This is a genomic window from Blastopirellula marina DSM 3645 (assembly GCF_000153105.1).
Lineage (GTDB): Bacteria > Planctomycetota > Planctomycetia > Pirellulales > Pirellulaceae > Blastopirellula > Blastopirellula marina.
This window is the reverse complement of record NZ_CH672376.1, coordinates 450,382-508,052: the sequence shown is the minus strand read 5'-3', so window position 1 is coordinate 508,052 and position 57,671 is coordinate 450,382. Positions and strand designations below refer to the sequence as shown.

The 57,671-nt window shown below is 57.5% G+C and carries 46 protein-coding genes (2 of these 46 only partly in view); 16 read left to right on the top strand and 30 right to left on the bottom strand.

The window, feature by feature from the left end; translation table 11 throughout:
* A protein-coding gene (locus DSM3645_RS03705) for a glycosyltransferase family 2 protein (RefSeq protein ID WP_002650687.1) crosses the window boundary here: on the bottom strand, nt 1-745 show its 5' portion. Its footprint begins 119 nt before the window's first position; 745 of the gene's 864 nt are visible here — the first part of the coding sequence; it begins with the start codon at nt 743-745; its stop codon lies off the left edge, out of view.
* Between the two features lies 1 nt (nt 746).
* Nucleotides 747-2,516 carry a hypothetical protein gene (locus DSM3645_RS03700; RefSeq protein ID WP_002650686.1) on the bottom strand — a complete coding sequence of 590 codons (1,770 nt, stop codon included), beginning with the start codon at nt 2,514-2,516 and terminating at the stop codon, nt 747-749.
* A 262-nt stretch (nt 2,517-2,778) separates the two neighbouring features.
* Between DSM3645_RS03700 and rpiB the strand changes: the two genes are divergently transcribed.
* Nucleotides 2,779-3,216 carry a ribose 5-phosphate isomerase B gene (gene rpiB, locus DSM3645_RS03695; protein ID WP_002650685.1) on the top strand — a complete coding sequence of 146 codons (438 nt, stop codon included), beginning with the start codon at nt 2,779-2,781 and terminating at the stop codon, nt 3,214-3,216.
* Nucleotides 3,217-3,369: 153 nt separating this feature from the next.
* Here the strand turns inward: rpiB and DSM3645_RS03690 are convergent, their stop codons facing one another.
* From DSM3645_RS03690 to DSM3645_RS03675, 4 genes are all read right to left on the bottom strand, one after another.
* Nucleotides 3,370-3,633, bottom strand: coding sequence for a lipoyl domain-containing protein (locus DSM3645_RS03690; protein ID WP_040352080.1), 264 nt, complete (start codon nt 3,631-3,633; stop codon nt 3,370-3,372).
* Nucleotides 3,634-3,808: 175 nt separating this feature from the next.
* On the bottom strand, nt 3,809-4,759 hold the full coding sequence (locus DSM3645_RS03685; RefSeq protein ID WP_002650683.1) for a PDZ domain-containing protein: 951 nt from the start codon (nt 4,757-4,759) through the stop codon (nt 3,809-3,811).
* A 60-nt stretch (nt 4,760-4,819) separates the two neighbouring features.
* Nucleotides 4,820-5,494 carry a hypothetical protein gene (locus tag DSM3645_RS03680; protein ID WP_002650682.1) on the bottom strand — a complete coding sequence of 225 codons (675 nt, stop codon included), beginning with the start codon at nt 5,492-5,494 and terminating at the stop codon, nt 4,820-4,822.
* Complete coding sequence (locus DSM3645_RS03675) at nt 5,491-6,036, bottom strand: RNA polymerase sigma factor (RefSeq protein ID WP_040351583.1); 546 nt, start codon at nt 6,034-6,036, stop codon at nt 5,491-5,493. Before DSM3645_RS03675 ends, DSM3645_RS03680 begins: the two co-directional genes overlap by 4 nt.
* Before the next feature lie 377 nt (nt 6,037-6,413).
* On the opposite strand from DSM3645_RS03675, the gene DSM3645_RS03670 reads away from it, so the two are divergent.
* Nucleotides 6,414-7,454 carry an aldose epimerase family protein gene (locus tag DSM3645_RS03670; protein ID WP_202594919.1) on the top strand — a complete coding sequence of 347 codons (1,041 nt, stop codon included), beginning with the start codon at nt 6,414-6,416 and terminating at the stop codon, nt 7,452-7,454.
* A 544-nt stretch (nt 7,455-7,998) separates the two neighbouring features.
* On the opposite strand, the gene DSM3645_RS03665 is transcribed toward DSM3645_RS03670, so the two are convergent.
* From DSM3645_RS03665 to DSM3645_RS03630, 8 genes are all read right to left on the bottom strand, one after another.
* Nucleotides 7,999-9,216: a carboxylate-amine ligase gene (locus tag DSM3645_RS03665; protein WP_002650678.1), complete on the bottom strand. Its 1,218-nt coding sequence runs from the start codon at nt 9,214-9,216 to the stop codon at nt 7,999-8,001.
* Between the two features lie 198 nt (nt 9,217-9,414).
* Entirely contained in the window at nt 9,415-10,878 is a 1,464-nt protein-coding gene (locus DSM3645_RS03660) for a RimK family protein (RefSeq protein WP_002650677.1), read from the bottom strand.
* Between the two features lie 103 nt (nt 10,879-10,981).
* On the bottom strand, nt 10,982-11,734 hold the full coding sequence (locus DSM3645_RS03655; RefSeq protein ID WP_002650676.1) for a hypothetical protein: 753 nt from the start codon (nt 11,732-11,734) through the stop codon (nt 10,982-10,984).
* A gap of 65 nt (nt 11,735-11,799) precedes the next feature.
* A complete protein-coding gene (locus DSM3645_RS03650) occupies nt 11,800-14,223 on the bottom strand; it encodes a hypothetical protein (protein WP_002650675.1) in 2,424 nt (807 codons plus the stop codon).
* A 153-nt stretch (nt 14,224-14,376) separates the two neighbouring features.
* Nucleotides 14,377-15,327, bottom strand: a complete 951-nt coding sequence (locus DSM3645_RS03645) for an aldo/keto reductase (RefSeq protein WP_002650674.1) — start codon at nt 15,325-15,327, stop codon at nt 14,377-14,379.
* 112 nt (nt 15,328-15,439) lie between these two features.
* The gene (locus DSM3645_RS03640) at nt 15,440-15,829 is read right to left on the bottom strand and encodes a hypothetical protein (RefSeq protein ID WP_131282178.1); all 390 of its coding nucleotides are present in this window, start codon (nt 15,827-15,829) and stop codon (nt 15,440-15,442) included.
* A gap of 405 nt (nt 15,830-16,234) precedes the next feature.
* Nucleotides 16,235-16,594, bottom strand: a complete 360-nt coding sequence (locus tag DSM3645_RS03635; protein ID WP_002650672.1) for a 4a-hydroxytetrahydrobiopterin dehydratase — start codon at nt 16,592-16,594, stop codon at nt 16,235-16,237.
* 38 nt (nt 16,595-16,632) lie between these two features.
* Complete coding sequence (locus DSM3645_RS03630) at nt 16,633-18,303, bottom strand: tetratricopeptide repeat protein (protein ID WP_002650671.1); 1,671 nt, start codon at nt 18,301-18,303, stop codon at nt 16,633-16,635.
* A 152-nt stretch (nt 18,304-18,455) separates the two neighbouring features.
* Here DSM3645_RS03630 and DSM3645_RS03625 point away from each other — a divergent pair, with 152 nt between their 5' ends.
* The 4 genes from DSM3645_RS03625 to DSM3645_RS27635 all read left to right on the top strand — a co-directional run bounded on the left by DSM3645_RS03625 (nt 18,456) and on the right by DSM3645_RS27635 (nt 23,985).
* On the top strand, nt 18,456-19,739 hold the full coding sequence (locus DSM3645_RS03625; protein ID WP_002650670.1) for an outer membrane protein assembly factor BamB family protein: 1,284 nt from the start codon (nt 18,456-18,458) through the stop codon (nt 19,737-19,739).
* A 29-nt stretch (nt 19,740-19,768) separates the two neighbouring features.
* Nucleotides 19,769-20,269, top strand: a complete 501-nt coding sequence (locus DSM3645_RS03620) for a DinB family protein (RefSeq protein ID WP_002650669.1) — start codon at nt 19,769-19,771, stop codon at nt 20,267-20,269.
* A 58-nt stretch (nt 20,270-20,327) separates the two neighbouring features.
* Nucleotides 20,328-21,158, top strand: a complete 831-nt coding sequence (locus tag DSM3645_RS03615; protein WP_002650668.1) for a DUF2071 domain-containing protein — start codon at nt 20,328-20,330, stop codon at nt 21,156-21,158.
* Between the two features lie 289 nt (nt 21,159-21,447).
* A complete protein-coding gene (locus tag DSM3645_RS27635; protein ID WP_002650667.1) occupies nt 21,448-23,985 on the top strand; it encodes a PAS domain-containing hybrid sensor histidine kinase/response regulator in 2,538 nt (845 codons plus the stop codon).
* 210 nt (nt 23,986-24,195) lie between these two features.
* On the opposite strand, the gene DSM3645_RS03605 is transcribed toward DSM3645_RS27635, so the two are convergent.
* The 3 genes from DSM3645_RS03605 to DSM3645_RS03595 form a co-directional block, all read right to left on the bottom strand.
* Nucleotides 24,196-24,771, bottom strand: a complete 576-nt coding sequence (locus tag DSM3645_RS03605; protein WP_002650665.1) for a hypothetical protein — start codon at nt 24,769-24,771, stop codon at nt 24,196-24,198.
* A 78-nt stretch (nt 24,772-24,849) separates the two neighbouring features.
* The gene (gene larC / locus DSM3645_RS03600; RefSeq protein ID WP_002650664.1) at nt 24,850-26,022 is read right to left on the bottom strand and encodes a nickel pincer cofactor biosynthesis protein LarC; all 1,173 of its coding nucleotides are present in this window, start codon (nt 26,020-26,022) and stop codon (nt 24,850-24,852) included.
* 94 nt (nt 26,023-26,116) lie between these two features.
* Nucleotides 26,117-28,393, bottom strand: coding sequence for an efflux RND transporter permease subunit (locus tag DSM3645_RS03595; RefSeq protein ID WP_040351582.1), 2,277 nt, complete (start codon nt 28,391-28,393; stop codon nt 26,117-26,119).
* A gap of 86 nt (nt 28,394-28,479) precedes the next feature.
* Between DSM3645_RS03595 and DSM3645_RS03590 the strand changes: the two genes are divergently transcribed.
* The 3 genes from DSM3645_RS03590 (at nt 28,480) to DSM3645_RS03575 (ending at nt 33,474) form a co-directional block, all read left to right on the top strand.
* Nucleotides 28,480-29,796, top strand: a complete 1,317-nt coding sequence (locus DSM3645_RS03590) for a hypothetical protein (RefSeq protein WP_002650662.1) — start codon at nt 28,480-28,482, stop codon at nt 29,794-29,796.
* A 342-nt stretch (nt 29,797-30,138) separates the two neighbouring features.
* On the top strand, nt 30,139-33,054 hold the full coding sequence (locus DSM3645_RS03580; protein WP_002650660.1) for a hypothetical protein: 2,916 nt from the start codon (nt 30,139-30,141) through the stop codon (nt 33,052-33,054).
* Between the two features lie 39 nt (nt 33,055-33,093).
* Nucleotides 33,094-33,474 (top strand): diacylglycerol kinase, encoded by a 381-nt coding sequence (locus DSM3645_RS03575; RefSeq protein WP_002650659.1) that lies wholly within the window; start codon nt 33,094-33,096, stop codon nt 33,472-33,474.
* 8 nt (nt 33,475-33,482) lie between these two features.
* Here the strand turns inward: DSM3645_RS03575 and DSM3645_RS03570 are convergent, their stop codons facing one another.
* The 5 genes from DSM3645_RS03570 to DSM3645_RS03550 all read right to left on the bottom strand — a co-directional run bounded on the left by DSM3645_RS03570 (nt 33,483) and on the right by DSM3645_RS03550 (nt 39,164).
* Nucleotides 33,483-34,448: a nitrilase family protein gene (locus tag DSM3645_RS03570; RefSeq protein WP_002650658.1), complete on the bottom strand. Its 966-nt coding sequence runs from the start codon at nt 34,446-34,448 to the stop codon at nt 33,483-33,485.
* 7 nt (nt 34,449-34,455) lie between these two features.
* Complete coding sequence (locus DSM3645_RS03565; RefSeq protein ID WP_237564749.1) at nt 34,456-36,330, bottom strand: TrkH family potassium uptake protein; 1,875 nt, start codon at nt 36,328-36,330, stop codon at nt 34,456-34,458.
* Between the two features lie 33 nt (nt 36,331-36,363).
* Nucleotides 36,364-37,710 (bottom strand): Trk system potassium transporter TrkA, encoded by a 1,347-nt coding sequence (gene trkA, locus DSM3645_RS03560; RefSeq protein WP_040351580.1) that lies wholly within the window; start codon nt 37,708-37,710, stop codon nt 36,364-36,366.
* 3 nt (nt 37,711-37,713) lie between these two features.
* Nucleotides 37,714-38,109: a (2Fe-2S) ferredoxin domain-containing protein gene (locus DSM3645_RS03555; RefSeq protein WP_002650655.1), complete on the bottom strand. Its 396-nt coding sequence runs from the start codon at nt 38,107-38,109 to the stop codon at nt 37,714-37,716.
* Nucleotides 38,110-38,264: 155 nt separating this feature from the next.
* Nucleotides 38,265-39,164, bottom strand: coding sequence for an alpha/beta hydrolase (locus tag DSM3645_RS03550; RefSeq protein WP_002650654.1), 900 nt, complete (start codon nt 39,162-39,164; stop codon nt 38,265-38,267).
* A 176-nt stretch (nt 39,165-39,340) separates the two neighbouring features.
* Here DSM3645_RS03550 and DSM3645_RS03545 point away from each other — a divergent pair, with 176 nt between their 5' ends.
* Nucleotides 39,341-39,757 (top strand): hypothetical protein, encoded by a 417-nt coding sequence (locus DSM3645_RS03545; RefSeq protein WP_002650653.1) that lies wholly within the window; start codon nt 39,341-39,343, stop codon nt 39,755-39,757.
* Here DSM3645_RS03545 and DSM3645_RS03540 read toward each other — a convergent pair.
* The 6 genes from DSM3645_RS03540 to DSM3645_RS27630 form a co-directional block, all read right to left on the bottom strand.
* Nucleotides 39,740-41,062 carry a glycosyltransferase family 4 protein gene (locus DSM3645_RS03540; protein ID WP_002650652.1) on the bottom strand — a complete coding sequence of 441 codons (1,323 nt, stop codon included), beginning with the start codon at nt 41,060-41,062 and terminating at the stop codon, nt 39,740-39,742. The two genes, DSM3645_RS03545 and DSM3645_RS03540, sit on opposite strands and share 18 nt — an antisense overlap.
* Before the next feature lie 316 nt (nt 41,063-41,378).
* Nucleotides 41,379-42,719 carry an ABC transporter permease gene (locus tag DSM3645_RS03535; RefSeq protein ID WP_002650651.1) on the bottom strand — a complete coding sequence of 447 codons (1,341 nt, stop codon included), beginning with the start codon at nt 42,717-42,719 and terminating at the stop codon, nt 41,379-41,381.
* 16 nt (nt 42,720-42,735) lie between these two features.
* Entirely contained in the window at nt 42,736-43,455 is a 720-nt protein-coding gene (locus tag DSM3645_RS03530) for an ABC transporter ATP-binding protein (RefSeq protein ID WP_002650650.1), read from the bottom strand.
* Nucleotides 43,452-45,137, bottom strand: a complete 1,686-nt coding sequence (locus DSM3645_RS03525) for an efflux RND transporter periplasmic adaptor subunit (RefSeq protein ID WP_002650649.1) — start codon at nt 45,135-45,137, stop codon at nt 43,452-43,454. Before DSM3645_RS03525 ends, DSM3645_RS03530 begins: the two co-directional genes overlap by 4 nt.
* Before the next feature lie 344 nt (nt 45,138-45,481).
* The gene (locus tag DSM3645_RS03520) at nt 45,482-48,268 is read right to left on the bottom strand and encodes a hypothetical protein (RefSeq protein ID WP_002650648.1); all 2,787 of its coding nucleotides are present in this window, start codon (nt 48,266-48,268) and stop codon (nt 45,482-45,484) included.
* Nucleotides 48,269-48,284: 16 nt separating this feature from the next.
* Nucleotides 48,285-48,860, bottom strand: coding sequence for a MarR family winged helix-turn-helix transcriptional regulator (locus DSM3645_RS27630; protein ID WP_002650647.1), 576 nt, complete (start codon nt 48,858-48,860; stop codon nt 48,285-48,287).
* 405 nt (nt 48,861-49,265) lie between these two features.
* Between DSM3645_RS27630 and DSM3645_RS03510 the strand changes: the two genes are divergently transcribed.
* The 4 genes from DSM3645_RS03510 to DSM3645_RS03495 all read left to right on the top strand — a co-directional run bounded on the left by DSM3645_RS03510 (nt 49,266) and on the right by DSM3645_RS03495 (nt 53,806).
* Nucleotides 49,266-50,717 (top strand): hypothetical protein, encoded by a 1,452-nt coding sequence (locus DSM3645_RS03510; protein WP_002650646.1) that lies wholly within the window; start codon nt 49,266-49,268, stop codon nt 50,715-50,717.
* Nucleotides 50,718-50,992: 275 nt separating this feature from the next.
* Entirely contained in the window at nt 50,993-52,069 is a 1,077-nt protein-coding gene (locus DSM3645_RS03505; protein ID WP_161603283.1) for a TIGR03009 domain-containing protein, read from the top strand.
* 402 nt (nt 52,070-52,471) lie between these two features.
* Nucleotides 52,472-53,212 carry a hypothetical protein gene (locus DSM3645_RS03500; protein WP_237564748.1) on the top strand — a complete coding sequence of 247 codons (741 nt, stop codon included), beginning with the start codon at nt 52,472-52,474 and terminating at the stop codon, nt 53,210-53,212.
* 54 nt (nt 53,213-53,266) lie between these two features.
* On the top strand, nt 53,267-53,806 hold the full coding sequence (locus DSM3645_RS03495; protein WP_002650643.1) for a hypothetical protein: 540 nt from the start codon (nt 53,267-53,269) through the stop codon (nt 53,804-53,806).
* Between the two features lie 91 nt (nt 53,807-53,897).
* Here the strand turns inward: DSM3645_RS03495 and DSM3645_RS03490 are convergent, their stop codons facing one another.
* Together DSM3645_RS03490 and DSM3645_RS03485 are read right to left on the bottom strand one after the other, a co-directional pair.
* On the bottom strand, nt 53,898-54,443 hold the full coding sequence (locus DSM3645_RS03490) for a hypothetical protein (RefSeq protein WP_040351578.1): 546 nt from the start codon (nt 54,441-54,443) through the stop codon (nt 53,898-53,900).
* Nucleotides 54,444-54,614: 171 nt separating this feature from the next.
* Nucleotides 54,615-56,171, bottom strand: coding sequence for a HEAT repeat domain-containing protein (locus DSM3645_RS03485; RefSeq protein WP_002650640.1), 1,557 nt, complete (start codon nt 56,169-56,171; stop codon nt 54,615-54,617).
* Between the two features lie 505 nt (nt 56,172-56,676).
* Here DSM3645_RS03485 and DSM3645_RS29190 point away from each other — a divergent pair.
* Nucleotides 56,677-56,925 (top strand): hypothetical protein, encoded by a 249-nt coding sequence (locus DSM3645_RS29190; protein ID WP_081444703.1) that lies wholly within the window; start codon nt 56,677-56,679, stop codon nt 56,923-56,925.
* 250 nt (nt 56,926-57,175) lie between these two features.
* Nucleotides 57,176-57,671 carry the 5' end (the start) of a DEAD/DEAH box helicase gene (locus DSM3645_RS03475; RefSeq protein ID WP_002650638.1) on the top strand. It continues 791 nt past the right edge of the window, so 496 of the gene's 1,287 nt are visible here — the first part of the coding sequence; the start codon lies at nt 57,176-57,178; its stop codon lies off the right edge, out of view.

Here is a 57,671-nt window from a genome sequence, read left to right as displayed (position 1 = left end):
GAAAGCTGCGGCGAGCGAGCTTGGCCGTGATTTCGGGCTCAAACCCGAAACGGTCTTGCTCGATCGTTACCGAGCGCAAGGCCGAAGTCCGGATCGCCTTGTAGCAGGTCTCCATGTCAGTGATTCGCAGCCCAGTCGTAAAATTCGACAACCACGTCAAACAGCGATTTCCGGCGCGATGAATCCAAGACGAGTTGACGTGCCGCGCTTCGCTAAATCGCGATCCATAGGCGACGTCCGCTTCTCCTTCGAGAATCGGCTGAATCACGGTTAGGATATCGCGCGGCTCGTATTCCAGGTCCGCGTCTTGCACGATGACCACTTCGCCGCTCGCCGCGGCGAAACCGGTTCGCAAAGCGGCGCCTTTACCTTGGTTGTGGTCGTGATATTTGATCTTCAGATCGACGTAATGCGCGATCCGAGCCAATACGTCCCGCGTGCCGTCGGTGCTGCAATCGTCGACCACGATGATCTCGGTGTCGATCGGCAACTGATGAATCCGACGAACAATTTTTTCGATCGTTTCGCGCTCGTTGTAAACCGGGATCACGACGCTCAACCGAAAGCCGGGCGGAAAATGATAGTCGCACGGTGCGCAGCGCTGCTCGGTTTGATCGGCGCTGAGCGCTTGCGATAGACGGTCAATCTCGTCCAAGCGGCGATCGATCGCGGTAATGGTTTCCCCTTCCCAATCGAAGGATTCACGCGGCGAACTGGTCCGCGGCGCGATCATGGAGGCTGGCATTCTATTTCCCCTTTTCCGTATGGTCCGGCATGATGGATGGTAAAGGTTGCGCACGCGCGATCGCCTGACGGCGAATCGGATGTGCAGGCCACGCAACGGCGCCAACTTGCGGGGCATCGCTGATTTGGCGCTCTCGCGGCGGAACGTAACGCGTCGAGGTCGGCTCACCGTACTCGTCGCGACGGCCCCAAACTTGGGCCAATGAATCTTGATAAAGCAGCGTCCACTCCGCCGAGTGCTGCTGCATGGCTTGGGTCGAATAAGGTTGTCCCCGATCGATCAACACCAGATCAGGCTGACCATATTTCAACACGCGACCGGCGTCGGGCGGCCCTGACGCGGCGCTGCGATTTCGCATCTGCGGATCGGGTCCCAAAATCAAATCGAAGTGCATATCGAGCACCTCTTGCGGATAGCTCGTTCGAAATCGACCGTCGAATTGCAACTGCGTATCGCCGTCGCTCGCCAGCGCATGAATCGCGTACTGGGCCCAGTTGTAAGTCGCGACGAGACGACCTTGCAGATGATGATCGGCCATGTATTGCATCGCCGAAACCGGATACTGATCGCGCGGCGTCGGCATCTGCGAAAGCCGGGGGACCAGCGCCGCGATCAGCACTCCATACACGACGGCCAAGCCGCCGCCCATCATCCAGGCTTGCCGCGGCGACGGACTCTCGGTCGCCGAACTAGCGCCAAAGCAACGCTCCCAAGCCGAAGCGACATGCGGCGCGTACCACAGCCCAAACAAAATCGCCAAAAACGGCGTGTGCCGTTGATGCGCCAGCGCCTGCCAACCAACGACGCCGGTGATCGCCAACTGCGTAAAGTCGAGCGGCTTACGGCTGCATAGGATCGAGAAAACCAACGCCGCGATCAGCGCAAAAAAGGCGACCGACGCCAGGTTCAGTTCGTAAAGCGGATGCCATTCGGTAATCTCGGGCCGCGCCGTTCCCAAGGAATTCAGCAACCAGCGATGCAAGTGGGGACCGTAGGGATTCACCAACGTCGCCAGGCCGCCGACGACCGCCATCAACGTCAATCGGCGCATCATGCCGGCGCCCTGCCAACCGCGATCGAGCGATAACTCGAGGAAACGACAAATCAAATAGCCCAGAAAAACGGCGTACCCGGCGACAAATCCGCCATGCGCGTTGGCCCAGACAAAAAAGAGGGGAACGCAAAGCCATAACCATTTCATCCGCGGGTGCGAAGCGGCGAGCGGTTGATAGCTTTGACGACGAAACTGGGCCCCCAACCATGGCAAGCGCCAGTCGTTTCTCCAGCCGGCGAAACATTGGTCCAGCAAAATAATTAATACGGTGAACAGGGCGAAGCTTGATAGCTGCGGTCGCGCGTTCCAGTGATTCGTCAAGTTGAGAGCGACTAACAGCGCGACCACGCCAGAGACCAGCAACGGCAATCGTTGCGACTCGCAGCGCCACAGCATGACGCCGACGATCGCTAGTCCTAGCAAACACTTGCCCCACAACAGACCGACGGGCCCGATCGTCTCGGCGCCGATCGCCAGCACGACTTCGCTTAGATTTTCATGATTGATCCAACGATATCCCTCGGCCGTGTAGCTGTAAGTGGTCGTCGCCGGCAAGCCTTCGCGCAGCAGATCGGCGCCATATTGCACGTGCCCCCACAGGTCGGGATCGGCGACGTTAGGCGTCACGGCCATCGCGACCGCTAACAAAATAGCGGCGAGCATTCCCCAATGAAGAATGCCCCGCGGCGCGGCTGGGGATTTGGAATCGACCGACATAACGAAAAGCGCGGGTGGGAAAGTGGACGAAAATTCTCCGAATTCAATGCAGAAGAGTAGGTCATACAGATTCATCGGCCGGAAAATGGAAATTTGCTGCACGAATTTGGCAAAAAAAGAACCGTAAATGCCGGCTTAACGGCCAACCGCACCGCAGTTGCCGGCCTAACACGATCGGATTCTGCCGACTATGATGGGGCGATTCGCCTCCTCTCGCCGTCGTGCGGGGGGATCCCCTCCAATCCTTTCGTCAGTTCGCCCAATGAAGATCGTCGTCGCTTCCGACCACGCCGGCTTTCACTACAAGCAAGCGATTTTGGAGTACTTACAGAAATTGGGACACGAAGCGGCCGATTACGGCACGTTTTCGGCAGAGTCATGCGACTACCCTGATTTCATCATGCCAGCCGCTCAAGCAGTCGCCGATGGCAAATTTGAGCGTGGAATCGTGCTCGGCGGCTCCGGCAACGGCGAAGCGATCGCGGCCAATCGGATCCGCGGAGTGCGCTGCGCTTATTGCTGGAGCGTAGAAACCGCCCAGCTTGGCCGCCGGCATAACAACGCCAACGTGATCGCGATGGGCGAACGCCTGATCGAGTTGCCGCTGGCGCTAGAAATTGTCGACGCTTGGCTCGCCGGCGAGTTCGAAGGGGGCCGGCATCAACGTCGCATCGAGAAGCTCGACGTGTTCGAAGGCTAATTCAGGGGTAGCGTGGGTGGAGCAAGCGCGCAACGCGTCGATTCGCTCAGGGGATGTCGCTCGCTGGCGTAACGCACCTTCGACCTGCACGCGGATTGTTGGGTTTCGCTCCGCTGCACCCAATGTACGAAGTCTCAAGCCGCTGGCGCGATGCTAATTCAGCTCTTCGCTAGCAACGATGGCGCCAAGCAACTGCCCGACTTCAATCCGATCGTCTTCATCGACCATCTTCTGCGACAGGACGCCCGACTCGGGGGCGACGACGTCAAACGTCACTTCGCCGGCGAAGACTTCGAGCAAACGATCACCGCGGTAGACTGACTTTCCCTTCGGCACCAGCCACATGCTGGCGCGAAGCGTTGAGTCATCCAAACCGAGGTCGGGCAATATCAAGGGAACTTGGCGAACTTCTGACATAAAGGGCAAGACCGCGCGATCGATGTTTTTGTTAACGTGCGGCGAAATTAATAACGGCCAACCGCGATCCAAACAAGGTCAAAACGAATCTAGGCGCGCATAAAAAAGCGACGTGCGCCTTGCCGCGCACGCCGCTCTCATCCCTCTTCTACCTGGCGAGAAACAGGTCTGCATCTTAGATCGCGTGATCGTCTTCCGCCGCTGGCGGCTGCGGTTGCCCCGGCAGCTGGCCGCGCATCTGAGCTTTCATCTCTTCGAGCATCTTGTGGATCTGCTGCAGTTGCTGCTGCATCATTCCACCCGACGCCCCTTGCGGCATTAGCGATTCAATATCAATTTCTCCCTGCTGACCAAACGGCATGCCGCCCAGCGATTGCTCAATCAGCGGGCGAATATCATCCGGCAACTGGTCCAGTTGATCGGCGGTGATGTCGTACGACTTGCCATCTTTTTCGATGTGCAACTTCGCCGGCTGGTCTCCTTGGTGCTGGATCTGAACGGTGATGTTCTGACCCATTTGCGGCAAAGCAGGTCGAGCGCCGGCGTGCGGCAAGAGTTGCCCGGGGCCGAAGAACCGCATTCGCATCGCGTCACTCGGCTGTTGCTCGGCCATGCCGCGCATCATTTCGGACTGCGTGATCGCCGCGATATCCTCTTGCGTAATCGTGCGTGGAGTCACTTCGAGCGTCGTCTCTTGGCCGTTATGCAGCACGACCAGCTTCAGCTTCTCCCCTTCGCCGCCGCGCACCGCTTCGACCAACTTCCGCGCTTCGACCAGCGGTTGACCATTCAGTTCCAACAGCACGTCGTCCGCTTCTAGTCCCGCTTGCGACGCCGGGCTGCCGTCAAACACCGCTTCGACATAGACTCCCTTGTCGGCGAGTTGCGGCAGATGCCGCTTGAGCAAGGTCGGCACTTCGGCGGCCATCTTGGCGCCGATCCAGAAGTGTTGCTCAGCCGCTTGTTTCTCCGGCTTCGCTTCGTCGGCCGGCTGGGCCTCAACCGGTTTGGCTTCGACAACTTTGGCGTCGCTATCGGCTTCTTTCGCCAGCAGCAAATTGCCGCCGCCGACCGTCACGGCCATCGCGGCCAACATCAAGCCTTGGGAATACCAATTCAAGTTCATCGCGTAAAACTCCTGCTTCGTTTTGGTTTGTGTTGTGCGTGGTCGGCGGTTGGCCTGGGCCTAGGGAAAGTAGTGCTTCGGGGTCGGCTCTACGACGACCTCTTGCATCGGAATCACCGCCTGACGTCCATCTTTTAAAGTCACCGGCACCCACTGTTGCTTTTGCTGATACGTCCGGCCGGCGTCGCTCAGCTCTTGCAACTCCGCCGCGCTCATTCCGAACGAAGTCGGAAAAGGCGCCGCAGGATCAAATGGTTTGCTGTCATCAATCGCAATCGGCATCCGATCGACTCGATCGCCGGAACGATAGTTGACGAACAGCCCATTCTCTTGCGGAGAATTTTGAGAAAGCGGAGAAACAACCGACGTGCCGCCGCTTTCTGAAGTCGTCATAAAAGGCGCGGCCAGTTGACCCCCGATAAAGGCGATCATGACCGATGCGGCGAGCGCCGCTAGTTGACCCAAGCGACCATCCCAACCGCGGGCGCCGTGGAGGATCGGCGCCGCGGTGGGAGTTGTCGTTGCGGCGCGGGGAATCGCCGCGGGGGGGGAATCAACGGTTTGCGGTACTGCTCGCCGCCAAACTTGGTTTTCGACGAATGTCAGCGCACAATCGCGCCATGCCTCTTCCTGATCCAGCCGCGTCAGTAAGTGGCGCTCTTGTTCAGCTGACAGTTCGCCGTCAACCAATAGGTCAATCTGACGTTGCAATTCGATTCGTTCGTTTTCGTTCATCGGCGGGTCGCTCCTGCGACGTTCCTGGCACGTAGTTTGTCGCGTAGTCGCCCGCGAGCCCGATGCAGTCGCGCTTCCACTGCGCTGTGGCTCGCGCCGATCCTGTCGGCGATTTGCTGGTAACTCCAATCTTCCAAATACTTCAGCAGCAAAATCTCGGCGTCGCGCTGCGGAAGTTCCGCGAGCGCGTCGCGCACTTGCTGCTGACGCTCATCCGCCAGAAGCCAACCGAGCGGATCCCGCTCGGCCGGCGATCCGGCCTGCTGAGCAAATTGCTCGATCTTGCGTTGCTGTCGCCCCTGCTTTCGCCGGAATAGCAACGCTTGTCGAATGGCAATCTGGTACAGCCATGGTCCGACGCGATCGAGATCTCGCAGCTTGTCGCTGCCTGAAACGGCCGCGGCGAATGTCTCTTGAAACGCGTCGTCAACATCATCTTTGTTGCGCAAGCGTGCATATAAGACCGCACGCAGCCATTGCTCGTGTTCAGCAAGAATGGCTGGCCAGTCGGGCTTCATGCGGTTGTCTGCGCTGCTGGACAAAGTTGCTGCTCACTGTTCGCATAGATAGTTACCGCTGACGCCGTCGTCTTGCGGAGAATCTGAGAAAAAAAGGGCCCGCTTGAGATCTTTGGCGCAACAGCCCTTTCTACGCAGGAAATCTTGGCTTGGTTTTCCGCCTGGGGCTCGGTAATTATGGACTTTCCGCCGCTTGGCCGACATAATGCGCCGGCGCTACGAACCGAGAACAACCACCCAAACATGCAATTTAGGGCTATTTCACAGCCGCTAAGGGGAGTCGAGAAATGAACCAAATTATGAGATGCTGGTGCGTCTTATCGTTGGCCGCGAGCCTATTGGGGGCGCAGTTCGTCCTCGCCGCCGAGCCGACGAAGTCTGCCGCAAAGAGTAACGCCGCTATGTCGATTGCATCTCAACCCTTCGGCAAAACCGCCGATGGACAAGAGGTCACCCTGTTCACGATCAAGAACGGGGATCTAGAAATGGAACTGATCAATTACGGAGCGACGATCGTTTCGCTCAAGGCTCCCGACAAAAATGGAGTGCTCGCCAACGTCACGGTCGGCTTGGATGACGTCGACCTGTACGAAGGAGGCCATCCTTATTTTGGCGCGACGGTCGGTCGCTTCGCCAACCGAATCGCCAAAGGCAAATTTTCGCTCGACGGCCAAGAGTATAGCTTGGCCCTGAACAACGGCGAAAACACGCTGCACGGCGGAACCAAAGGTTTTAGCCGCTACGTCTGGGACGCCCAAGAAGTGAAAGAAGCCAACAGCGTCGGCGTCGCTTTCACCCGCACGAGCCCCGATGGCGAAGAAGGTTATCCCGGCGCTTTGACGGTCACCGTCCAATATCTGCTGACCGGCGACAATCAGTTGGTCATGGATTACGCCGCGACTACCGACGCTGCGACCGTCTTGAACCTGACCAACCATTGCTATTGGAATCTGTCTGGCGTCGGCAGCGGCAAGGTTTACGATCACCAACTGAAGTTGGAATCCAACGCCTATCTGCCGGTCAGCGACGCGCTAATCCCCACCGGCAAAGAAGCGCCGGTCAAAGGGACGCCGATGGACTTCACGACCTTCAAGCCGGTCGGACAAGATCTGCAAGCCACCGGCGGCGATCCGGTCGGCTACGATCATTGCTTTGTCCTCGGCAGCCAATCTGGCGAACTCGCGCTGGCCGCGACCATGAAAGATCCGAAGTCAGGCCGCGTGATGCAGGTCTACACCACCCAGCCCGGCATCCAGTTTTACACCGGCAACTTTTTGAGCGGCCTACCGGCTGAAGCCCGAATCGGTCAGCACGAAGCGTTCTGCCTAGAAACGCAACACTATCCCGACACGCCGAACCAACCCAACTTCCCGACCAGCACGCTGAAGCCCGGCGAGAAGTTTCATGAGCAAACCGTGCATCAGTTTAGCGTCGAGAAGTAAGTTGCTCGGCGCAGCGAGACCCACAAAGACTTGCAACTTTCTCGTGTTTTACTTAAAATAGACTCACACATTTCAACCTGTGAAGCCAAGAAGATCCCAGTTACGGGAGAGGTTACCGGGGCAATTTGTTGCGCTAGCTAAAAAAGCGCGATCCGGTCCGCAGCGAGAAAAAAATCTAAGCGGTCCGGTCCACTCAACCGTTCTGAAAAAAAAACGCTGCAGTCCAGTCCACATTGTGAAGCGAATCACGAAGTCTCGCTGCCCACGGGGCGAATGCAACATCACCTCAAAAGCACGCCAGGCGACGAAAAAAAACGGTCCGGTCCAACCCTGTCCGGTCCTTGGCTATTTGGAATGGAGGCCGCAATCCCTCGGCTTGCGCACTCGGGCTATTATTGGGTTGGTTCAACTTGTTAGATAGAAAAAAAACAACGCGGTCCGGTCCAGTCCCGGCGATGGAATAAAACCGACGTAGGCGCCGCTGCGCCCAACGCATTCCCTTTCGCATGTACGATCACGAACAGGTTCGTGGCCAAGGCCTGACCTACATACGAAACATCGCTCCTTGCGATAAACATTCGGCCAGTTCGCTGTAGACCGGTTGGAGATGAGAGAGATCGTGGCCCGCTTTCTGTAGGATCCGCCGCGCCAGCGGGCCATCGGTCAGGATGACATCGAGCGGGCTTTCTTCAGCCGGAGTTTGCCCCAACTCGGCCAGAATATGCCGCCATAGTTCGGCTACGGTCGGGCGCTGGCGAGCGCTGTAGCCAAATTGACGTAACAAGTCGCCGTCGGTGATTGGGGTCGTGTCGGCGGTGCGGATCGTTTCCAAAAAGAGTTGTGACAGCGGCATGGTCGCGACCAGCTGTTGTTCGGCGAATGAAGTCCACTTTTCGCTGACGAGCGCCTTGAGCGTGGCGACGACCGCCTGCAAGATCGCCAGGTCGGCGGCAGGACATTCCTGAATGTCGAGAACACGAATTTCGATCGCGCCGCGATCAAACCGCGCGATGGCGCCGCGGGCATTTAAAAACGGATACTGCAACATTCCTTCGGGATCATGCGGTTCGATATCGGCGTACATCTTCTCGAAGATCTCGCGCTGATAGTCCCCTTCGGTATAGATCGGCTCTGGCACAATCGCCGCGGTCAGCGACGGAATCCGCTGCGAGTTGGTGCGGTAAACTTCCATCCGCGTATCGAGGAAGCCGCTCGGCTTGCCGTCGCAAATCGGCGAACTCGCGGCGAGCGCCGGCAGCAGCGGCATGATCAAGCGAATCGCCGCATGAAGTCGCCCAAATTCGTCATCCCCGCAAAACGGCAGGTTCAAATGGACGCTCTGCAGATTCGCCCAACCATGACCGCGACAATCGAAGATGCGATTGTAGGCCTGATAGATCGGGTTGTAATCGTGCGGCCACAGTTGCACTGTGTGAGGATCCATCCAGGGATGCATCGCCGTCGGCAACAGCCGAGCGCCCAGCGACGAGAGATACTCGTTGGCCTGCGTGACATGCTGTTGAAAGTAGTCGGTCAGCGGGTCAAGTGATGCGGCGGGCCCGTTGGTCTTCAGCTCGATGACATGCAGCGCCAGTTCGTTCGACCAGGCGAGCTCTCCCAGTTCGACCTCCGAGATGATCTCGCCGGCCGCTTTTTCGAGCAGCAAGTCTGCGATCGGGCGAACGTCGAGCGACTGGGCGTCGACGATCATGTACTCAAGCTCGACGCCGTAAGCGTCAAACAGATGCAGCGGGTCGCTCATGACAAAAAACCAATTAAAGAGAATTTCGAAAGAGTTCTGGACGCCCAGGCTTCTATCAGCCGTTGGACGTTAGCCCCGGTTTCTGAATGAAGGGAACCTGTTTCTATGGACAATAGGAAAACAACCGCGGCTAACGCCGTGCGGCTGATTTCGTTGGACGTCGACTCCGCACGATTCATGGCACAGGGCTCTGGGTCACTACGACAAGCCGGCTTTGCGCTGTTCGATCCGCCGCAGAAAGACGCTGATGATGCGACGATAGAGCTCGTCTTTCAGGATCGCGTCTTCGTAACCGGCGTCGAGGTTCGGATTGTCGTTTACTTCGATCACGCTGAAATTTCCGTTCGACTCTTTGACGTCGACGCCGTACAAACCGTCCCCAATCAGATTGGCCGCTTTCAGGGCCACTTGCACCGCTTTGCGCGGCGCCAGCTCGATCGGGATCGTTTCCGACTTGCCGTAGCGAGTCTTTCCTTCCTTTTGCTGGATGATCTGCCAGTGACCGGTCGCCATGAAATACTTCGCGGCGTAGATCGGCTGGCGATCGATGATCCCGATGCGCCAATCAAAGGTCGTCGGCAAAAACTCTTGCGCGATGATCAAGTCCGAATGCTCGAAGAATTCCTTCAGCTTCGCTCCCAGCTCCGCTTCGTTTTTCACCTTCACTACGCCCCGCGAGAAGGCGCTGTCCGGCTCTTTCAGTACGCAGGGAAAGCCCAACTGCGGCGCGATTTGATCGGCCGTTTCGGCCTGCACGACCAACGTTTTGGGCGTCGCAACCTTGTGACGCGCCAGGATCTCGGCCAGAAAAACCTTGTTGGTGCAGCGCACGATCGACTGCGGATCATCAATCACCACCAGACCTTCGCCGGCCGCGCGACGCGAGAAACGATAGGTGTGGTGATTGACCTGGGTCGTTTCGCGGATGAAGAGCGCGTCGAACTCGCCGATGCTGCCGTAGTCGTCGCGGGTGATCATTTCGGCGTGAATGCCTTGCGCTTCGGCCGCTTTGATAAACTTGGCGAGCGCTTTTTCGTTCGACGGCTTATCGGCATCGTCAGGATTATGCAGGATCGCCATGTCAAAGCGAGCTCGCGCCCGCTTCTTGAAACTGCCGCCGCGACCAGCAAAGTGATGCTGCGCCGCTTCCAACACAAAATCCCAATGCGGGTCAGGCACATCATTGGTCGAGATCGCGTTGATCGCTTTCAACTGCCAGCCGTTTTTGTCGCGCGCAAAGCTGGCCCGCAGCAGCGGCGTTTGAAACTGATTAAAGAGCTGCGTGCAGAGACGATCGTAGCGCTGGGCCATGTTTCGCCCGAAGTAAATGCTCAGCTCAAACTTATCGGACTTGATCGGCGCGAGCGACTTCTCGATCAGCTTTTCCAGGTCGGAAGAGGCGAGACGGACGATCGCGTGCGTCTTCAAGTCTTGGACGGCGGTGACGCTGGGCAGCGGCTTGTGTCCGCGCGCTTCGGCCAACAGCGAAACGTAATAGCCGATCGTCTGATACTTGTAAGAGCGGCAGAGATTAAAAACTTTGACGCCGCGCAGCTCGCTGAATTTCGTATCGGTGAGATAGTCGTTGGCGGCGACGACTTGCACATTTTCAATTTGGGCAGGCCAGTCATCTGGCGTGTTGGTGACAATCAAAACGGACATCGCGAAATAGCACTCCCTTGCCGCGATTTCGCCGCGGAGCGCGACAGCGCACCAAAGCGCTGCAAATATGAGATGGAATATCGTGATAACGGGGCGGTCGCTGTTAGAACTCGTCAGCAGGTTCGATCACCAGAAGATTGGCGTCATACGTCAAAACGCCGAGCATGATTGCACAAAGTAACCGATCGATTTTCACATCGTAGTGATGTTCCTCTCCCAGCGGATTGGGCAGATAGGGATCAGCCACGCTGACCGTGCCTGCTTCTTTATCATAGCCGTGCAAGACGACGAAGTGTCCCACGGCGTAGCCGCGGACGTCGTCCGGCTTGCAGTCGTCGCCAAATTCGCGGGGAGTACCGTACAGGTAAGTGGCGCTCAGCCCGGTCAAAATTGGCAGATCACGTTTCAAAAACCGGCGTACCAACGAGGCTTTTAAATCCTCCATCGCAATCACTCCGCCTAGTTCCAGAAACTGAATATAGGCGCGACTTGCGGTGTGGAGCTTTGGATCGGCTTTCACCAACAACTGGGCATGCAGTCGCTCGATGAGCCGCCGTTTATGAAACGCGGCGAGTTCCTCCTCCGATTCCAGCGTTTCCGTCGGCGGATAGAACCAGGACGGGTCAAACACCGTCAAGTTGTAGGTATAGATCGTCGCTTTGTAGCCTTTTCGCAGCGCATGACAGCCGAGCAAGACTGCCAGCGTTCCCCCCTCTTCTAGCTTCGGAGTCTCGCGGATGACTTGGGCCAGCGGCAACTCGTCATCGAAGTAGCGAAAGACCGCATGCAGACACGTCGGTCCGCAGGTGGTTTCGTCGGGCTGAGGGAGAATGTCGAGATGGAGTGATTTTGCCATAAGCGCGAATTTTTACCGCGAAGCGCTCCGACGGGAAGTCCACTTCCCCCCGCGACGGCAAAAATTTATTCGTACGTCAGCTGCGCCGAAGCGGTCGCCGGTCGATCTGCGACCGTTCTCAGCCAATAAGCGTGCAGCGCAGCGGGGAACTCGTGCGTTACGCTCTGACCCGGCTTTACCGAAAAAGTCTGGTACGGCGCCCAATCGCCCTCCCCGGTCAGGTCAATTTCGACCCGAATCGCGACCGGTTCGTCGCTTTGCTGCGACAGCGTGAGGGTCCGTTTGTCAAAACCGTTCATCAAGTAAGGGTCAGACGGCTGGTCAGCGGAGACTTGGGTGTTGAGCCAAGGACCGCCGCGGCCGACGGCTTTTCCCAATTGCCAGAGGTCGTCGACCGTCCCGGCCCAAAACGCGCCGTTTCCGTCGGCCGAACGGACAAGGTGGTCGTTCGCCGCCGCGTCGGTCGCGACGCCGGTCAAAATCAACAACCCCCGATAACTGCAATAGTCATGAATTCGCAAATCGTGAGCCGCGATGGGACGAATTTTGGCGAACCCGCCGGCGTTGATCGCCGGCAGTTCGTAAAAGAGGTTCGAGCAATGGAACAAATCGCGTTCGGTGCAAACTTCACGGTCCACGCGAACCGGCCCGGCGGCACTTTCGGCCACGTCAATATGCCGCGGCAATCGCCAGGTCGTACCGTCGTCATCCACAAAAATCAGCGATGCGGCGTCGGACGAAATCACGTCGGTCGGCGGAGTCGCGTTCTTCTTCAGCCAAGCGAGCGACGCGGCGTCCCGCAGCGGAGCAAGCTGGAGATCGGCGTCGGCGGAAAAATTGGCCTCTTCGGCCAGCTCCCCTTTTTTCACGACGCTCGATACCAACTGCAGCGTCCGCAGATTGTCTCCCCGCGCACGGACCAGGCCCGCCAGATAGTCGGTCGCGTTATGCTTGGCCATGCCGGCGAACAGGTCGCCGGTCTGCGTCGACCGTTGATCCTGGTTGGAAAAATGAAACGACGCGGTTACATCTTGGCAGTCGCGATTGGTCCGCACTCGAATCCAGGCCGCGGCCGGGTCATCCGACAGATCGAGCCAAGAGTAGCCGTTGGGTGGTACTTCGACCGTGTGCAGCGTCCTCCACTGGCCGTCCCCTTTCGCGTCGGTTTCCAGCGTAAAGGTGACCGCCGCTTTCTCGGCATGGGTCAGGTGAACGCCGCGACGCGCAAAACCGCCGGCCAACATCGGATCGGAAGGCGCGTCGGCCGGGGTCGAATCATGCAGCCAAACCGCGCCGCGGGCGATGGGGGCTCCCAATTGATCGATTTTCGCGGCGTCGACGAACCACAGATTCGATTGCGATTGGCCAGGGCCGATCAAATTGCCTTTCGCCTTTCGCTTGTTCAGAAACTCGGCCTTGGCCGTGTCGTCGCAGCCAAAGACGACTTGGTTGTTCCATGGGCAGAAATCGCCGATCACCTTCAGGTAGTTACTGCGAGCGGCGATGCCGGCAGACGACTTGGCCGAGAAATTCGGAGGGAATCGCCAGAACATGCCGTGCATCGTCATCAGCAGGTCGTCTTGGCCGATGTCGCGGATCCGCGGCCATTCGGTGTTCCAGCCATGCGCGCCGTCGTAGCAGTGGCTTCCCTTCGGCAAGCGGTAGGCGTGCCAGCGACCTTCGTCGAGCACCATCAAGATCAGCGAGCGATTGTCCCAACCGACGCTCCACAGGGGATCTTTGGCCGGATCACTGCTGCCGTAGATGCCGCCGGGACCGGTCACTTCGGTAAATTGATTGCGGCGAACCACTTGCCAATTGTCACCATCCCACTCGGCCAAGCAGCCAGAGTCGACGTCAGGGCGACTGCGGGCCAGCGCGCTGTTCTCGCCGTTGTTGGCGTAAACCAATCGTCCTTGCCCGCTGTACAACCCTTTGCCGTGGTAGCCCGGCAGCAGCGAGCCCCCCTTCTCGTTCTGGCGATTTCCGTCTTGATAAAGTTGGGTGACGGCCAGCGTCTGGACGTCGACTTCGTAGAAGCCCTCTTCCATCGTCGCAAAGTAGAGCTTGCCGGCCGGATCGGTCAAATGCCGCGCCACGCCGGTCAGGCGTCCATACATTTCTGTGGGCGGTATCACGCGAACCTGACGTTCGGCGTTAATCGCATACGGCCCGATGAACAACTGATTCGACTCGCGATGGATCATCCGATTGGCAGGCGTCCCGCCGACGCTCTCTGGCCGGACGACCAAGTTCAAGTCGCGATCGATCTCGTACAGCTTATCGGTCGATCCGTTGGGCCGATGCGGCGAATAGGTGATCGCCCACAGTCGATCGGCCCACGGCACGACCGCGCCGGTCCCGCACTCTCCGTCGTCGTTGAAGAAGGAGAGATGGGGATAGACGCCCGAGAACGATCGAGGAGCCTGAGCGGAAACCGACGAAACCAGAGTCGCCGCCAGCAGCATGGCGAAGGCAATTTTAGGCATGAGCAATTGAGACGCAAGGAAGTTGGGAGGCGGGAAAAGTCTCCCTCAGTCTAACCCATGACATACCGAATTTCGATTCACCCAAACTACATTGACCGAAGAATCAGACGCTCTGACATTGCTTCTCGGAGACAGTTGATGCGGTTTCTGGCTTTAGTTCGACGCCTGATTGAGCGCCTGCATATCGACATTTTCCAATTTCAAATCGATCGCCGTCGACATCGCTTCCAGATGACTGGTCTTGGTCGCGCTGGCGATCGGAGCGGCGACGGCCGGCCTGGCGAGCAGCCACGCGAGCGCCACCGCCGCCATGGAGACATCATGTTTGTTCGCGACATCTTCCAGCGTTTTCAGCACGCTGGGCGAGTTGGGATTGTCGAGATACTTTTCAACTCGGCCGCCGCGCAAGCTTTGGCTCAGGTCGTCGCTGTTGCGGTACTTGCCCGAAAGAAAGCCGCTGGCCAGCGAGAAGTAGGTGATCGCGGCCAACTTCCATTTTTCGCAGAGGGGCGCGTATTCGGTCTCAAACTTCTTGCGCGCCAGCAGATGATACTCAGGCTGAATCACATGGTACGCGGCCCAATTGTGCTGTGCGCTGGCCGCGAGCGACGCTTCGATCCGTTCGGCCGCAAGATTCGACGCGCCGAGCCAGCGGACCTTGCCTGCTTGAACCAGCTTGTCGAACGCTTCCATCGTTTCTTCGACCGGCGTACGCAGGTCGTCAAAATGAGAGAAGTAAAGATCAATCCGATCGGTTTGCAAACGGCGGAGCGAATCTTCGACGCCGACGGCGATATGATCGGCGGTCAAATCATGATGACCTTGCCCCAGATCATGCCCGACTTTGGTGATGAGCGTGATCTGATCCCGATTGCCGCGAGCCTTCATCCACTTGCCCAGGATCGTTTCGGACTCGCCGCCCTGATTGCCTGGCGCCCAGCGCGAATAGACGTTGGCCGTATCGAGCGTCGAAAAGCCGCGCTCTTGCAACTGGTCCAGCATCGCAAACGACGCCGCTTCGTCGAGCGTCCAACCAAAGACATTGCCGCCAAACACGATCGGCGGAATTTGTAGATCCGTTTTTCCTAATGGGCGCAACAGCATTATTCCGGCTCCTTCAATTTCGTGCAGATCTAGTCCCCCACGAAATCTAAGAAGTCGCGTCACGAAAGCAACCCCCACGCGATTTGTAAGGTGTAAGACGTCTTACAAATCGCTATATCGCGCCGCCGCGCATGTTGGCCTCACGAATCGCATCGAGCGCCGGCATCACTGCAAAATGCGAAAAATAGATCGTCAGGGCAATCGGCAATACGATCGTCAGTCCCAAGGTTACGACAGAGAGAAACACTTTGCACAAAACGCTCAGTTTGGGACTGATCACCACCAACGGCAACGCCATCGGGCCAAACGTCAACAACAGCACGATCAACAGCGCCGGACTGCGGATGGTGAAATCAAACGCCTCTTGAAAACCGCCGGTGGACGGTGGCGGAGCGTACCCTTGCGACTGCGGCAATAGCTCTCCGCTACGCGAGGTCGTCGCCACAGGACGAGCTGGAGACGACGACGGAACGAGATCGCCCGAGTAACTTACGTGATCCACGATCCACCTGACGGAGTTTTTGGATGTTGCGTTTTTCTGATGGTAGCCAGCAGCGCGAGTTTTGAGGTTGCGCTATTTTTCGATAACAAGAATGAAACAGGGCCAGAATCCGCCGAAAATCGTCACATTAGCCAGAGGCGCAAGCCGATGGAATGCGGCTGGCCACATCCAGCTGAGTTAGAAGCGCCGACCGTATTCCATCGGCTTGCGCTTCTGGCTAGTATTTGCTTGGTTCGAAAAGGCCCAGCCTCAAAACACGCTACGGGCGATGAAAAATACAAAGTTGCGTCCATAAAAAAAGGAACGGCAATGCCGTTCCTTGAGCCTATGGCGCCGCCGAGTCGCAAAGACTCGGTACGCTTAGGGAAGCTTACGTTATTTTCGTCCGTCAGGTCGGATGATTATTTACTTCAACTCGACCGGCACTTCGTCAATTTTGGCCGCCAAAATGAAGTCATTTTCGCTCAATCCGCCGATCGCATGCGTCCAAATTTCGATCCAGACGTTGCGATATCCTTCGATATGCAGATCGGGATGATGGCCGTCCGCTTCGGCGATTTCGGCGACTTGATTGAAAAACTTCATGCCGGCCATAAAGTTTTTCACCGTCCAGTTTTTGCGAATCCGCTGGCCATCATGGGTTAACTGCCAACCGTTGAGTTGGGCCAGTTGACTGTTGGCTTCGCTCAGCGAACAAGGCTCCACGCCTCCTTCGCATGGCTTGCACTTTTTTTGAACCAATTGATTCGATTCTAAAATTTCCATCGCATGCCTCCTTCCGACACTTGCTTCGAGTTTCGTGGTTACTCGCCCGCTTGCTTGTCGGCCTTTGGCTCGGCCGCATCTTCTTTCTTCTCAGCGGCGGCAGGCTTTTCTTTTTCAACGGCTTTCTCTTCCGTCTCCTGCTTTTCACGCCAGGGCTTTTTCTGCTCGTAGCTGGCCAACTCTTCTTTCAGGTGCCCGATGATATCTTCATCGGTTCCTTTATCGACCGCCTTTTGCGCCCACTTCTTCGCTTCGTCAAAATCTCCAACTTCCGCATGCGCGGCGGCCAGCGTGCTGAGGATATGCGGAGCTTCGTACTTGGTCACTTCACAGGCTTGCTTCGCCAGTTCCAGCGAGCGTTGTCCATTTCGTAGCTCATCTTGCGGCGAGGTCGCCAAGACCCAGGCCAGGTTGTTCAAGATATGATCATCTTTCGGTTGCAGCTTGAGCGCTTGCTCATACCCTTCGATCGCCGCTTTCTGTTCGCCGATCGACAGTTGGGCGTTGCTGCGTCCGCTTAACGCTTGCCAACTATCGGGCGATTTTTTCAACACGGTGTCGAAGATTTGAATCGCTTTGCGGGGCTGACCATCCGAATTGTAGATCATCCCGATCTGGATCAAGATCGATTCGTTTTGCGGATCGCGTTGGAGCAGCGTTTCTAAATCTTTGATCGCCTGATCAAACTTCCCTTGCTGCGTCAAGACGACGCTGCGCAGGATAATTGCGTCGGGCAGGTTCGCTTCGATACTCAAGATCCGATCGAGATCTTGCTCGGCGTCGGCAGGGCGATCCAGGTCAATGTAGAGCCGGGCCCGCATCATTAACGCCGGAATCGAACGGGGAATAAACGCGAGGACCTGATCCAAGTCTTGGATGGCGCCTTCGGAATCTTCGGCCAGCACTTTCAGACGAGCTCGCAACAGATAGCCGACCGGCGAACCGGGATGCTCGGCGACCGTTTTGTCGAGCAGTGCAATCGCTTCGTCAAACTTCTTCATGCCGGCCAGCGTATCGGCGTAGGCTTGCAGCACGGCGACGTCATTCGGATTCTTTTCCATCACCTGCTTCAAGTCGGCCGAAGCTTTCTCAAAGTTCTCCTGCTGCATGTACAACACGCCGCGCAGCTTCAGCGCGTCAACATTGTCCGGATCGGTTTTGATCGCTTTGGTCAGCTTTTCGATCTGCAGCGCCGGATCTTCTTCTAGCGTGGCCGACATCATGATCGCTTTGGAAAGCTGCTGATCATCCTCGGTTAAGTTTTCGATCGCGGCGTCCAGCGCTTTCTTCGCTTCGGCCTTGTCGCCGTCAGGCAACATCAGCAGACGCGATTTCAGCAATTGCATATCCCCCAACTTCGCGTCGACCTTGAGCGCTCGATTGGCGTCGGCCAACGCTTTGTCGCGAAGTTCTTTCCATTGGGCGACCGGGGGTTCGCGTTCAAAAATTCCGGCGGCGATCGTTTGGGCGCGTTGATACAGCACCGACGTCAACAGTTGTTTGGCGAACGCCTGGTCATCGGCCGTCAGGCCTTTTTCCAAAGCGGACTCGCTGAGGGTGATCACTTTTTCTAAGTCATCCACCGACTCGGCCGACAGCTTGAGATCGACCGCCTTGTCGAGGTCGGCTTGACCTTCGGATTGGGCCCACAGCGGCGCGGCGATTACAAGCATCACCAGCAGCGTGATCCAGCGAGTTTGCGAAAACATCAGCGGAACTCCTCTCCATACAGAATGCAGGCATACAAACGCTCTATCCTGCGCATTATGCCCGAGTTGGGCGATCAAAGCCACGCGGATTTCTTTACATTCGAATTCTCGATACGATGAGAGCGTTCCCTTCCGGTCCAGAGAATCCCCCAATGCGACATTATTTTCTCTTTCTCGCTTTCGTTTTGCCGGTCACTTGGGCATGTTCGCCCCCAGAGCCGGTGCAGGAAGTCCGCCATAGCGGCGAGTTGCAGAGTCAAGCGCCGCCGATCACGGTTTCGGCCGCGGATTGGCCCTGGTGGCGCGGACTGGCGCACGACAATCATGCCGTTGGGCCGAATCCGCCGACCGAGATCAACGAACAAGCGATCCTCTGGCAAGCCGAAATCCCCGGGCTCGGGCATTCGACGCCGATCTTGGTGGGCGAGAAACTCTTTTTGACCACGGCGGTCGAATCGGCGGAAACCCAATCGCTGCTCGCGTTTGACGCCGCGACCGGCGCCAAGCTTTGGTCGATTCCGGTGCATGAAGGGAAATTCATGAATATGCACCAGAAGAATTCCCAAGCTTCGGCGACGCCGGCGACCGATGGGACCAATATCTACACCGTGTTTATGGTGAATGACGGAATCTGGGCAAGCGCCGTCTCGCAGGAAGGAAAAATCTTGTGGCAAAAGCAGGCCGGGCCCTTCCGCAGTCAGCATGGCTACGGTAGTTCGCCGCTGATCCATGAATCGCTATTGATCATCCAGGCCGACTGCGACGGCTCTGGCTTTGTCGCTGCCTTGGATCGCGGCAGCGGCGAGATCATCTGGCGAACTTCGCGCCCGCAAGGCAATAGCTATGGGACTCCGACGATCGCCCAAATCGCAGGCCGCGCTCAATTGGTTTTATGCGGACAAGATCGTCTCGACAGCTATGATCCGAACACCGGGGAGCTGATTTGGTATTTTGAAGGACTTGCAGATACGATCGCCAATACGCCGCAGGTAGTCGGTGACACGGTCTACGCCAGCGGCGGATATCCGGATCACTTTGTCATCGCGATCCGCGCAGACGGAACTGGTCAACTCGATCAGTCGCATGTGATCTGGCAAGAGCGAAAGAAGGTTTACGTGCCGTCTCTCTTGGTCGATCGTGATTGCGTCTATGCATTTGGAGATGACGGAGTCGCCGTTTGTTATGACGCGGAGACCGGCGACGAACATTGGAAGAAACGCCTGGGAGGGGACTTCAGCGCTTCCGCCACATTGATCGGAGATCTGATTTATGTTCCCAATGAAGCGGGGGAAATGTTCGTCTTGAAAACGGGTCCCAAATTTGAGCAGGTTTCGTCCGGCAAGCTGACCGGCGCCGGGTTCGCCAGCCCGGTGATCGTCGACGGCCGGATCTATTGGCGAACCTCGACGCATCTCTATTGTCTCGCCGGTCGATAAGCCCAAACCAATCGAGGAACCAACCATCGATGTCGCGCATCTTGATTAATCAATACGTTCGCTGGCTCGAGTATGAGCAAGACGCGCATGCCAAGACGTTGGCGGCCCTCTCGGCGGTTCCGGTCGAAAAGCAGGAAGAGCCGGAGTTTAAAAAAGCGATTCGCATCATGGCCCACCTGGCGGTAGCGCGTCACAAATGGATGGTCCGTTTTGGACGCGCGCTCGATATGCACACGAACTTCTTTCCGGACGACTGGACGTTGGATACGCTGGCGGCCGAGTTGGCCGCATCGCATCAACTATGGGAAGGCTATCTCGGCAGCGTGGAAGAGGACGCCGAACTGGGCGAATACTTTGAATACGTTAGCAGCGACGCCAGCCCTTGCCGCAGCATGATCGGCGACGTCGTTACGCAACTCTTCGGCCATAGTTGGTATCACCGCGGCCAAGTCGCGATGCTGGTAAAAATGCTGGGAGGCGAGCCGGCGGCGACTGACTTTGTCTATTGGTCACGTGAGATTATCGCGTAGGGTCCGCGGTTATGTAAGGCGATCTACTTGCGGTTGAGAGGAGAAAGGAACCTCCGCGATGTCCACGACCGAAAACCGCCTTACCAATTCCACGATCACGCAGCAAGCGCCGCTAGCGCTGGCCGATTTTCTCTACGATCGTCCCCAGCCGCGCGGGATTGACGCGCTTTGCACGCTCGAGCATTTCTCGATCATTACCTATGCTGTGCCGATCGAGCGGTTCGCGGGACTGATACATCCGCGGTTTGCGCTTGACGCGATCGTTGTGGATGGCCAGCCTTGTGGGCTACTCTCGGTCGTTCCCTTCACCGATAAAGTTTTTACCTCGGCTGTCTATCCGTTTCCTCGTTTTACGATGGGGCAAACCAACTATCGGATCTATGTGGTCGATACCGAGACCGGGGAAAAGTGCGTCTGGTTTTTAGGAACGACCGTCGATACGTGGTCGATCTTCGTGCCGCGCAACATCTGGAACATGCCCTGGCATCGAGGCCGGATTTGCTTTGACTGTGAGTATGACGAGACCGCGCAGCGATATGCGCGTTATCAAATGTCGACAAAATCAGACTGGGCGCCGGCGAGCGTCGAACTAACAAGCCCATCCAGCGCCGCTTTGGACTTCCCCGGTTTTCCCGATCTCGACACGGCGCTGGTGACGCTCACCCATCCGTTGATCGGATTCTACGATCGACGCGATGGCCGTTTAGGACGTTACCAGGTATGGCACAAGCAATTGGAAGTGCGGCCAGGCCGATTAGCGGCCGCGTCTTTTGGATTGCTCTCGCGAATGAAGTTGGTCGACGAAACCGAGCAGCAGGCTCCCTATAACGTGCTCATCGAACGACAGAACGAATTCACGGTTTACTTGCCGCCGCGCGTGGTGGATTAAATCGGCGATTCGACACCAAGCAATTCATCGCCAAACGCCGCATAGCGAAGGCCGGAATGTCAGGCCAGCGCATCTTCTTCGAGGCCGGATAAGCTGCACAGAGCGCATTTACTGATTGTTCCGCCGCAACAACGGCTCCATCCGACGTGCGACCAACGAACGAAACTAGCTCGTGATTTCGGTTCGCCCGCAATCTCGCGGAATTCCGCAATGCTCGCAAAATGGCGACGTAAGTTTGCGGAAGCCGATATCGCGATTGGAGTTCTACGTACCTCTGCACGTATTCCGTATGTCATTGTCAACTCGAGCCATCTTGCTGACGATTTGCACGATCCTGGGACTCGCAACTTGCGCTCCATCCCTGTCGGCCGAGCCAGCGCCGCCCACTTGTTGCGCCGGCTCAGAATGCGATACGCCGAACGCTGCTGCGCCGGCCGAAGCGCGTCAATTTCATGCCGATACTTTCACGGGTTTCTTCAGCAAGCTGTTTGACGCCAGCGATTATCCAGCTCGTTGGTTCTGCGGCAATTGGACGCTGGAGACCGGTTGGCTGCATGTCCTATCGGACGTCGCGATTTTCGGCGCCTACTTCGCGATTCCGCTTGTGCTGCTCTATTTTCTCCGGCAACGTCCTGATCTTCCGTTTCCGAAAATCGTCTGGCTGTTCGCTGCGTTCATCTTGGCTTGCGGTTTCGGGCATCTAGTCGAAGCAGGCATTTTTTGGTGGCCGGTCTATCGATTTTCGGGCCTGATTAAAGCGATGACAGCGACTGTTTCGTGGGCGACGGTCCTGGTGCTGATACGCATGACGCCTGATCTTTTGAAATTGCCGTCGATGGCCCTGTTGGGGCAAAAGCTGCAAACGGCCAACGAACGACTCGACTGCGCCCTGGAAGCAGGCGGCATCGGCGTGTGGCAATGGCGCGATGAAAATGACCAGTTCGAGGCCGATGGCCGTGCGCTGCAAATGCACGGAATCCAAGCGACCGATAACGTCAGCACGCTCGCGGAATTTTTGGATTTGCTGCATGAAGACGATCGCGAAGAACTGCGAACCGCGACTGCACGCTGCGTGAGCCACGGCACGAACTACTCCGTCAACTACCGAATTCCGCGGGCGAACGGAACCGTTCGATATATTCAATCACACGGTAAAGTCCTTTCAAGCGACGACGGAAAAACGCGAAAACTGGTCGGCGTCTGCATCGACCAAACTGAACTGACCGAATATCACGCCGCCGTCAAAAAACTCTCGCTGGTCGCCAGCAGCACGCGTCACTCGGTCGTGATCACCAATCAGGCCGGTGAGACCGAATGGGTGAATAACGCGTTCACGCAACTAACCGGCTACAGCGCCGAAGAAGCGATCGGACGAAAGCCGGGAAGTCTACTGCAAGGTCCGGAGACCAATCAGGAAACGATTGAAATAGTCCGACGCGCGTTGCAGAAACAAGAGCAAGTTTCGGCTGAACTGTTGAATTACGCCAAAGATGGACATTCCTACTGGATCGCGCTCGAGATTGAACCGGTCTTCGATCAAGAGGGACGTCTTAGCAATTTTATCGCAACGCAAATTGATATTACCGATCAAGTTCGACGCACCGAAGAACTGATCGAAGCGATGGAAACTGCGGAATCGGCCAATCACGCCAAAAGCCAGTTTCTGGCCAACATGAGCCACGAAATTCGCACCCCTCTGAACGGAATCATGGGCTTTACCGATCTGCTGTTGTACGACATCGAATCGACCGAAGCGGATCGCCGCGAATACCTCGAAACGGTTCGCAGCAGCGGAGAACATTTATTGGCGCTGATCAACGAGATTCTCGACCTCTCGAAAATCGAATCGGGACAATTGCTGATCGAAAAGTTCCCCTGCTCTCCTCAGCAGATCCTGACCGACGTCATTTCGGTACTGCGACCAAAATTTGAAGAGAAGAAGATCCAAATCCGCCGTCATTGGGATTCGGACATCCCGACGCAGGTGCTGACCGATGCGCCGCGATTAAAGCAATTGCTGTTGAACATCGTGGGCAATGCGATCAAGTTCACCCAAACAGGCGAAGTGCGGATCGTGGCTCGACTGGAAGCGGAAGCTACTCGCAGTCGGCTGATATTTGATGTGATCGATACCGGCATCGGGATTCCTCAAGGCAAGCTGGAGATGATCTTTCAGCCGTTTTCGCAAGCCGACTCTTCGGTGACTCGACGCTTTGGCGGCACCGGATTGGGATTAACGATCAGCAGAAATCTGGCTGAATTGCTGGGCGGATCGCTGCATGCCGAAAGCGTTGAAGGCCTGGGAAGCAAGTTCACAATTACCGTCGACGCAGGCAACTTGACCCTCTCATCAGAGCCGAAGCCTGCTCCGCCAGAAGATGCGCCCACGGCGATGATTCATGAAACCAAGCTCCCCTCGCTGTCGGGAGTTCAAGCGCTTGTCGTCGACGACGGCGAAGCCAATCGTCGCTTTATCTCTGTTGTGCTTGAACATGCCGGCGCCAATATCACGATGGCCGAAAATGGGCAAGAAGCGGTTGATTCGATAGCGGAGCACACGTCCGACATCATCTTGCTTGACATGCAGATGCCGGTCATGGATGGATATGTCGCCGCTGAGTTAATTCGCTTCCAAGGCTTTACCGGGCCGATCATCGCCGTGACGGCGCATGCGATGCAAGGGGATCGAGAAAAATGTCTCGCGGCAGGCTGCTCCGGCTATCTCTCGAAACCTTTAAGCCGAGAAGAATTACTGCGTACGGTCGCCTATGCGTTGCACGAACAACGTCTCCGCGACGCCGATGCGCCGCACGACATAGCGTTTTAGCGTTTCGCCGCGCGTCGCGACTGGCCGCCGAATGCATGTTCCGCGCCGTCAAAGACCAAACACCCGCCGCAAGAGACGCCGCTGTCGATCAGGTAGGAGTGAAAAGGCATTTACGCGATCGAGCCCGGTGTCGATCTTCGCATAGGCGTCGGGAAACCTTGGGAAGTACTCGCAATACTCCCTGTCGGGTCTCCTGCTCGGCTGGCGAACTTAGCCGCGCATGCTAAGCACCATCTCGACCGCGACCAGGTCCATCTCCATGGCGGCGGCGATCTCTTCGACCGACTTGCCTTCGTCCGAAAGCGCGTACAACTCGTTTTTCTTTTTCGCATCGCACAACGTCTCGGTAACTACGCCAAAGTCTGGCGCCGCATCGGCGTCAAACCGCGCCGCGACTTCCATCGCTTGTTGCAACGGATCGATCGCTGGGCTGGTAACGTCGATTCCCTGCTGTTTGGCGGCGTCCAACAACGCCTGAAGGCGCTGTGCGTCTTCCTGGGCCAACGTCATCGCTTGTTGCAGATAGTGGATCTTCGTGTTGAGTTCGGCCTGAAATTGCCGCGTGATGGTCAGCATCTCCGACTGCCAGCGCTGCAAGTCGTTGGGACCGCCGCTCATCGTGAATGGGCGATCTGTCGAGTGGGGCACATGCACAAGCGGTGCGTTGGACGTTTCCTTCTTGGTTTTGCGTTGCCGAGTCCAAACGCGGCGGAGCATGACCCAGGTCAATAAGACCAGGCCGCCGAAGAAGGCGAGGTACGGCAGTTGTTCGCGAATCCAGTCCATTGGAAGATCGCCTATGCGCAGAAAAAACGGCGAGCAGGGAAAAGTCTCGCCGTATCTTACGTTGATTCGCCGCTGGGCTCAAAGCGAATTTGGGTCGAATGCGGCCTGGGCGGCGTCATATATTTCCCGGAGCGGCTTGTCGTGCTGCGTCGCCAACACGCGACAGGCCTCATATTCCGGCGAAAAACTGGCCGGGCCCCCTTCGATCCAAGCCAATTTTCCGGCGACCACGCCAAAGGCCGTCTCGACCGCATGCTCGCGGCGAACCAGTTTGTGGCGACTGACTGGAAACCGCCGCACCCCCAATGTGCCGGTCTCACGAAAGAGAATTCGCTCCATCTTCGCCAGATCGGCGGCGTCGCACAGCACCGTCAGCTGCACGCCGGGGCGATTCTTCTTCATCTGGATCGAAGTGCTGTAAACGTCGAGCGCCCCCTTCTCTAGCAGCAAATTCGACGCGTGGCCGATCACTTCGCCAGAGATATCATCCAAATTGGTTTCGACGACCCAGACCTGGTCGTTGTCGAGCGGATCGGCCGTTTCGCCGAGGATCAACCGCACGATGTTGGCCTGCGATTTTAACTCCTTGGTTCCCGCGCCATAGCCGATCCGATCAATCTGCATCGCCGGCAACGGCCCAAACTGATCGACCACCGTGGCGACAATCGCCGCGCCGGTCGGCGTGGTCAATTCAAACGGCACATCGGATTGGGCGAGCGGGATCCCTTTCAAGATTTCCGCCGTCGCCGGCGCCGGAACGCTGCAGCGACCATGGGCGATTTCGATATATCCGGTCCCGGTCGGCACCGGTGAGCAGACGATCCGATCGACTCCTAGATAGTCCCAGCCGATCGCGGCGCCCACAATATCGGCGATCGAGTCAATCGCGCCGACTTCGTGAAAGTGAACCTTCTGCAAAGTCGAACCGTGCACCTTCGCTTCGGCTTCGCCGACCTTCAAAAAGATCCGCTTGGCCAATTCCTTTTGCGCCGCCGACAGCTGCCCCGCGTCGATCATCGCATCAATATGATGCAAATGCCGATGCGCATGTTCCGGCTCATGCTCGACCGTCAGATGCAGTGCGCGAAAGCCATGCCGTTTGACTTCTTCGACGCTCAAGCGAACGCCAGGCAAACCGAGCGAAGCGATCCCTTCTTGCAGCAATTGGAGAGGGACGCCGGCATCCATCATAGCGGCCAAGGTCATGTCGCCAGCAATACCGCTGGGACAGTCGAGGTAGGCGATTTTCATGGAGTGGAAAGCTTCTAGCGGAGAGTGTTGGGTATCTCTCCAGAATAGAAGCGGGGCTGGGCTACGGCAACGGGATGATTCGTGTTCATGACCATTAATCCGCTGCGATTTCCGACTTCTCCCCAGTCGTCCACCGCAACAACAGCGGTAACAAGATCAAATTTCCAAACAGTCCCCCCAGCATCGTCAGACTGACTAGTACGCCAAAATAGACCGTCGGAATGAAGTTGCTAAAGCAGAGCACGCTAAAGCCCAGGATCAGCGCGATCGTCGCGAAGATCAGCGCGCGGCCGACGCTTTGCTGCACTTCGGTCAGCGCCGCAGAGACGTTTAAACCTTTGGCCAGCGCCCGCTGAAAGCCGATGATGTAGTGCAGCGAGGAATCGACCGATAGTCCCAGCGACACGGCGGCGATCATCGCGGCGCCCATGTTAATTTTTACGCCAAACAAGCCGATGCATCCCGTCACCACCAACACCGGCAAGACGTTCGGAACCAGGGCGAGCAGCGCGTACCGGACGTCTCGCAGCGCCGCCAACATCATCAGCGCGATCCCACCGATCGCCAGCAAGAAGGCGCGCCATTGATCGGCGATCAGGCTATCAATCAAAAACGTCAGCAGCACAAAGAAGCCGGTCACTTGCGGCTTTTGCTTGGCTGGCGCGTCAGCCGCCGCTTCTGCAGAACCTTCGGTCGCAATTTCTGGATATTGGAACTCGCTGGCGATCTGTTCGACTTTAGCGATCAGCTCTTTTTTGTCGCTTGAGTCACGTCGTTCGTGCGACAGCAGCATGATGCGAAACCAATACTGTCCCGGATTGTCAGGATCTTCGGCATGCAGGGCCGCCAAGATGCCGGGCATTTCGGTTTGAAAGGCTCCCATCCCGATCTTGATTGCGCGGTTACGAAGAAAGTCAAAACGCATCGCTTCCAACGGCAACGGCGAACCGGCCATGATCGCGTCAGCCAGACTTAGCGTCTGCGTCAGCTCGGGCGCCTCTTGGCGCAACCGTTCTTCGAGCGCATTCACTTTGCTGATATACGGCCAGTCGATCGTTTCGGGGGCCGGCAACATAATGTCCCAAACGCCGGCGCCCCCCAGATTATCTTCGACATAATCATAGGCGACGACGATCGGCGCCCCTTCGCGAAAATTCTTGGTAAAGTCGCTTTCGACTTCCAAATTGATCGACCCGACAATCGCGGCGCCGAGCATGATGATCGAGAACACCGCGATCAAAACCGGATGACGCTTGACCCAGTGCATAGTCAGATCGAGCCCACCGTCTAGTTTCCCTTCACCCCAGATTCGGCCTGCGTCTCCACCAAAGTTGCCGATCAAGATGATGCCGGGAACCAACAAGCAAACGCTGACGATCACCATCAAAGCGCCGACGGCCATCATCACGCCAAAGTCATGGACCGGGCCGACCTTGGTGACCATCAAGGCGCTAAAGCCGACGGCGTCGGTCGCACAAGCCCAAAAGATCGGCGCGGCGAGCAGCTTGCCGGTTTCGATCAGGGCCGGCTCGGCTTCGAGTCCCGCAGCGCGGAACTCGCGAAAGCGAATCAGCACGTGCGTCACCGTCGCAACGCCGATCACGGTGACAATCGCCGTCAGCATCGAACTGACCATGCTCAATTGAAATCCGCTGACGGCCAGACTGGCCTGGGTCAGCCAGAGCGTCAACTGCACGACCGCAATCGCGACGATCACCCAGCGGATGCTGCGAAACGCGACCAGGATCACCAGACCCAACAGCAGTGACGTCGCCCAGCCGAGACGCGCCCCATCGTCTTCGACATAGCGAAATCCATCGACCACCATGACCGGTTCGCCGGTGATCATGCCGCCGGGCTGCGTCGCGACGATCTTCCGAATTTGATCAATCACTTCGGTTCGAGTGACGCCGGCTTCCGATTCAGGAATCAAAATACAAACCAGCGCCGCGATGTCGCCAGCCGCGTTGTGCGTCAGTCCGACAAACGCGTCACGCAGCTTCAACGCACGATTGTTGTCAGAATTGACGATGTCGCGGCCGATCGGGCGATCGATCGAGAGAACGTCGCGAACTCCGGCGAGCGCCGTAATCTCGGTACGCATCGCGATCAGCCGATCGATGCCGACCCCGTCTTCAGCAAACAGTTGCGGGTCGGGATAAACGGCCAAAATTACTTCGTTGCCGCCAAAGATCTCTTTCAGTTTCAAATAGGGGGTCAGCAGCCGATCGCCGGGAGCGAACATGTTGTCGATCGAGCGATCAAAATGAAGCGATTGCCCGATGACCAGCGAGACCCCCAGCAGACAGACGCCCAAAATGAGCGTCGCGACACGAAACCGAACAAGCAATTCAATCAATCTAGCGAGCACAGGCGTTTCCGGGGGGTAGAAGGAACGTCCTGGTATTGTAAGCCGCTGGCGGCGTCTGTGGGGAGTCGCGGTGTTACAATGTCTCCATGGAAAACGACTCCCCCCCTGTCTATCGCTTGCTCGCCGACCGACGATTTCTGCTGGTTCTACTGGCCGCGTTGCTCGTGCGCGGCGCTGTTGGCTATGTTTCGTTGGCACGTTTGGCGGACGATCCTGACAGTTATCGCCTGCTGGCGCTCCATCTGATCGAAAAACACTCGTTTACCCTGGACGACCCGGCTGAGCCAACCGCCTATCGTCCGGCTCTCTACCCGCTGCTATTGGCGATTTGCTCTCCATCAGGCGAGATTACGCCGGCCGAGGTCGCCGCGCTCCATCTGGTGCTGGGCGTGTTCACCGTGGGGATCGTCTATGCGTGGGCGGTCGCGATGGGATATCGCAATTGGGCCTGGCTAGCCGCAATGCTGACGGCAATTGATCCTGTTTTGCTGAACCAAGCGATGGTTGTGATGACCGAGACGTTAGGGACGCTCTTGGCCGCGGCGGCGCTGTTGGCGCTGACGATTCTCACCAAAACGATGCTGGCCGACGCCGAGCACTACAAACGGAACATGACCGTCCAGGCGATCAACGTCGCCGGAGCGATGATGCTGGCCGTCTATTCGCGGCCGACTTTTTTGGTCTGGCTGGCGATGTGCACCGTGACTTTGGCAGTCGTCTATTATCGCCGATACCGGGGAATCGCGGCGGCGGCGGTGATTGCGATGATCAGCGCTTTTTTGCTCGCTCCGTGGGTGGCGCGCAACTATCTGATCTTTGACAACCACATCGTGCTGGGAACCACGCATGGGGGATATACGCTGCTGTGGGGCAACAATCGCGAATTCTACAAATTTCTGCAAAACGGCGATCAGCCGGTCTGGGATAGCGACCAACTGCATACACGGTTCAATCAAGCGCACCCGAAGCGAGCGACCTCGGCCAACGAGTTGGCGCGAGACCGGGCCGCCTACGCCGAAGCGACAGAGACCATTCGCCAGCAGCCGGGGATGTTCGCCTGGTCGACGCTGGTTCGGACCGGCCGCTTTTGGCGTCTGGCGCCGCATGCGTTATCTCACGATGAGTCCCCATCACGGCGTCTGGCCCGCTACGCTGTAGGCGCGTTTTACCTGGTCGAATTTGGCCTGGCGATCGTCGGCATCGTGGTGATTGGGCGAAAAATGTGGTCGCCCCCCTGGATTTGGGGAGTCATGCTAGCCCTCAGTTTTACGCTGGTGCACGCGTTCTTTTGGAGCAACATTCGGATGCGGGCGCCGGTGGTTCCGGTGATCTGTTTATTGGCGACAGCAGGGCTGCAAAGGCTAGTTTCTCGGCAAAAAGAAGAGGAATCACGCGAAAGCTAGCCCGACTTTCGCATGGTCGTCGCAAATCGCTATCGCATCGCGGCTTAAGCCAAAATGGCTCGTCACGAAACTGCCTTGCTCCCATTGCGATCGCTTCCTATAATCCGCCCCGCAAAACCCTCGGTCCAACTGCGCGCAACGTGCGGTTGGCGCCGTTCCCTGTAAGGCAAGGAAGCCGGAACGCTGTCCCCCCCGACGCGTCAATCTCTGGTCCATCCGCTGGTACGAACCGTACTGACGGTCATCGTCGTTTGGTGCTTTGGCATCGGCGTCGCTGACGTTGCGCGCATCGCTCACGCCGAAATCGCCTTTCCCGAACCGAGCCAGGCCTACCCGATCATTGTGTCGTCCGATTCGGCGCAAGTGACGCAACAAGGGAATCAGGAAGTTTGGATCCTCACTGGCAATTGCCGGATTCAGCAAGGCGACTCTGTCACCACTTCGCACGACGCGGTGTTGTGGATCGACTACTCGCAGCCGTTCCGCTTGGCGCCGCACAAGATGAAGGTCTATCTCGAAGGCGATGTGAGCGTCGAGTATGGAAATCGGCTGCACGGCGGGCGGTTCCGCGGTCCTACCTGGCTAGGCGAACTGGCGACCAGTCATGGAATTACGCTGCCGCAGCCCGACCCCGAAGCACATAGCGCCGTCACTCCGGCCGTTTATCAGCGCGGCCTGGCGATTCAGCGTGAAGGAGGCGACATGACCAAAATTGGTCAGCCGCAGCCGATCATGCAAATTCAATATCAAGAGCCCGGCGTCGCCGCGCTGCCGGCCAATGTCGTCCCGACTCCGCGGGCCAAGCGGATTACGATTAACAACCGTTACGCAACCGGCTTTCAGACACGCGGGCAAGAGACCGATCCTGTCACCGGCGAATCGATTCTGATGTTCGACTCCGGCGTCAACGTGCTGATCGACGGGCTCGATGAAGTCGGATCGGTCAGTATTCTCGCCGATCGTGTCGTCGTCTGGTCGAAGAAAGGGATTCGCGGTATCGCCCAGTCGGGTCAATCGGAGGAAGCGATCGATACCGAGCTTTATCTCGAGGGAAACATCGTCTTCCGCCAGGGCGAACAAGTTGTCTACGCCGACCGGATGTACTACAACGCAGGCCTCGAAAGCGGCGTCGTCCTAGGCGCCGAGCTGCTGACTCCGGCGCCCGGCTATCAAGGTCTGGTTCGCCTGAAAGCGGACGTACTGCAACGGGTCGACAATAGTCATTACCAAGCCTACGGCGCATCGATCACCACTAGCCGTTTAGGCGTGCCCAACTACTGGCTGCAGTCGAACGAGATTGAATTTGTCGACGAGCAACGACAAGTGATTAACCCGATTACCGGCGAGCCGCAGTTTGATCCGTTGACGGCGGCGCCGATCATCGATCATGAAAAGCGGGCCACCGCGCGAAACAACTTCGTCTATATGGGAGGTTTCCCGGTCTTCTATTGGCCCACCTTATCGGCCAACGCCGAGAACCCCACCTTCTATTTGAACAGCGTTAAAGTACGCAACGACAACAACTTTGGCACGCAGATTCTGACCGAGTGGGACAACTACGAAATCTTTGGCATCAAGGATCCCTGGGAAGGGACTGAGTGGAATACGTCGCTCGATTATCTCAGTGAGCGCGGCTTCGGCGTTGGTACGCGGTTCGACTTCAATGGAACCTACTTTCCCTACATGAAAACGCCTGCGACCGGGTACTTGGACGCATGGGGAATTCATGACAGCGGGACCGACAACTTGGGCGCCGATCGACGCGTTGTCCCGCTGGAAACCGATTGGCGGGGGAAGGCGATCGGCCGGCATCGCCAGACGTTCCGCGGCGATTTCCGTTTCTTCGGCGAACTTGGCTATGTCAGCGATCGCAACTTTTTAGAGTCGTACTTCAACCGTGAGTGGAACACCGAAAAGGATGCGACAACTGGATTCCGTCTCGAGAAACTGTATGAGAACCAAAGCTTTACGCTTTCGGGCGCTTCGCGCGTCAACGACTTCTTCATGCAGACCGAGAAAATTCCGCAGCTTGATCATACAATCATCGGCGAGTCTCTGTTGTTTGATCGATTGTCTTGGAACGCACATTCCTCAATCGGCTATTTGCATCTGCAGCCGGCCGAAGCGCCGACCAACCCGGTCGATCTCGCGAAGTTCTCGCTGTTCCCGTACGAGACCGACTCAGAAGGTATTCGCGCGTTCACGACACAGTCGCTAGAACTGCCGCTGGATGTCGGACCGACGAAGATCACGCCGTACGTACTGGGACAAGTCGGCTATTGGCATGAAGACATTAACAACAACGATGTGATGCGCGGCTATGGTCAGTTGGGCGTGCGCGGATCGCTAATGATGTGGTCGGCCAATCGCGCGGTGCAAAGCCAGTTGTGGAACCTGAACGGCTTGGCTCATAAAGTCACCCTGTATGGCGACGCGTACTACGCCGACTCAAGCCAGGACATTGAGCGTTTCCCGCTGTATGACAATCTAGATGACGACGCTCAAGAGCAATTCGCTCGCCGCTTCAAAGTGAATACTTTCAACCTTCCGACCAATGTGCCGCTGCCGGTGGAAGTGGACGAACGCTACTATGCGATTCGTTACGGACTACAAAACTCGGTATCGTCGCCGTCCGCCGAAATTGCCGACGATCTCCAGGTGGCGCGACTCGAACTTCGCCAGGTATGGCAAACCAAACGTGGCGCACCCGGCGGCGAGCGGATTATTGACTGGATTAAATTTGACGTCGGCGCGTCGGTCTTTCCGGATGCGAGCCGCGACAACTTTGGCGAAACAATCGGCCTGATTAACTACGACTTCAATTGGGAAATCGGCGATCGCTTCTCGATCGTTTCGGATGGCGACTGGGACCTGTTCGATAACGGTCTGCAGATGGTCAACGTGGGCGCTCAGATGAGCCGCCCGCAAATCGGTAGTTTGTATGTTGGCTACACAATGATGAAGTCGCCGGTTGTCGCCAACATTCTGAACGCATCGTTCCAATATCGCATGACTGACAAATGGATCGCTGGACTCGGCAGTTCGTATGACTTTGAAAGCGCCGGTAACCTTGGTCAGAATATTTTCCTAACCCGTGTCGGGGAATCGAGCCTGTTCACGTTCAATCTCAATGTTGATCCTAGTCGCGCCGTTACCGGCATCGGCATTAGCTTCGAGCCCCGCTTCTTCGCGACGGGACGCTTTAGCAAGATCGCCGGAGAACCGATCCCGCCGGTCGGTGCGTTCGGGCTAGAATAGCGTTGTCGTTTCGCACCGCTCGCTGGGAGAACGCCGCCGATGACCACTCCACCGTACCAACCGGCGCCGCGTACTTGGGTCGCCAAGTTTCGCGATGCGTTTCGCGGCATCTATATCGGCGCAAGCGCCCAGTCGAGCTTCGCCGTCCACTTGATCGTCTCGGCGCTGGTGATCGCGCTCGCGGCCTATCTGGCGGTCGATATTATTCGCTGGTCGCTGTTGCTGCTTTGCATCGCGCTGGTATTGGCGGCCGAACTGTTTAATTCGGCGATTGAATGGCTCGCGAAAGCGATTGATCACGGCGAAAACGAACACCTCCGCAACGCGCTGGACGTCGCCAGCGGCGCGGTGCTGGTCACATCGATCGGCGCGGCGATCGTGGGGGGACTGATCTTCGCCGAACAATTTGCGGCGATGTAGCAGAGCAACTACTCGCGTGTAGATCGCGTCGAAAATCTCGCTGCCCGCGGATCAAGCTCGTTGCCAGAGGATGCGGTCAGCGGCGCATACAACTCGGGTCTTCTCCCCCGAATCCAGCGCCGTCCTGTGCAGTTCTCCAGCAGATCGAGATCAACGTCGGCCGTCACCATCGCGTCGGTCGGTTCCAGCTGCTCGGCCAAGATTCGTCCGTAGCAATCGAGGATCATCGCGTTGCCGGTTCGAACTTCGTCATCATCCAGTCCCACGCCGTTGCTGAACAAGAGGAACATCCCGTTGTCGTGGGCGCGGGACGGCAACCAGCGGTGGAGCCACTCGCGTCCTTTGCCGCCGTTGGTCTCGGCTTGCAGCGCCGCGGGATTCTGCGCGCGGTCATGCCACAACTGCGGATCAATTTTTCCCATCGCATGCGGACTGCGCGACGCTGTTCCGCCGGTTTGATGCGGCGCCAACAAGATGTCGGCGCCTTGCAAGGCGGTGATCCGCGCGTTCTCGGTCAGGTTATTGTCCCAACAAATCAAGACGCCCAGCTTTACGCCCAGATGCGTGTCGAACACCGTGTACTGATCGCCGCTGCTCATATACGGACTGATGAAACAGTGCAACTTACGATGACGATGAACGGCGCCATCCGGCAGCGCGACGACATACGTGTTGTAAAGCTGGCCATCTTCCGCATGTTCGATCAGACCGCCGCCGATGATCAACTGATAGCGGCTCGCCAAGTCTACGAGCGCCGCCGTGGAGGAGCCTGTGGGAACCGGTTCGGCGAGCGCTGCGACGCCAGCGCGATCTAGACTGCGAACGTGCCAATAGCCGGTGACGCACATCTCGGGAAACGTGATCAGTTGCACGCCGGTTTCCGCCGCGCGTCGGCACCAGGTTTCGATTTGAGCGAGATTGTACAGCTTGTCACCGGGATGATGCTGAAACTGAACCGTCGCACAGCGAATCATGCCGAGCCTACCGAGAGCGCCAGAAGCTGGGAATGAACAGGACCGCGACCGCAAAGATCTCTAACCGTCCTAGCATCATCAGCCAAACGAACAGCAGCTTCGTCCACCAGGTGAAGTTCGAGTAGTTCTGCGTTGCGCCGATCACTCCTAAGCCGGGACCGATGTTGTTGAGCGTCGCCGCTACGCTGGTCGCGCTGTCGATCAGCTTATGTTCGATATGAACCTGCGACGTACCCCAAGTCGAGTCAGGCTCAAGCGTGATGATCGCCATCCAGCTGAAGACGAACAGCACCAGGATCAGGCCGAAATAGACCAAGATGTTTTGTTGCAAATCGTTATCTTCGACCGGCTTGCCCCCCAATCGCAACGGGCGAATGACGCTGGGATGATACGCTTTTTCGATTTGCAGGTACAAAATCTTGTGAAACAAGATATGGCGGATCACCTTCAAACCGCCGCCGGTGCTGCCGGCGCAACCGCCGACAAACATCAGCAAGAAGAGAACGCCGCGGCCGAAGCTGTTCCAGCCGTCAAAGTCATGCGTTCCAAATCCGGTGGTCGTCATGATCGAAACGACCTGAAACGAACCGCAACGAAGCGCATCAGACGCTTCGCCCCAAGTGGTTTGGTCCGCGTGACTCCGAAAATCACCGTAGCTCATGCCGAAGGCGATCACCAGCGCGGTCGCAATTGCGAGAACCGCCATGTAGGTGCGCCATTCGACATCTTTCCACAAGGCGCTCAACCTGCGACGCACGACCAGAAAGTAGAGCAGCATAAAATTCATGCCGGCCAACACCATGAACGCCAACACGACGTATTCGATCCAAAAACCGGTGTACGGATCGGCCTTGTAAAAATGCCCGAGACTGTCGTTGAACGTGCTGAAACCGCCGGTCGCCATCGTCCCAAACGCGTGACACAGCGCGTCGAAAAAAGTCATTCCCAACAGCCACAAAATGACCGTCAGCACCGCATTCAGCGCGAGATAAATCGCCGTGAAATACCATGCCGTTTGCTGCATTCGCGAGTGGGCGCCTTCTTTGGAGGGCCCCGGCATTTCGTTATGCATCAGCGCCTTGCCGGCCGAACCCTGACCAAGCACCACGACAAACAACACAATGATTCCCAGCCCGCCTAGCAAGTGCGTGCTGCTGCGCCAGAACAAGATGCAATGCGGCACCAGCACGGGATCTTCTAAGTTGGCGATCACCGTTGCGCCGGTCGTGCTAAACCCTGATTGCGATTCGAATAGCGCATCGGCCAGGTTCATCTTGATCGGGCGGATCCGATAGTGGTCAAAACGATCCAGCGGCGCCGGCTCTTGTTCGGGCGCGATCAACGCGTCGGTCCATTCGGGCAGCGCCTTCAACTGGTTAAAGGCGGTGATCAGTTCTTCCCCTTCGTCGGCCGTGGTCAATTGATCTCGAGAGACGCCAACCGCATGCGCGTCTTTCAAGATCGTCACCAGCCGGTATTGCAGCGGCGTAATGGGAGCGACGTTCTCGTTGAAAACCTGCGGCGGATGAGCCGCGTCTTCAAACAAACGGACCGACAGACTGCGTGACGCGCCGCTTAAGACAAACGGCAAACCGCCCAGTACGGTCGCTAAGACCCAGCTCAGACCGACGACCGCCATCGCTTCTTTGCGAAAGAGCTCTCCCTTGGAGGTACGAGCGTAGTACGAAAGACTCGCCCAGCAAACGAAACAAGAGCCGATCGAAATGACCAGCGCTTGAAATCCGGCCGTCTCAAAACCAATCGCCGCTTCCGACGTACGATGTCCCAGCGCAGGAAAGGCCCACGGCAGGCTAAATACCATCGTGATGCCGATCAGCAATGCGACGATCGACAAAAATTTACAAACCAGGCGAAAGTTCATCGGCGCTTATCGTCTTGCGGCGCTCTGTGGAGGCTAGCGACCATTGGTGTGAAACATTTCGAGCATCGCATCGACCGCGCCGTCTTCCACCAGCGCGATTACCGTGTCGCCCGGGCTCAGCCGATCATCGGCAGTCGGCACGCGAACGTAATCAGACGACATCACCGCAGCGATCAAACATTGCGGCGGCAACTTCAAGTTGGCCAACACATGCTCGGTCGCCTGAGCTCCGACCAACACTTCGATCTCTACGATCGCGATGCTGCCGCCGGGGATCTGCTTGCGGGTGACGATCGGCCCGCTGTTTAAAAAGCCCAGCACCTGGCGAGCCATCACGTTACGCGGACTCACGGCCAGGTTGATGCCCAGCTTGTTGACCACATTGGCGTAGTCAGGACGCTGGACGATCGCCATCAATTGCGGTGCGCCGAGCTCGCCTGCTTCGACGCAGGCCATGATGTTGTTTTCATCGTCGCCGGTACACGCGACAAAGACGTCGCAGGCGTTGATTCGCTCTTCTTCCAGCACGACGCGGCGAGTCGCATCGGCCAAAATAACGGTCGTATGTTCGAGCAAACGCGAAAGGTACTCGCAGCGTTCTTTGTTCGTTTCCATCAGCGAAACGTTGAAGCGATGCCCTTCGAGCATGCGGGCCAGATGCAAGCCGGTCTCGCCGCCGCCGGCGATCACGACTGAGCGACGCACGTCGGGCTTGGCCTGAAACTTCCCTTTGGCTTCGTCGATGTTTTCGCGACTGCCGATCACCGTGATCCGGTCGCCGGCCGCAATCGAGTCATTCGCGCCGGCGATCCACATCTTGCCGTCGCGCTGGATTGTGCCGATACGCGAACCGCGCGGAAGCTCTAACGACTTAAGCGGTTGTCCCATCGCTCGCGTCGCTTCGCCGCAAACGATCTCCTGCACTTCCAATTCGCCGCGGGCAAAGTTTTCCATCACCGCGCTGCCCGGCGTGCGAATGCCGCGCAAGAATTCAATCGCCGAGAGATGCTCAAGGCTGAGCAGGCGATCGATCTTGAAATGTTCCTGATAGTCGAACGTGCTCAAGTCGCGAAAGACGCGGCCATACACGCGAGCGACGGTCCGGCGAGCGCCCATCGCTTTGGCCATACTTGCGGCGACGATGTTCACCTCGTCGTCGCCCGTGACCGAAAGACAGAGATCGCAACCGAGAATGTCGGCCTGAAACAGCACCGCCGACTCCGACGCCGATCCGCACAAGGCGCGAACGTCCAACTCGTTATTCAAACGACGGACCGTTTCGGGGTCGCGATCGACTACCGTCACGCTATGGCGATTGCGGCACATCAAGTCGGCGATCCACGAACCGATCGTCCCGGCGCCCAATACTACGATTCTCATCGGTTACTCACTTGTTCCTGCGGCGCCGTCGCATCCTTGGCAGTTCGAGCGCCGGAAAGGAACCTTCCCTTTCGTATTGAGCGCCGCCTCCGGTATCCGCAAATCTTCCAGCACGCGGCCGTTCACTACGGTCTCTTCGACGATCCGCGGCACATCTTGCAGCGTTACCGCGCCATACCAGATCGCTTGCGGGTAAATCACCAACACCGGACCGCATTCGCATTGATCCAGGCATCCAGCGCTATTGGCGCGAACTTCCCCTTTCAATCCGTGACGCTTCAGTTCTTTCTTCAAAGCATCTTTCAGGTCGCCGTGACCTTGTTCGTCGCACGAGCCGCGGGGATGGCCCGCAGCGCGACGATTCTCGCAAATGAAAATATGGTGCGTAAATGCCGGCACGCAGAATCTCGCGCTAAAGGTGAATCGTCAAGCCGTAAACTTCCAATCGTAAGCGGTTTGCGGATCGATTCTAGCCGGCAATAGGCCAGCCGAGATAAATATCGGCCAGCCGTATACCTGCGACGCGGCGGCGACAGCTTGGATGGGGGGCCTGACTACAGAAAGCCGTGCTCCCGCAAAAACTGCGTCATTTGCTTGGTTGTGTCTTCGTAAGCGCCTTTGTCACCGCGGCCGTGGTTAAAAAAACCGTGACCAGCGCCGTCGTAACCGACCAGTTTGCACAGACCGCCTAGTTCCTGCATTTTCTCGGCGTATTTTTCGACGGTCACATAGGGAACCGTGGTATCCGCTTTTCCATGAAAAATAATCGTCGGCGGCATCTCGGCGTCAAGATGGTGATACGGGGAAAGGTTTACCGGCTCGGTCCCCAATCGCTTCGCGAGCCCGGTCAGCCGCTTTTGTACAATCGGCGGCAGCTTTTTCTCTGGCGCCAAGATCACGGCCGGATTGAACAAGACCAACGCATTGGGACGACTGCTCACCGACGCATCTTCACTGGGTTCGTCAAATTTGTCGATCACCGCCGTGCAGGCCGCCAAATGCCCGCCGGCCGATCCGCCGCCGGCGACAATCCGATCGGGGTCAATCCCAAGCCGCTTGCTGTTGGTCCGAGCCCAACGGATCGCGCTCTTAGCGTCGGAGACGCAGGCGTCGGCCGTCACTTGATGCCGCGATGCGACTCGATAGTCGGCCGCCATCGCGACCATACCTTGTTTCGCCAGATGCTCGCACTGCGGGTAGAATTGACTCGGCGATCCGCTGTTCCAACCGCCCCCAAAGAAGAACAAGATCACCGGGCTCTTTGAATCGGCCGTATGACCCGCCGGCTCAAAGATGTGCATCGTCAGTTCGACTTTGTCGATTGTCTTATAAACTTCCTTCCGCTGCTTCACCTTGTCGCTAGACGCTTCTTGGGTCTGGGCTAGCGCCGTGGGCGATAGCGCCCCACCGCCAATCGCCGCCGCTAGGCAGCAAGTCACGATCAAATTTCGCATAAAGTCCCCTTGGATGAAAAATAGGTGGGAAGATGGCGGTCGCTATTCTAGCTTAGGTCACCGGCTCTTTTCCACTTCCCGCCGAGAGCGGTAGTTTGCCGAACTGCTCCTGCGTCTCATTTTCGCGTAAAATAGACCGCTTCGCATCGAGTCGCTGCTTACAGGTAACCAACCGCGTGTTTCATTGGGGAATGTGGATCGTCTTTGGCATTCCAGCCATCGCCGCTGGTTTGTTGCTGCTGCGCGGCGTCTATCTCGCGACCTTTCCGCCGGATCGTCGCTTGATCGCGGCTGCGATCGAGTTCGCCAAGCGTACGACCGGTCGACCGGTGAAAAATATCCATAGCGGCGAGATCCGCGGTTTCGATGGTCGGCGAACTTTTGTCCGCGTGCTGTTCGACGACGATGCTCACTTCGGCTCGCCGCAAGGTGCGCCCCGAAAATATTACGCGGTTGATCTGGAAAGCAGCGAAGTCAGCGAGTCTTCGGTGCAAGAGTCGCGACCGTTTCGCTGGGGGCCGCCCGACGAAACTCCCAACGCAGAACAACCAGAATCCGCGTTGGCCTCTTCTGAGTCACCTGCTCAAGAGTAGCCGATACTCGTCGATCGTCGCCGCCGCCGCTGCGTCGGCATGATAGCGCTGGTGAACTGCTAAGCAGCCTTCCATTCCAAGCTGGCGCCCTGCTGCGCGATTCGCCAACACTTCGGTCAACTTACCGGCGAGCGCCGCCGCGTCGTTGGGCGCAACCAGATGCCCGCCGCCGGTCGCCGCCAGCAGTTCGGGAAAGGCGCCATGCGACGGTTGGACGACCGGCACTCCCGAGGCGAGCGCCTCCAGCACAAACAACCCTTTCGGTTCGCGATAGATCGTCGGCGTCGACAGAACATCGATCGAATGCAAAAACTCGACCTTGCCGTGACGATCGACTTCGCCCACATACTCGTAAGCGTCGCCAAGTCCGGCGGCGCCTAATTTGGCGAACTGATCGTCCGCATATTTCGTGTGTTGAGCGCCTAGATAGCCGGCGATCTTCAACCGCGCGTTTTCCATGCCTGGCGACTGACGTAATTGGATGAATGCGTCAACCAACAGATGCAACCCTTTCTCCGGCGCCAAGCGAGCCAGATAGCCTACGGTCGGCGGACAATCGAGCATCAGCGGCCGGTTTTGCGCCAGTTCTAGCGGAAAGTCCGTCACGTCAATTCCCAGCGGCACAATCCGAAACTTCTCGGCCGGCGTTTGAAAGTACTCTCCCATATAGTCGGCGTAGTAGCGACTAAAAACGACAAACGCGTCGACCTGCTCGGCCAACTTGCGGATCTCGGCGAGCGACTGCGATCGGTACGGCTCAGGCAGGTCATCCAGAAAGATGTCGTCTCCTTGCAGCGTCACCACGATCGGCGCGTTGACCTTGCGACGAATCGCGCCGATGCAGCCGCCGATCAAGATATTGGAAAGGTTAATCACCTGCGGCTTGACCGAGTCGGCCAGCCAAGCGGCCAGCCGCTCCGCTTCATGGCGTTGATTGCCATGTTCGCCGCGCAGCATCGACAGCGTCAGCGCCCCGAGATTCTTCGCGCTGGTCTCAATCCCGCGCGAAGTCGCCCAATTGATAATCGCCGGGCGATCAAGCCAGCGAGTCACAAACCCCGGCAAGAAGCGATAGCCGGGGATCGCCTGCTCTAGATAAACGTTGATGCCGCCGTAAAAGAGATGCTCGTCGCTGACATTCTCTTCATCCGTACGGATCGGCGTGTAGGTAGGAATCAAATGCACGTCGTGACCGCCGCGGTGCATCGCCCGAGCGATCGTATTGTCGCGCATGCAACTGCCGCAAAACATCCCGGCGCTGCCGGCGGTAATCGAAGCGATAGTCAACGGAGCGTTAGGCGTCACAGGCGGTTCGTCAAAGAAGAGGACTGAAAAGGTCGTAGAGCGTCCTATCTTCGTAGCCCGAAGCCGCCAGCGCGGGAAATGCGGTTTCTATTCAATGACGAATGTCGAAGCACCCATGTAGCATGAATGGCCAAAAGTTCGAATGACGAGTTACTTCGTGATTCGTGCTTCATTCGACATTTAAGCTTCGACATTCGTCATTTGCTTGCGAACGCATTTCCCGCGCTGGCGATTCGGGCTACGAAGAGGAAGGTTCGCTCCATTGTAGACGCTACGCCGCAAGAGGCCAGTTAGCCGAAATACCAACTTTGGCTGGCTAATTGGCGCTGCGGAGCGCTTCGATCGGATCGAGATTGGCGGCGCGATGGGCTGGATAAATGCCAAATACGATTCCGACGATGACCGAAATAACGAACGCGATCGGAATCGAAATCAGCACAATCTGCGGGCGAACGTCACGAATCGAATCAGGCAGCATCGCAATCAACTCAGGATCGTAGTTTTCTACTCCCCAGCGCATCAGGTCGACCGCCGGTACGCAACAGAGTCCACCCAAAATACCGGTCAATCCGCCGACGACCGATAACACGATCGTCTCCACCAAAAACTGACGTACGATATCGCGCCGCTTGGCGCCGATCGCGCGGCGGATGCCGATTTCGCGGGTCCGTTCGGTCACGGTCGCCAGCATGATGTTCATAATCCCGATGCCGCCGACCAACAGCGAGATCGCCGCGATCAACCCCATAAAGACCATGAACATCAGCCGCGTTTGTCGCGACTGCTCCAGCAGTTCCAAGGGGACGACCACCGAGATGTCTTTCGCCCGATCGTGATGTGACAGACTAGCGCGAATCACGTCAGCCGTCGCCAAAACGGCAGGCACATCCAGCAAACCCGTTTTCTTTTTGATGCGCAGCGTGATTTGATTCAGTTCGATTATCTCTCCTTCAAAGCTGCCGCTGCGACGGGTCATGACCTGATCCCCCACGCGCTGCCAAAGGGTCGAAATCGGAATGTAGACATCCTTGTTGAACTCTTGCCCTGACATGCTGCCGCCGATCGCCGCCGTCGCCGCACGCGGCTTCAGCACGCCGACAACGGTATAGTAGTCGGCTTCGACATGTATCTTTTTCCCGATCGGATTGGCGAAGCCAAATAGCCTTTCCGTGACTTCCGCCGCCAAGACGCAGACATTGTCGCGGCCACTTAGTTCGGCGTCTGAGAGAAAGTGTCCAGACTGGATTTGCAACCGGGTCACTTCGGCGTATTCCGGCGTACAACCGACCAACCGCCCGAACATGCTGACCGGGCCCCGACTGAACTCGCGGCGAATCTCGCGAATCGGGATCGCCTGGTCGACGGTCGGAATCGTTTCTTCCAACAGATGTAAGTCGTCGCGCGTCAGGCCATAAGGAGTAATGCCGCGAGCGCTGGTATTCGCTTCGGCCGGCGGTTTGACGCTGCGCACCAACACGTTCTCGGCGCCCAGACCTTCGATCTGCTCTTGCGCCTTCAGGCTGATTCCTTCGCCGATGGCGACCAGCCAAATCACGCTGGCGACCCCGATAAAGATGCCCAAGATCGTCAGCAACGAGCGCATCGGATGCAGCAGCAAGCTTTTGACGCCTAGGATCCAGACTCTTATGCCGAACATTTTGTCCCGTCCTGCGTTAAGAGGCTGAAGTCGCCAATGCCGAACGACGATTCACAATCAAACGATCTTCCGCCAGTTCGCCATCCGACAGACGCATGACGCGGCGCGCATGCTCCGACACGTCATCTTCGTGCGTCACGAGAATGATCGTGCGACCTTCGTTATTCAACCGCTCAAACAGCGACAAAATCTCTTCGGTCGTTTTCGAGTCCAAGTTACCGGTCGGTTCATCCGCTAAGATGTAGTCAGGATTGTTGATTAGGCTGCGTGCGACGGCGACACGTTGCTGCTGACCACCGGAAAGTTGCATCGGTCGATGGTCAAGCCGCCCTTGCAAACCGACCATCAGCGCCAGCTCTTTGCAGCGACGACGATCCTCTGGCGAGACCTTACCGCGATAGTAAAGCGGCACTTCGATATTCTCCAGCACCGTCAACTGCTGAATCAGATTGTAGGCCTGAAAGATGATGCCGACGCGGGAAGCTCGCAAATAGGAGAGCTCGTCATCTGACAACTTGCTAGTGTCGCTTCCACCCAGCAAAATGCTGCCGTGCGAAGGGCGATCCAGGCAGCCCAGCAGATTGAGCAGCGTACTCTTGCCCGAACCGGACGTCCCCATGATGGCGACGTAATCCCCTTCAGGGACATTAAAAGTAACGCCGCGCAGCGCGTAGACCGTCTCCCCCTTCAGATGATAAATCTTCTTGAGGTCTTCGACCTGAACGGCGAATTTCACTGACCGCCTCCGGCGGCGCGTTGGCGTTTCGGCGAAGCCGAATCCGCTGCGGCAGTCGTTGTCGTCACCGCTTCAGCGACTTGCGTCTCAGCCGGCTTTTGCGTTTGCTCGCTGGTCGACACCTGCGCCGTTTCGACTTCGTCGCCGCTCTCAGCGGAAGTCGATGCCGTGGTCTCGGTCGCCGCAGTCGTCTTCTCGCGACTGGTCACTTCTTCAAATCGCGCGGCGATCTTCTCGGCAGGCGTCGCAATCGCCGGCAGTTCAATGTCATCCAAAAATCCACGGGGATTCATCGCGACTTGATCGCCCGGCTGCAACCCCTTGGTGATGACTACAAAGCGGCTGTTGTTCGAGCCGATCTCAACTTGGCGTGCTTTGACGATTCCGGAAGCGTCACGCAAAAAGCAGAAGTGCGAACCATCGTGCTCATAAACCGACTGCACCGGCGCTTGAAGCTCTTCCGGCGATGATTCAACATGGATCGAAACCTGAGCCGTCAAACCGGGACGAATCTGCATCGTTGGGTTGAGCACTTTCACCGTCACCGCGTACTTCTTGACGCTTGAGCTCATCCAGTGGCCCGGCGTCGGATATTCATTGACGCGGATCACTTCGCCCATCAGTTCACTGCCTTCATAAGCGTCAAGCTTGATCGTCGCCGGCATTTCTTTGTCAATCAGCGCGATCCGCGATTCGTTAACATCGCAAACAATCTGCATCGCTTCGTAGTCAGGCAGACGAATCAGCGTTTGGCGTTCACGCACTTTAGCGCCTGGTTCGAGCACAAAGTCGCTGGAGTCGCGACCGCTAGAAACGTTGGCGTACACCACTTGGCCGTTTTGCGGAGCGCGGATTTCGCAGGCCGAGATTTGCTCTTCAAAGAACTGGAGCATCTTGTTTTCCAAGCCCAGCTTTTCTTTGGCCGCTTCCAGATCAGCTTCGGCGACCTTGATAGCGCTGTCGAGCTCTTTGATTTTCTTTTCTTTGGTATATTCCTTCAGCACATTCTTCTTGGTCTGCGATTTCTCAAGCTCGATCTTCGCCTTCTTCAGCGCGAATTGATCTCCCTGCAATTGCAGCGAGGTCACATAACCTTTGGCCGCTAGTCGACCGCTGTAGAGGAGGTATTCTTCGGCGCGGCGAACGTTCTCTTCGGCGAGCGTGATTTCGCTCTCGATCTCGTTCATCTCTTCGACGAACGTTCCCAGCACATATTCGTTCATGCCAATCTCCGCGGCGGCCAATTCGTTCTCGGCCTTCGCCAACGACGCGATCGACTGCGTCACGTCCAACTGTTGCAACGTGTGCTCTTCTTCTAGCGCGGAAGAATCAAGACGAATCAACAGATCCCCCTTCTTGACCGAAGCGCCTTCTTCGATCGCCCACAAGATCTCGAACGAATTGGTCGTGCGATAGCTGCGAACTTCCGACTTCACTTCCACGTTGCTCGCACTTTCGACTTCGCCCCGTTCGACGACGTCGTGCAAATACGCGCTGCGATCAATCGTATGAAACAGTTCGTTGGAAGCGACGACCCCTTGGGCCTGCGGGCGATTCCAATAGAACGCAGCGCCGACAACGACGCTAACGACCGCTAGTAAGGCAACCACCAAACGAGTCGTCGATCCTCGACGATCTTTGGCCGAGACCCCCAGCGAATGAACAGTGTTTGATGCTGTCATCGGTGTGCTCGTAGGAAGGATCGCACGCGTGCTTGCATGCGATTGGGTGGGATGGAGGCAGGGCGTGTAGTCCTGAATTGTAGCCGACAGTCGAGGGCAAGTCACCCGCAAAAATCGACCTGAAAACCTCTCCATAATGCAGAATTTCTGCTCGCGACAACCGTGCCGCAACCCTAGTTAACCCTGGACCAGCTCAAGAGTTTCGCTCGTTTCTGCATTTCTAAGGTGAGATAGATCACCAAACTCTCTCTCGCGCGCGATCACGACGCGATTTTGACAAAGATTCTTCGTGAAATTGATTTTCTGTCCTATATCTCACGCGATATCGTCGCAACCTGCTCGCTCTACCGAGGTTCCGGCGGTGGAATCACGTCGTCCAAAATCCCGTCGTCCGCCGCCGGCAGCGGAGGCCGCAGTTCGAGCGGCATCGCTTCTAACTCACGTACTCCATCGGGATTCTCGTGCGGAATTGCCGGCAACAGCGCTTCGGTCGGAGTGGGGGTTTCGATCATCTCCTGGCCCTCTCCGCTCAGATGATGCGATCGCATGCGCCACGATGTCGCATCGAGCGGACCTGGGTCGATCCAAATCCCGCGATCATCCAACTGCATCGTGCCCATATCGAGATCGAGACTCCGCCGCAAAATCTCGTAGTTGACGGCGACCCCCAAAAAGTCATTCTGCGCACTGACCAGGCTGTCGAGCGCGTTGATCAAGTCGCGCGCGGTCGACGAATCAAATTTCTGCTGGTCTTGATTCGGCTTCGACGGTTCCTGCAAACGCAATTGCGTCCGTTCGACCTGCGAGATCGCAACCTGCACCGCAGCGCGACGCAGCTCGAAGTTGATCTTGTTCACATCGATCGTACGAATCGTGTCACGCAGCCCACGTGAGACGAGATCCCGAAATTCATAGTATTGTCGCCGCGTCCGCTCGTAAGCGATCTGCGACTCGCGATAGTTGTTCCGCTCTAGCAGACGCGTCACTGGCGCGTCCCATTGCAGACCCACTCGCAGCCGTCCATTGTCAGAGTTGAATTTGACCCCGTTCTTCCCCAGGTTTCCGATATCGCCTGAGAAGACGACGTCGAGGTCGGCCTCCAGGTCATTCGCAAAGAAGCCGATTTGTCGCCATGAATCGACCAGCGCCGCTTGCGCGTTCATCCAGTCGCGGCGATTCTCACGTGCGATATCCAGGGCCTCGTCCGAACTGATCTCGACATCGGTTAACGTGATCGATTCCGTTCGTGCGCGAGCTTGCACCAGCGACAATCCCAGCACATCGCTGATCAAAGCCGAGATCTCGCTGGGCGCCTGACCAAACACTTCCTCTTGCGCCCGCTGGAACAACGCCTGCGGCGCCAGGTTGGGCGCGTCTTCCTGCAGCTTGCGAATGTCGGCGATCAGTTTGTCGAGCGTTTCGCCATGCAACGCGAAATCTTCGTTCAAGTCTTGTTGAATCGCATCCAATTGGTCCGGCAAGCGCGTCAGCCGACCGGTGCTGAGTACGCCGTTAGTGACCGACTCTTGCGAGGTCGGTTTTCCGTTTTGCGTTCCATACTCGGCCAATTGGCGCTGAATCTCGGTCAACTCGGCGACCCGTTTCGGCAGCATCGCACGCAGGCCGTCGACATCCTCGGCGACCAACGGCGCAAACTCGATCGCGACCCGACCGCGCAACTCTTGGATCAGCTCCAGCTTCGCGACAATCCCGGCGAAGGTGGCCTGCGTCTGTTCGTTCCAGATCAGCTCCGGCATCAACTGTAGATTCGGATCGAGTTCGAGCCCATTGGGGTCCGGCAACATGCCGATCACCGATTCGCCCAGTTCGACTTGAATACTGGTCAATTGGTTTTGCACGCGTGTGAATGACGGCTCAATCAAGTTGAACTGATTGAAAAATGGATCCACTTCCAGCTTCACCGGCAACTCTGGCGGCAACCCAAGATTGATCTTGTACAAGTCCAAGCGGTTGGCGAACGAGGCGCGATTGGCCAGCAACGAACTTTGTTCGCGAAAGAGCGCCTGACGAGTCAGCTCGACCTGAAACGAGTCGATGCGTCCCGATTCAAAGTACGATTCCAACTGCGTCAAACTGCTGCGCAAGCCGGCGATATTCGCCTCTTGGTTCCGAATGTTTTGCTCCGTTTGCAGCAGTCCCATATAACCGCCGGCCGAGAACGAACCGCTGGCGCCGATGCTGGGGAAGCCAATTCCGCCGGCGCTGGGTCCCGGTCCGGCCGAACGCCCGGCGACGATCTCTAAATAGAAGCCGCGTTGATATCGCTCCATCTGACGAACGTTGGCCAGCAGATCTCGCTCTGACTGGGTCAGTTGCTCGAGGACCACGCGACGACCGCCGCCGCGCAGCAGCGGTTGAACCAACGAAAAATCGATCAACGAATTGACCGAGTGCGTATTCGGCCCCGAGAATTCCCACACCAGTTGATTGGCGAAACCAACCACTAACTCGCCGCCCGATGCGAACAGTTTTTCCATCTGCATGTTGCGGGTATTTGCGTCCAGCCGGCTAGAAGATCCTCCCGCGCCGCGCTGCGGCCCATCGGCCGTAAAGAACGTTTCATAGCCGCCGAAGAACTGTGCGTCGAAGCGGAAACGTTGGAAGCTGACATCCAACGCTGAGAGATATAAGTCTTCGACCTCGGTCTGATAGTCACGCGAGTTGAGCCGCGCTAATTCGACGACGCGATCATCATTCAGGCTCAGCGTGCCGTCGTCGCTGATCGGCAGATACGCGAGCCAAGCCGGATTCTCGACCGAAGCGATCACGCCGTTCTTGGTCCACTTCTGATAGTTTTTTTTGCCGTCGACGTGATACATCAGCTCGTTCGACGTCGGATCATCGAGCGGCTGCGGCGGAAAGTCCTCCGAGTATTGGTCGTACATGCGCGACTCTGGATTCGGATAAACCGAATAGCCCGGCAACTCCCACCGTGGATCACTCGCTTTTTGATCGATCAAGTAATACGCGTCGGCGTCGGCTTGGCCATGATAAAACCCGCGCGTTCGAAAGCAGCCGGCGACCAAAATCAACAACGCCAAGCACACGGCGGTCAGCGCCAGAGCGGCGCCGCGCGATCCAGGGCGTATCAGGTCGTAATATGGTTTCATTTAAACGTTTCCGATTTTAGGCCGCGCGCTCGGCCAAGTGGGAAGAAGACGAGGAGAAGGAGGCGGGAGCAATCGTTGGCTCGTGCAACTGCGTCGCGTAGCGAACTACTTCGGCGGCCAGCGGAGAACATTGGTGAACTTCGTCCAGTTCGCTCCACCGAGCGGCGATCGCCTGGCCGGCGGTACGTACGATCTGAACTCCGGCCGTCGTCAGACTCCACTGTTGGCGGCGGCGATCGTGCGGGTCGCGCTGCGAGTCGATCCACTCGCGCTGACGCAACCTTTCGACAATCGCGCTGATCTGCGCCGGCGAAACCGCCAGTCGATCGGCCAATTGGCGCTGTGAAGGAGGATTCGCTTCGGCGTCATACGCGGCCAGCACCAGAAATTCGTTTTCACTTAACTGGGCGTCGGAAAGCGCATCGGCCAGCGCTCGACGGACGAGCCGGTCGAGCCGGCTTGTCGTTTCGGCCAAACGAGCGAAGACTCGCCAGCGACTAGCGGCGGATTGATCGGCCTGCATGCCGGTCCCCTTTGCACTTTCGGTAGTCGCCAGGCAGTCTGCCCGACGATATCGGATCGTATGAATCATTCCGAATGAAACGATTCCCTGTCGGGATGATTCGTCGCGCAAAGCGTTCTCACTTGAATCATTCAGGCAGAATCGCCAGCGACCGCCGTCAAACGGCCTGCGGCTTCGCGAAGAACGCGAAGTAGCCGTCAGGGGGGAATACGGCCCCAATGTTTGACGAATTCGGCGCTGCACAGCGACGGAAGTGCTATGCTATGAAGAGGTTATGAAATTAACCGGGCGCAGATAAACTTGACTGCCCATTTTTCCTAGTCTATTATCGTCCCATCTTATGCGCCTTCGATTTCAGCAGAATTTCCGCTTCAGGGCTGACATACGAATTACACTAGAGGGACCCGTCAACTGTGACGGCGTCACTTGCGATCCACATCCGGCTATCTTCTCCGCTCGAGCCAAAGATCTGACATGACAATTTTCTACATCGTGATCGCGGTGCTAGTGCTGCTGTTTGGGATCTTGTCGTATCTCAACTTTCAGACCTGGCATATCGTCACCGTGCTAGCCACGTTCTGCTGCTTCTTTGCGGCGTTCGCGTTTGTTGTTCTCAGTTCGCTGGTCCTCAAGACCCAAGCCGCGTGGCGCGCCGACTATCAAAATAAAGCCGAGATGCACGCGCGTCTCGAAACCGAAGTGGAAGTGCTGGAAACCGGCGTTGCGATCAACGAATTGACCGGCAAATTGGTCTCGACCGACGATCCGATCGGTTCCATCTTGACCGCCAACGCCGAACTGAAACGAGTGATGCATGCTCGCGGTCGCGTCTGGCGCGGTTGTCAGGCGGGTCAATTAGCCCAAAACTCGATCGAAGTCGTGATGCCGACGCGGCAGCCTGACCCGACCAATCCGATGGCGCCGGCTCCCTCCCAAGATCGTTCGCTCGACATCGATACCGTGCTGTATGCGTTTGGCGAAGTTCCTCGTCCCGATGGGATTGTGCTGCCGGGCGTTTATTTGGGTGAGTTCATCGTCACGATGACCAACTTCCCCAACGTCACGCTCGAACCGGCTCTGCCGCTCACCCAGCAGCAAGCGGCGCTGCTCAACCGCGGCGGCACCTGGACGTTGTACGATCAAATGCCGACCGACAACCGCGAAATCTACGCCGAACTGGAGCAACCCGAGGTCGAGAAGATCATCACCGACACCTTCACTTGGGGTCAGGGCGATCCGGCCGTTTCGGCAGCGCTGAAAGAGCAGTTCGCCCGCAGCGGCAAAACGGCCGATCCCAACGATCCGCCGGCGACCGTTTGGAAACGCGTCACCTTCCTGAAAGACCTTTCGGTTGACGTTGACTCGGATTCGGATGTCGCCGCTCCGCGTGAAAACTTTGAATCGGCGACCGGTTTGGCCGTCGCTCCCGATCTGAAACAGGGCGCTCCGACCGAATTCAAGCAAGGCGATACGACCCTGCTGGATGCGACCACCGCCGCTGAAATGGCCGCCGATGGAACCGTGAAAATCGAAGAAGACGTTTATCGTCGTCCTCTGCACGACTTTAGCAGCGAGTTCCGTTTCGCTTACTCGATGCTCAACAGCCTGCGCGATCAGATCGCCGCCTATCAGACCGAAATCGGCCTGACCGACGCCCAGATCACGCGCACGCAGGAAGTCGTTCAGCGTCGCGAAGCGCGGGGGACTTCGCTCGACAAAGACCTGAATAACGTCACGAAAGAGCTAGAGCAGATCTCCTCGTACAACGATCGCCTGGAAGCTCACTTGAAGACCGTCCTGGCCGAAGTGAGCCGCACCTATCGCTCGGTCCAGACGCTACGAGAAGCGTTGGTCGAGACGCAAGAGAAGCAAAAGACGCAGATCGATCAGCAACTAACCGCCGACGAGCAGCAAACGGCGCTGTAATTGGACGGACGCCGGTCTCTTCGTAGGCGTAGCGGACCACCGAAAGCATATTACGCTTCGTGGTCCGCACGGCTGGCCCTACTTGCTAGGCATTCGACCTTAGTCATTAGGCATTCCTCACTCGTCTGCTAGCACGCGGCAATTTCTTCCCATTCTCCCTTTCCCGGTGGCGAAATCTGCTCTAGGTCGCCTGTAGGCGGCCTGTTAAACTTTCCGACTGCGGCAGTCCTCTCCCCGGAATCGCCTGCCGCGTCGCAGCGACAGGGATGTTCGCCGTGACCGCACGAAATCATCTGCACGTTGGTACGCTTCGAATGAAGAACGGAATCTTCTCCGCCGCGGCCCTGGTTCTGGTCACCCTTTCGGTCGCCGCTCAGGCTCAAGCTCCTGTCATCCCTTCTGGTCAAGCTCGCCCGCAGCGCGCCCCTGCTCCGCCCCAAATGCCGCAGCCGCAATGGGTCGCTGAGATGACGCCGCAGCATTTGAAGTATCTGGATGAGATCCTCTCGTTCTGGGAATTCCGCAGCAGCAAAGTGCAGCAGTACGAGTGCCAGTTCAACCGCTGGGAATACGACTCGGTCTTTGGGCCGCCGCAAGATCATAAGACGCTCGCCGTCGGCGAACTAAAATACGAAAATCCCGATAAGGGAAGTTTTCAGCTGACCAAGCTCGACGAATATCGAGCGCCGCAGCAACCCGGCGGTCAGCCGACCTACCAACCGGTCCCCGGCGACTTTCTGGAACATTGGGTCTGCGACGGCAAATCGATCTTCGAGTACAACGCGCCGAAGAAACAACTGATCGAACGTCAGTTGCCCCCCGAACAGCAAGGCAAAGCGATCAAGCATGGTCCGCTGCCGTTTATGTTTGGCGCCAACAAGGCCGAGATCAACGCGCGTTACTGGCTCCGCGTCACCACGCCGCCGGGCAACGAAACCCAATACTGGCTCGAAGCTTGGCCGAAGTATCTCGAAGACTCGCAAAACTTCCACCATGTCGAAATCGTGATCGATCAGGCCGAGTTCCTACCGCTGGCGATCCAAGTTTTCGATCGCAACTGGAACCCCTACGCCCAGCCGCCGGTCCATACCCGCACCGCGTATGAGTTCAAAGACCGCAAAACCTTCGCCCAAGGCGATTTCGCGCTCAACGTGCAGCAGCTGAACCTGTTCCGCCGCTCGTTCTACGAACCGACGCTCCCCTCCGGCTGGCAAAAAGTGGTCGAAAAACCCGAGATCGCCACCGCGCCGGGACAACAACAATTCGGCATGCAGCAACAACGCGGCGGCGCCCAAAACGTCCCGATCGGCCGGGCCCCGCGCAACAACCAGGCGAACACGATCCCGCGCTAAGCGGGGTCGTCCGCTCGGCGACGGAAATCACGGACGTAGGACCGGACCGCTACGAGTTTTTTCTGCAAGACGACTCAGCCAGAGCGGATGCGGAGACGGTGAGACATGGCGCGGCCTGTAGCCACCTGAATTCTCACAAACCCGCTTGGCGTTCTGCTCCAAGCCCGGCACGTTCGTTTGCCCTCTATCTTGCTGCACGGCAATCGACCATGGATCCGTGCGCTTTGTCAAAGGAGAATCTTTGCCCGCTGTGGGCGACGCATGGACAGGCGCATTCCCCAAAAAATTGCCTCCGCCATGACGCTCCACTAGATTGACGATACCCCTTCGCCATCGCTTGGCGATTCGTTTTCGATCAAGGAGACTGCCATCGATACTTGCGCGAAATTGTTGGCCCTGCTGTTGACTGCCGCTGCGATTCCCCTGGCGCAAGCTCAAGCTGCTGAGTGGGGGACGCTGACCGGCAAGTTTGTGGTTCAAGGCAAAGTACTTCCGCCGGCAGTGCAGTTTCCGGCTGGCGTTTGCGGCGGCGGCCCCATCTTGGACGAAACGCTGTTGGTAGGCCCGAAGGGGGAATTGAAAAACGTCGCGATTTGGATCGCGCCCAATCGCGATGAGATCGCTCCGCTGCCGCATCCCGATTATCAGAAACTGGTCGGAGCGCCGATCTTTCTGGACAATCTGGCCTGCGTCTTTGTGCCGCGTCTGCAGGTCATCTGGACCGCACGCCCGGTTCATTTCCGCAATAGGGATCCGATCGCGCACAACTATCGAATCGACGGCTTCAATAAGACGATCAACGCGCTGGTTACTCCCGGCGTCGTCCAAATCCACACGTTTGAAGACCAAGAACCAGTCCCGATGCCGGTCTCATGCTCGATTCATCCCTGGATGCGATCGTGGCTGCTGATCCGTGATTCCCCCTACGCAGCGGCAACCGCCGCCGATGGAACCTTCACGATCGAAAATCTGCCGGCCGGAACTTGGACTTTCGCTTTCTGGCACGAACCGAACGGATACCTAACCGGCCTGAAAATCGGCGAAGTAACAACCAACCGCCGCGGACAATGCCAGATCACGATCGAGCCCGACAAGGTGACCGACCTGGGCGAGATCCTCGTCCAAGCGAAACACTTGAAATAGCGTGAGCGTTGGGCCGTGCCTGCCCTCCTCTTCTCCTACCGCAAAGCATCACCGATGTCCTATTCCCTGCGTGAACTGATGGTGGTGGTATTCATCGCCGGACTCGGCTTGGTCGCGCTGAGCGCCGGCGGATGGTTGGCGTCGGCTTTGATGTTTCTGGCCATGGTGCTGTTAATAGGGCTGGCGATCGTCGCCTTTGTTGGCGACGGCAGCGAGCGCGCGTATGCGATTGGGGTCGTGATTCCAGCCATCTGTTATGGAGTCCTCGTCTGGTCTGGCGGTGAACGAGAGTTGGATCCCTATGAAAGTCGGCTGCCCTCTTCGTATCTGCACAAACCTTTGTTTCAAGCCATGGTTAAAATCACTTGGGTCAATGTATTTTCAGGGAAGGAGATACCGAAGCCAAAAACTCCGACGGCGTTGAGCGGCGGGTTTCTGGGGGCTGGAGTAAGTCCAGGCGCTCCCCGGGAATCGATCGATCGCGAAACGTTCATGACCACCGGCCATCTGTTATTCGCACTAGCGCTCGGCTACGCCGGCGCCAAATTCGCCGTTTTCATTCATCGGCGCTCCACGCCGCCGCCCCCGGCGTAAGATCTGCCGTGCGGACCATCCCAACGCGCGAATCTCGCGGCGCAGGGTGCGTCTAGATGCATCCGTAGAGATCGGCCAAGCCGAGCGACGACTACGCTTCCGCTTTTACCGCCGGCGTTGGCTGTGGTCCATTGGGATCGCCGGACGAGACCGCTTCTGGCTCACGACTGCGGCAACCGCAGGGGCCTGGATCGGTCTCTGATTCGCTATATGGCGCCAGATTGAACTCGCGCTGGATATCGTCGAGTTGGCCCTGGTCGTCGATGCCGTTAGCGCCGCGGCTGCGCAGCACCCATTTCGATTCGCTCTGCTTTTCCAAGATCAGCGGTTGGCCCCAACCGTCGATCCCTTGATGCAACAGGTCGACCTGATCTTCTTCAAACTTGGCGCCAAAGTTCTCGAGATTGGCGACGATCTCGGCCAGCGTCTCACCGGGGACGCGATCATCGGCGTCGCGATGGCTATAGACGTTTCGCTCCACTTCCATGAGCGCCCGGGAAGTTGCGTATTGCGCCTCCGATTCGGAAAGGGGATCGCCCAGGGATGGCGCGGCGTTGGATGACAATATCAAACCAACCAACACCATTAAGATTGGCGCTGCGAACAATGCCACGCCGATTCGTAAAAAGATCGTCATGAGACTTCTCCTCGATTGTGAGGATGAGAAGCATAGAGGAAACCGAGCCCAATGGCCTGCCTTTAGCGTACCGCTCTTGGATGGGGATCGCTAGTTTTTTGCGGCACGAAACGTCGTCCCGCTCTTGGTCCGCACAGCAGACCCTACGGCTCTGAGCGAACCACGTGACGGTTACATCCCAAACGTGTTGGGGTTAAACGACGCGAGCAGCTCTCGCCCTTTGTGCATCATGTAGGCTTCGTGGGGGCCGATCGGGCGATCGGTTCCTTCGCTACTGTAGAACGTCGTCGTTCGCACATCGGCGACGGCGACGCCTGGCAGGGCGCCGACCACTTGCCGTACGACGGCGATCAGGCGAACGTCGCTGAAGAAGTAGCCGAGCTTGATGATCTGGATGATTTCGTACCCTTCCGACTGCAAACGGGCCGCCAGCGAATCGGCCAGTTGCTTTTGGGCGTCTTGCCATTCGGCGGGTTCAGATTCAAAAATATCTTGATGCTCCGACTGCCAACCGGCGAAAGCCGCATACGCGTCTTCCGGCTTCCAAGGAGTCAGATCGGCGGCGAAGCTGTGCGTCAGCGGGCCAACCATTCCCAGCGAGCGGAAACTGCCGGCCGGCATGTGAAACGCGTACTTGAACAGATAGCAAGTCTGCGGATCATCAAAGCCGGGCCAGGCCAGCTCGCGTTGGTCAACCAGTTCGAGCTCATGCGGCGGCAGACCAAATTGCGTCTCTTGCGACAGCCAGAGGGCCAATTCTCCCTCGGCGCGAGCGACCGGAGACTTCCACTCTTCGTCGATCGACTCCAGTTGGTCGATCTCTTCGGCAAATTTTAACGCTCGCAGACGCGCGACCGGGTGCTTGGCCATCTCGGCCAGATGCTTGGTTCCCTCTTCGACCCCCATGCGCGCCAATGCGGCGGCCGCTTCGCATTGCAACTGCCGATGGCTCAACTGCAGGACCTGATTGAGCTTGCCGATCGCGTTTTTGTCATCGATCAGGGCTAATGCGTCGCACAAAGCGACCGCCATCGCGACCCCTTCGGAGACTTGGGCCCGCATCACTTGGAGTTTTTCGGGAGTCAGCTCGCTCGTTTCTTCCATTTTTCCGAGCCGCGTCGTGATGCCGCCCAGCAGTTCGATCAGCTGACCGCTGACGTCGGCCGCCGGGTGCGTCGCCAAGCGACCGGTGCGAAACAAAAAGTTGGAGAGGTCCAAAACCAACGCGGCGACGCTGAGATGCTGCAGCGAGTCGAGCAACCGCGGATAGAGGGCCTCGGCGTTGAAATCGGCGTGTCGCATCAGCGGCGCAAAGCCGACTGCGGCGGCGGCGGTGCGATTGGGCGGATCGTCGGCGATCAGGTCGGCGAACTGAGTGAGCGCTTCAATCGTCCCATTGGCGGTAAGCCAGGGGAGCAACAAATGCCGCAGCGGATGTTCGGCGCCCCAGCGGCGATAAAGGGCGGCGATCCGCGGAATCAGCTCGAGCGGCAAATCGGGATCTTCGCGCAGCCGCAGCGTAACCAGGTTGAGCGCGGTGTCGAGATAGGTGCGGCGCTCGCGGGGGAAGTCGTCCGGCAGGTGCTCCAGCGCCATCAAAATGGCGCTGATTTCGAGCTCGTCCGCGGCCGCGATCCAATGAAAGCGATGTGGATCTCCGCTACTTGGTCCGTTGTCGGGAAGCGCACCGGAAAGTTGTAAGAGGAATTCGTTAAGCCGGTCCGACATGAATGCTGCGAGGGAAAAACGACGCGAGTGGAAAGAAACGATTTATTTAGTGTAGTTCGATCTCGACTGGGCTACGACCACCGAATGCGAGTACCGCGAAGCATGTTCTTTGTTGAAAGTTGCACGTTCGGCGTCGGTTGAAGTGGATTTTCTGAACAATTCGTAAGCCAAGTACGATAATTCACCTTGACGATAAAGAGGCGAAATTGCTTCAATGCGCGGACACGCTGAGGTAACGCATTTTTCAGGATCGCAAACTGCACAAGCGATCGACCAGAAACGCGTCGCAAAAAGTCAGCGAGTAGAAACGCTCAGCGCGGAACCACTGAGCAAAATCCCCCCTCAAGATGATTGATCGAATCGCGGCGCCGTGGGACGGACGGCCCAAGCCAACTGCCGGTCGCTTCGATTCGTTTATTTGAAACTTCGAATTGCTCCCCCTACCTAGCGCCCAAGGAGCAGTTCACTACAGAAGATGGGCGCTACCACTTGAGGAGCCACGGAGATGGCAACCAAGAAGAAAGCTGCACCGAAGAAGGCCGCCAAAAAGGTCGCCAAGAAGTCACCGAAAAAAGCGCCCGCCAAAAAGGTCGCCAAGAAAGCGGTGAAGAAGTCGCCCAAGAAGGCTCCGGCCAAAAAGGTCGTCAAAAAGTCGCCGAAGAAGGCCGCCACGAAAAAGGTCGCCAAAAAGTCGCCGAAGAAAGCCGCCAAAAAGAAGGCGAAAGCTCCGGCTACCCCGGCGACCCCTAGCTAACGCTGCGGCGGCGAGCCGCCTAGCCGATTAGCTGATTCCCACCCGGGAATTGCCCGTTACGACGAGACAGGCCGGGCCGCTATCCCGCGATTTGCGAGATAACGGCTCGGCCTATTTTTTTGCGCTTCAACGACTTAGGCCCCCATGGGCCGAATTTTGCCGATTGTCGCTAGCGGCTTACTCGATTATCTTAGAGGGCTTATATTTCTAGCACGCAGCCCTTGACTGAATAGAGCTTCCCTTGTCCCAGATGGCTGATATCAACTACGCCGACATGGCTCTGTCGGTGGAAATGAAGGCCGCGCTCGAAGCGGCTCGCTATATTCAACCCTCGCCGATTCAGGCCGCAATCATTCCTTTGGCTCTCGAGGGAAGAGATGTGCTGGGTCAGGCTCGCACCGGCACCGGAAAGACCGCCGCGTTCGGCATTCCGATTATCGAACGACTTGAGCACGGCCCCAATTCTCGCAACCCCCAAGCGTTGATCCTGACGCCGACCCGCGAGTTAGCCGTTCAAGTTCGTGACGAAATCGCCAAGCTGACCCACGGGCAACGGATCAACGTGGTCGCCGTCTACGGCGGCAAACCGCTCCGTTCGCAAATGGAAAAGCTGAAGCGGGCTCCCCACATTGTGGTCGGCACTCCCGGCCGCGTGATCGACCTGATGACCCGCCGGGCGCTTCAGTTGGAGATGCTGCGGACCGTCGTCCTGGACGAAGCGGACCGGATGCTCGACATCGGCTTTC

Coding starts and splice junctions, on each gene's coding strand:
- DSM3645_RS27635 (WP_002650667.1), top strand. CDS start 21,448: ATGTCATTGTCAACTCGAGCCATCTTGCTGACGATTTGCACGATCCTG.
- DSM3645_RS03685 (WP_002650683.1), bottom strand. CDS start 4,759: ATGAACTTGAATTGGTATTCCCAAGGCTTGATGTTGGCCGCGATGGCC.
- DSM3645_RS03525 (WP_002650649.1), bottom strand. CDS start 45,137: ATGACAGCATCAAACACTGTTCATTCGCTGGGGGTCTCGGCCAAAGAT.
- DSM3645_RS03520 (WP_002650648.1), bottom strand. CDS start 48,268: ATGAAACCATATTACGACCTGATACGCCCTGGATCGCGCGGCGCCGCT.
- DSM3645_RS03700 (WP_002650686.1), bottom strand. CDS start 2,516: ATGTCGGTCGATTCCAAATCCCCAGCCGCGCCGCGGGGCATTCTTCAT.
- DSM3645_RS03510 (WP_002650646.1), top strand. CDS start 49,266: ATGACAATTTTCTACATCGTGATCGCGGTGCTAGTGCTGCTGTTTGGG.
- DSM3645_RS03550 (WP_002650654.1), bottom strand. CDS start 39,164: ATGCGAAATTTGATCGTGACTTGCTGCCTAGCGGCGGCGATTGGCGGT.
- DSM3645_RS03625 (WP_002650670.1), top strand. CDS start 18,456: ATGCGACATTATTTTCTCTTTCTCGCTTTCGTTTTGCCGGTCACTTGG.
- rpiB (WP_002650685.1), top strand. CDS start 2,779: ATGAAGATCGTCGTCGCTTCCGACCACGCCGGCTTTCACTACAAGCAA.
- DSM3645_RS03660 (WP_002650677.1), bottom strand. CDS start 10,878: ATGTCCGTTTTGATTGTCACCAACACGCCAGATGACTGGCCTGCCCAA.
- DSM3645_RS03665 (WP_002650678.1), bottom strand. CDS start 9,216: ATGAGCGACCCGCTGCATCTGTTTGACGCTTACGGCGTCGAGCTTGAG.
- DSM3645_RS27630 (WP_002650647.1), bottom strand. CDS start 48,860: ATGATTCATACGATCCGATATCGTCGGGCAGACTGCCTGGCGACTACC.
- DSM3645_RS03615 (WP_002650668.1), top strand. CDS start 20,328: ATGTCCACGACCGAAAACCGCCTTACCAATTCCACGATCACGCAGCAA.
- DSM3645_RS03605 (WP_002650665.1), bottom strand. CDS start 24,771: ATGGACTGGATTCGCGAACAACTGCCGTACCTCGCCTTCTTCGGCGGC.
- trkA (WP_040351580.1), bottom strand. CDS start 37,710: ATGAGAATCGTAGTATTGGGCGCCGGGACGATCGGTTCGTGGATCGCC.
- larC (WP_002650664.1), bottom strand. CDS start 26,022: ATGAAAATCGCCTACCTCGACTGTCCCAGCGGTATTGCTGGCGACATG.
- DSM3645_RS03535 (WP_002650651.1), bottom strand. CDS start 42,719: ATGTTCGGCATAAGAGTCTGGATCCTAGGCGTCAAAAGCTTGCTGCTG.
- DSM3645_RS03490 (WP_040351578.1), bottom strand. CDS start 54,443: ATGACGATCTTTTTACGAATCGGCGTGGCATTGTTCGCAGCGCCAATC.
- DSM3645_RS03620 (WP_002650669.1), top strand. CDS start 19,769: ATGTCGCGCATCTTGATTAATCAATACGTTCGCTGGCTCGAGTATGAG.
- DSM3645_RS03495 (WP_002650643.1), top strand. CDS start 53,267: ATGTCCTATTCCCTGCGTGAACTGATGGTGGTGGTATTCATCGCCGGA.
- DSM3645_RS03670 (WP_202594919.1), top strand. CDS start 6,414: ATGTCGATTGCATCTCAACCCTTCGGCAAAACCGCCGATGGACAAGAG.
- DSM3645_RS03565 (WP_237564749.1), bottom strand. CDS start 36,330: ATGAACTTTCGCCTGGTTTGTAAATTTTTGTCGATCGTCGCATTGCTG.
- DSM3645_RS03570 (WP_002650658.1), bottom strand. CDS start 34,448: ATGATTCGCTGTGCGACGGTTCAGTTTCAGCATCATCCCGGTGACAAG.
- DSM3645_RS03645 (WP_002650674.1), bottom strand. CDS start 15,327: ATGCTGTTGCGCCCATTAGGAAAAACGGATCTACAAATTCCGCCGATC.
- DSM3645_RS03680 (WP_002650682.1), bottom strand. CDS start 5,494: ATGAACGAAAACGAACGAATCGAATTGCAACGTCAGATTGACCTATTG.
- DSM3645_RS29190 (WP_081444703.1), top strand. CDS start 56,677: ATGGCAACCAAGAAGAAAGCTGCACCGAAGAAGGCCGCCAAAAAGGTC.
- DSM3645_RS03485 (WP_002650640.1), bottom strand. CDS start 56,171: ATGTCGGACCGGCTTAACGAATTCCTCTTACAACTTTCCGGTGCGCTT.
- DSM3645_RS03690 (WP_040352080.1), bottom strand. CDS start 3,633: ATGTCAGAAGTTCGCCAAGTTCCCTTGATATTGCCCGACCTCGGTTTG.
- DSM3645_RS03575 (WP_002650659.1), top strand. CDS start 33,094: ATGACCACTCCACCGTACCAACCGGCGCCGCGTACTTGGGTCGCCAAG.
- DSM3645_RS03655 (WP_002650676.1), bottom strand. CDS start 11,734: ATGGCAAAATCACTCCATCTCGACATTCTCCCTCAGCCCGACGAAACC.
- DSM3645_RS03635 (WP_002650672.1), bottom strand. CDS start 16,594: ATGGAAATTTTAGAATCGAATCAATTGGTTCAAAAAAAGTGCAAGCCA.
- DSM3645_RS03650 (WP_002650675.1), bottom strand. CDS start 14,223: ATGCCTAAAATTGCCTTCGCCATGCTGCTGGCGGCGACTCTGGTTTCG.
- DSM3645_RS03630 (WP_002650671.1), bottom strand. CDS start 18,303: ATGTTTTCGCAAACTCGCTGGATCACGCTGCTGGTGATGCTTGTAATC.
- DSM3645_RS03590 (WP_002650662.1), top strand. CDS start 28,480: ATGGAAAACGACTCCCCCCCTGTCTATCGCTTGCTCGCCGACCGACGA.